The 55,409-nt window shown below is 68.1% G+C and carries 55 protein-coding genes; 13 read left to right on the top strand and 42 right to left on the bottom strand.

The features are described from left to right. Positions 1 to 130: 130 nt before the first annotated feature. On the top strand, positions 131 to 421 hold the full coding sequence (locus C3Y15_RS07090) for a YciI family protein (protein ID WP_011886093.1): 291 nt from the start codon (positions 131 to 133) through the stop codon (positions 419 to 421). A 161-nt stretch (positions 422 to 582) separates the two neighbouring features. Here C3Y15_RS07090 and C3Y15_RS07085 read toward each other — a convergent pair whose 3' ends face one another. The 5 genes from C3Y15_RS07085 to C3Y15_RS07065 are packed head-to-tail and all read right to left on the bottom strand — an operon-like array spanning position 583 to position 4,665. Then, complete coding sequence (locus C3Y15_RS07085) at positions 583 to 1,200, bottom strand: SCO family protein (protein WP_014723689.1); 618 nt, start codon at positions 1,198 to 1,200, stop codon at positions 583 to 585. 18 nt (positions 1,201 to 1,218) lie between these two features. After that, positions 1,219 to 2,121, bottom strand: a complete 903-nt coding sequence (gene cyoE, locus C3Y15_RS07080; RefSeq protein ID WP_011886095.1) for a heme o synthase — start codon at positions 2,119 to 2,121, stop codon at positions 1,219 to 1,221. 8 nt (positions 2,122 to 2,129) lie between these two features. Continuing rightward, complete coding sequence (locus C3Y15_RS07075) at positions 2,130 to 3,242, bottom strand: COX15/CtaA family protein (protein ID WP_014723690.1); 1,113 nt, start codon at positions 3,240 to 3,242, stop codon at positions 2,130 to 2,132. A gap of 25 nt (positions 3,243 to 3,267) precedes the next feature. After that, positions 3,268 to 3,894 (bottom strand): hypothetical protein, encoded by a 627-nt coding sequence (locus tag C3Y15_RS07070; protein ID WP_059668253.1) that lies wholly within the window; start codon positions 3,892 to 3,894, stop codon positions 3,268 to 3,270. Positions 3,895 to 3,954: 60 nt separating this feature from the next. After that, positions 3,955 to 4,665 carry an SURF1 family protein gene (locus C3Y15_RS07065; RefSeq protein ID WP_011886098.1) on the bottom strand — a complete coding sequence of 237 codons (711 nt, stop codon included), beginning with the start codon at positions 4,663 to 4,665 and terminating at the stop codon, positions 3,955 to 3,957. Between the two features lie 84 nt (positions 4,666 to 4,749). On the opposite strand from C3Y15_RS07065, the gene C3Y15_RS07060 reads away from it, so the two are divergent. Then, positions 4,750 to 4,959: a twin transmembrane helix small protein gene (locus C3Y15_RS07060; protein ID WP_011886099.1), complete on the top strand. Its 210-nt coding sequence runs from the start codon at positions 4,750 to 4,752 to the stop codon at positions 4,957 to 4,959. A gap of 238 nt (positions 4,960 to 5,197) precedes the next feature. Here the strand turns inward: C3Y15_RS07060 and C3Y15_RS07055 are convergent, their stop codons facing one another. From C3Y15_RS07055 to C3Y15_RS07025, 8 genes are all read right to left on the bottom strand, one after another. Further along, complete coding sequence (locus C3Y15_RS07055) at positions 5,198 to 6,055, bottom strand: cytochrome c oxidase subunit 3 (RefSeq protein ID WP_011886100.1); 858 nt, start codon at positions 6,053 to 6,055, stop codon at positions 5,198 to 5,200. Between the two features lie 139 nt (positions 6,056 to 6,194). Continuing rightward, positions 6,195 to 6,395, bottom strand: coding sequence for a DUF2970 domain-containing protein (locus tag C3Y15_RS07050; protein WP_011886101.1), 201 nt, complete (start codon positions 6,393 to 6,395; stop codon positions 6,195 to 6,197). A gap of 16 nt (positions 6,396 to 6,411) precedes the next feature. Continuing rightward, positions 6,412 to 7,020 (bottom strand): cytochrome c oxidase assembly protein, encoded by a 609-nt coding sequence (locus C3Y15_RS07045; protein ID WP_011886102.1) that lies wholly within the window; start codon positions 7,018 to 7,020, stop codon positions 6,412 to 6,414. Positions 7,021 to 7,055: 35 nt separating this feature from the next. Next, positions 7,056 to 7,196, bottom strand: a complete 141-nt coding sequence (locus tag C3Y15_RS31655; protein WP_006760728.1) for a cytochrome oxidase small assembly protein — start codon at positions 7,194 to 7,196, stop codon at positions 7,056 to 7,058. A 91-nt stretch (positions 7,197 to 7,287) separates the two neighbouring features. Continuing rightward, on the bottom strand, positions 7,288 to 8,895 hold the full coding sequence (gene ctaD, locus C3Y15_RS07040; RefSeq protein ID WP_011886103.1) for a cytochrome c oxidase subunit I: 1,608 nt from the start codon (positions 8,893 to 8,895) through the stop codon (positions 7,288 to 7,290). Positions 8,896 to 8,938: 43 nt separating this feature from the next. Continuing rightward, the gene (coxB, locus tag C3Y15_RS07035; protein ID WP_011886104.1) at positions 8,939 to 10,525 is read right to left on the bottom strand and encodes a cytochrome c oxidase subunit II; all 1,587 of its coding nucleotides are present in this window, start codon (positions 10,523 to 10,525) and stop codon (positions 8,939 to 8,941) included. A 53-nt stretch (positions 10,526 to 10,578) separates the two neighbouring features. Next, the gene (locus C3Y15_RS07030) at positions 10,579 to 11,103 is read right to left on the bottom strand and encodes a DUF2244 domain-containing protein (RefSeq protein WP_045578759.1); all 525 of its coding nucleotides are present in this window, start codon (positions 11,101 to 11,103) and stop codon (positions 10,579 to 10,581) included. 195 nt (positions 11,104 to 11,298) lie between these two features. Continuing rightward, positions 11,299 to 12,264: a methyltransferase domain-containing protein gene (locus C3Y15_RS07025; protein ID WP_041493895.1), complete on the bottom strand. Its 966-nt coding sequence runs from the start codon at positions 12,262 to 12,264 to the stop codon at positions 11,299 to 11,301. An 82-nt stretch (positions 12,265 to 12,346) separates the two neighbouring features. Between C3Y15_RS07025 and C3Y15_RS07020 the strand changes: the two genes are divergently transcribed. Further along, positions 12,347 to 13,159: a phosphoribosyltransferase family protein gene (locus C3Y15_RS07020; RefSeq protein ID WP_069246332.1), complete on the top strand. Its 813-nt coding sequence runs from the start codon at positions 12,347 to 12,349 to the stop codon at positions 13,157 to 13,159. A 117-nt stretch (positions 13,160 to 13,276) separates the two neighbouring features. Continuing rightward, positions 13,277 to 13,747 (top strand): tRNA (uridine(34)/cytosine(34)/5-carboxymethylaminomethyluridine(34)-2'-O)-methyltransferase TrmL, encoded by a 471-nt coding sequence (gene trmL / locus C3Y15_RS07015; protein WP_014723697.1) that lies wholly within the window; start codon positions 13,277 to 13,279, stop codon positions 13,745 to 13,747. On the opposite strand, the gene C3Y15_RS07010 is transcribed toward trmL, so the two are convergent. The 5 genes from C3Y15_RS07010 to C3Y15_RS06990 form a co-directional block, all read right to left on the bottom strand. Next, positions 13,720 to 14,280 carry an O-acetyl-ADP-ribose deacetylase gene (locus C3Y15_RS07010; RefSeq protein WP_124259938.1) on the bottom strand — a complete coding sequence of 187 codons (561 nt, stop codon included), beginning with the start codon at positions 14,278 to 14,280 and terminating at the stop codon, positions 13,720 to 13,722. The two genes, trmL and C3Y15_RS07010, sit on opposite strands and share 28 nt — an antisense overlap. A 121-nt stretch (positions 14,281 to 14,401) precedes the next feature. Next, positions 14,402 to 15,400, bottom strand: a complete 999-nt coding sequence (locus C3Y15_RS07005; RefSeq protein WP_034192543.1) for an NAD(P)H-dependent glycerol-3-phosphate dehydrogenase — start codon at positions 15,398 to 15,400, stop codon at positions 14,402 to 14,404. Between the two features lie 26 nt (positions 15,401 to 15,426). Next, entirely contained in the window at positions 15,427 to 15,906 is a 480-nt protein-coding gene (gene secB / locus C3Y15_RS07000) for a protein-export chaperone SecB (RefSeq protein ID WP_011658008.1), read from the bottom strand. 108 nt (positions 15,907 to 16,014) lie between these two features. Further along, a complete protein-coding gene (grxC, locus tag C3Y15_RS06995) occupies positions 16,015 to 16,275 on the bottom strand; it encodes a glutaredoxin 3 (protein ID WP_059475378.1) in 261 nt (86 codons plus the stop codon). Then, the gene (locus tag C3Y15_RS06990) at positions 16,272 to 16,694 is read right to left on the bottom strand and encodes a rhodanese-like domain-containing protein (RefSeq protein ID WP_011886112.1); all 423 of its coding nucleotides are present in this window, start codon (positions 16,692 to 16,694) and stop codon (positions 16,272 to 16,274) included. The genes grxC and C3Y15_RS06990 overlap by 4 nt, the downstream gene beginning before the upstream one ends. A gap of 145 nt (positions 16,695 to 16,839) precedes the next feature. Between C3Y15_RS06990 and gpmA the strand changes: the two genes are divergently transcribed. From gpmA to C3Y15_RS06975, 3 genes are all read left to right on the top strand, one after another. After that, positions 16,840 to 17,586 carry a 2,3-diphosphoglycerate-dependent phosphoglycerate mutase gene (gene gpmA, locus C3Y15_RS06985; RefSeq protein WP_011886113.1) on the top strand — a complete coding sequence of 249 codons (747 nt, stop codon included), beginning with the start codon at positions 16,840 to 16,842 and terminating at the stop codon, positions 17,584 to 17,586. 248 nt (positions 17,587 to 17,834) lie between these two features. Next, on the top strand, positions 17,835 to 19,376 hold the full coding sequence (locus tag C3Y15_RS06980; protein WP_011886114.1) for a S41 family peptidase: 1,542 nt from the start codon (positions 17,835 to 17,837) through the stop codon (positions 19,374 to 19,376). Positions 19,377 to 19,503: 127 nt separating this feature from the next. Beyond that, the gene (locus tag C3Y15_RS06975; RefSeq protein WP_011886115.1) at positions 19,504 to 20,256 is read left to right on the top strand and encodes a HesA/MoeB/ThiF family protein; all 753 of its coding nucleotides are present in this window, start codon (positions 19,504 to 19,506) and stop codon (positions 20,254 to 20,256) included. Positions 20,257 to 20,327: 71 nt separating this feature from the next. Here the strand turns inward: C3Y15_RS06975 and ptsP are convergent, their stop codons facing one another. The 7 genes from ptsP to C3Y15_RS06940 form a co-directional block, all read right to left on the bottom strand. Next, entirely contained in the window at positions 20,328 to 22,100 is a 1,773-nt protein-coding gene (gene ptsP / locus C3Y15_RS06970) for a phosphoenolpyruvate--protein phosphotransferase (RefSeq protein WP_014723702.1), read from the bottom strand. Between the two features lie 199 nt (positions 22,101 to 22,299). Beyond that, positions 22,300 to 22,569: an HPr family phosphocarrier protein gene (locus tag C3Y15_RS06965; protein WP_006477716.1), complete on the bottom strand. Its 270-nt coding sequence runs from the start codon at positions 22,567 to 22,569 to the stop codon at positions 22,300 to 22,302. A gap of 75 nt (positions 22,570 to 22,644) precedes the next feature. Further along, positions 22,645 to 23,115, bottom strand: a complete 471-nt coding sequence (locus C3Y15_RS06960) for a PTS fructose transporter subunit IIA (protein ID WP_011886117.1) — start codon at positions 23,113 to 23,115, stop codon at positions 22,645 to 22,647. A gap of 211 nt (positions 23,116 to 23,326) precedes the next feature. Further along, a complete protein-coding gene (gene gshB / locus C3Y15_RS06955; RefSeq protein ID WP_011886118.1) occupies positions 23,327 to 24,283 on the bottom strand; it encodes a glutathione synthase in 957 nt (318 codons plus the stop codon). Between the two features lie 25 nt (positions 24,284 to 24,308). Beyond that, on the bottom strand, positions 24,309 to 25,598 hold the full coding sequence (gshA, locus tag C3Y15_RS06950; protein WP_014723704.1) for a glutamate--cysteine ligase: 1,290 nt from the start codon (positions 25,596 to 25,598) through the stop codon (positions 24,309 to 24,311). A 243-nt stretch (positions 25,599 to 25,841) separates the two neighbouring features. Next, positions 25,842 to 27,356 carry an ammonium transporter gene (locus C3Y15_RS06945; RefSeq protein ID WP_014723706.1) on the bottom strand — a complete coding sequence of 505 codons (1,515 nt, stop codon included), beginning with the start codon at positions 27,354 to 27,356 and terminating at the stop codon, positions 25,842 to 25,844. A 33-nt stretch (positions 27,357 to 27,389) separates the two neighbouring features. Then, a complete protein-coding gene (locus C3Y15_RS06940) occupies positions 27,390 to 27,728 on the bottom strand; it encodes a P-II family nitrogen regulator (protein ID WP_006398175.1) in 339 nt (112 codons plus the stop codon). Between the two features lie 358 nt (positions 27,729 to 28,086). Between C3Y15_RS06940 and C3Y15_RS06935 the strand changes: the two genes are divergently transcribed. After that, a complete protein-coding gene (locus C3Y15_RS06935; protein ID WP_011886121.1) occupies positions 28,087 to 28,338 on the top strand; it encodes an accessory factor UbiK family protein in 252 nt (83 codons plus the stop codon). 334 nt (positions 28,339 to 28,672) lie between these two features. Beyond that, entirely contained in the window at positions 28,673 to 30,367 is a 1,695-nt protein-coding gene (locus tag C3Y15_RS06930) for a YifB family Mg chelatase-like AAA ATPase (RefSeq protein ID WP_124259939.1), read from the top strand. 322 nt (positions 30,368 to 30,689) lie between these two features. Here C3Y15_RS06930 and C3Y15_RS06920 read toward each other — a convergent pair whose 3' ends face one another. Then, entirely contained in the window at positions 30,690 to 31,262 is a 573-nt protein-coding gene (locus C3Y15_RS06920) for a hypothetical protein (protein ID WP_014723708.1), read from the bottom strand. Between the two features lie 162 nt (positions 31,263 to 31,424). Between C3Y15_RS06920 and C3Y15_RS06915 the strand changes: the two genes are divergently transcribed. Next, the gene (locus tag C3Y15_RS06915; protein WP_011886124.1) at positions 31,425 to 31,961 is read left to right on the top strand and encodes a TlpA disulfide reductase family protein; all 537 of its coding nucleotides are present in this window, start codon (positions 31,425 to 31,427) and stop codon (positions 31,959 to 31,961) included. A 103-nt stretch (positions 31,962 to 32,064) separates the two neighbouring features. Here C3Y15_RS06915 and C3Y15_RS06910 read toward each other — a convergent pair whose 3' ends face one another. The 6 genes from C3Y15_RS06910 to C3Y15_RS06885 form a co-directional block, all read right to left on the bottom strand. Then, a complete protein-coding gene (locus C3Y15_RS06910; RefSeq protein ID WP_011886125.1) occupies positions 32,065 to 33,420 on the bottom strand; it encodes a sigma-54 dependent transcriptional regulator in 1,356 nt (451 codons plus the stop codon). Between the two features lie 67 nt (positions 33,421 to 33,487). Next, the gene (locus C3Y15_RS06905; RefSeq protein ID WP_069246334.1) at positions 33,488 to 35,512 is read right to left on the bottom strand and encodes an ATP-binding protein; all 2,025 of its coding nucleotides are present in this window, start codon (positions 35,510 to 35,512) and stop codon (positions 33,488 to 33,490) included. A gap of 4 nt (positions 35,513 to 35,516) precedes the next feature. Beyond that, positions 35,517 to 36,806 carry a dicarboxylate/amino acid:cation symporter gene (locus C3Y15_RS06900; RefSeq protein ID WP_034192540.1) on the bottom strand — a complete coding sequence of 430 codons (1,290 nt, stop codon included), beginning with the start codon at positions 36,804 to 36,806 and terminating at the stop codon, positions 35,517 to 35,519. Positions 36,807 to 37,279: 473 nt separating this feature from the next. Then, entirely contained in the window at positions 37,280 to 38,440 is a 1,161-nt protein-coding gene (locus C3Y15_RS06895) for an acyl-CoA dehydrogenase family protein (protein ID WP_069246335.1), read from the bottom strand. Between the two features lie 14 nt (positions 38,441 to 38,454). Beyond that, the gene (locus C3Y15_RS06890; protein WP_046429468.1) at positions 38,455 to 39,651 is read right to left on the bottom strand and encodes an acyl-CoA dehydrogenase family protein; all 1,197 of its coding nucleotides are present in this window, start codon (positions 39,649 to 39,651) and stop codon (positions 38,455 to 38,457) included. A gap of 29 nt (positions 39,652 to 39,680) precedes the next feature. Then, the gene (locus C3Y15_RS06885; protein WP_069246336.1) at positions 39,681 to 41,816 is read right to left on the bottom strand and encodes a 3-hydroxyacyl-CoA dehydrogenase NAD-binding domain-containing protein; all 2,136 of its coding nucleotides are present in this window, start codon (positions 41,814 to 41,816) and stop codon (positions 39,681 to 39,683) included. A 260-nt stretch (positions 41,817 to 42,076) separates the two neighbouring features. On the opposite strand from C3Y15_RS06885, the gene C3Y15_RS06880 reads away from it, so the two are divergent. After that, a complete protein-coding gene (locus C3Y15_RS06880) occupies positions 42,077 to 43,039 on the top strand; it encodes a LysR family transcriptional regulator (protein WP_014723717.1) in 963 nt (320 codons plus the stop codon). 242 nt (positions 43,040 to 43,281) lie between these two features. Continuing rightward, positions 43,282 to 45,174, top strand: a complete 1,893-nt coding sequence (ggt, locus tag C3Y15_RS06875) for a gamma-glutamyltransferase (RefSeq protein ID WP_124259940.1) — start codon at positions 43,282 to 43,284, stop codon at positions 45,172 to 45,174. Between the two features lie 60 nt (positions 45,175 to 45,234). Here ggt and C3Y15_RS06870 read toward each other — a convergent pair whose 3' ends face one another. The 7 genes from C3Y15_RS06870 to C3Y15_RS06840 form a co-directional block, all read right to left on the bottom strand. After that, a complete protein-coding gene (locus C3Y15_RS06870; RefSeq protein WP_224056715.1) occupies positions 45,235 to 45,963 on the bottom strand; it encodes a UPF0149 family protein in 729 nt (242 codons plus the stop codon). Positions 45,964 to 46,059: 96 nt separating this feature from the next. Continuing rightward, positions 46,060 to 47,010 (bottom strand): ABC transporter permease subunit, encoded by a 951-nt coding sequence (locus C3Y15_RS06865; protein WP_124259942.1) that lies wholly within the window; start codon positions 47,008 to 47,010, stop codon positions 46,060 to 46,062. Further along, positions 47,010 to 47,807 carry an ABC transporter ATP-binding protein gene (locus tag C3Y15_RS06860; RefSeq protein ID WP_034192533.1) on the bottom strand — a complete coding sequence of 266 codons (798 nt, stop codon included), beginning with the start codon at positions 47,805 to 47,807 and terminating at the stop codon, positions 47,010 to 47,012. Before C3Y15_RS06860 ends, C3Y15_RS06865 begins: the two co-directional genes overlap by 1 nt. A gap of 39 nt (positions 47,808 to 47,846) precedes the next feature. Next, positions 47,847 to 48,863: a taurine ABC transporter substrate-binding protein gene (gene tauA, locus C3Y15_RS06855; RefSeq protein WP_069246339.1), complete on the bottom strand. Its 1,017-nt coding sequence runs from the start codon at positions 48,861 to 48,863 to the stop codon at positions 47,847 to 47,849. A 283-nt stretch (positions 48,864 to 49,146) separates the two neighbouring features. Next, positions 49,147 to 50,139 (bottom strand): lipoyl synthase, encoded by a 993-nt coding sequence (gene lipA / locus C3Y15_RS06850; protein ID WP_011886137.1) that lies wholly within the window; start codon positions 50,137 to 50,139, stop codon positions 49,147 to 49,149. Next, positions 50,132 to 50,887 (bottom strand): lipoyl(octanoyl) transferase LipB, encoded by a 756-nt coding sequence (lipB, locus tag C3Y15_RS06845; RefSeq protein ID WP_011886138.1) that lies wholly within the window; start codon positions 50,885 to 50,887, stop codon positions 50,132 to 50,134. The genes lipA and lipB overlap by 8 nt, the downstream gene beginning before the upstream one ends. An 83-nt stretch (positions 50,888 to 50,970) precedes the next feature. Next, complete coding sequence (locus C3Y15_RS06840; RefSeq protein WP_011886139.1) at positions 50,971 to 51,297, bottom strand: DUF2917 domain-containing protein; 327 nt, start codon at positions 51,295 to 51,297, stop codon at positions 50,971 to 50,973. Positions 51,298 to 51,399: 102 nt separating this feature from the next. Between C3Y15_RS06840 and C3Y15_RS06835 the strand changes: the two genes are divergently transcribed. Further along, positions 51,400 to 52,371 (top strand): transcriptional regulator GcvA, encoded by a 972-nt coding sequence (locus tag C3Y15_RS06835; RefSeq protein WP_011886140.1) that lies wholly within the window; start codon positions 51,400 to 51,402, stop codon positions 52,369 to 52,371. A gap of 31 nt (positions 52,372 to 52,402) precedes the next feature. On the opposite strand, the gene C3Y15_RS06830 is transcribed toward C3Y15_RS06835, so the two are convergent. Genes C3Y15_RS06830 through C3Y15_RS06820 form a run of 3 tightly spaced genes read right to left on the bottom strand, consistent with a single transcriptional unit; the run spans position 52,403 to position 54,999 of the window. Continuing rightward, positions 52,403 to 52,711: a YbeD family protein gene (locus C3Y15_RS06830; protein ID WP_011886141.1), complete on the bottom strand. Its 309-nt coding sequence runs from the start codon at positions 52,709 to 52,711 to the stop codon at positions 52,403 to 52,405. Beyond that, a complete protein-coding gene (locus C3Y15_RS06825; protein ID WP_059696657.1) occupies positions 52,711 to 53,637 on the bottom strand; it encodes a D-amino acid aminotransferase in 927 nt (308 codons plus the stop codon). The genes C3Y15_RS06830 and C3Y15_RS06825 overlap by 1 nt, the downstream gene beginning before the upstream one ends. Positions 53,638 to 53,685: 48 nt before the next feature. Then, positions 53,686 to 54,999 (bottom strand): D-alanyl-D-alanine carboxypeptidase family protein, encoded by a 1,314-nt coding sequence (locus tag C3Y15_RS06820; protein WP_011886143.1) that lies wholly within the window; start codon positions 54,997 to 54,999, stop codon positions 53,686 to 53,688. Between the last annotated feature and the right edge of the window lie 410 nt (positions 55,000 to 55,409).

Raw genomic sequence — 55,409 nt, 5'->3', positions numbered from 1 at the left:
CGTATTTACGGCAGCGACGCTTACGACTTGAATACAACCGGCCGGCGCACGGCACGACACCGGTGCGCGCCTGTGCTACAAAGACCGGCTGACCGGCGCGCAGCGCGCCGGCGCCATTCCGGGATCATCCATGTACGTCATCGACATCCAGTACCACGCGTCGCTCGAGCGCATCGACGATGCACTCGAACGCCATCGCGCGTATCTGCAGCCGCTGTTCGAGCGCGGCATCTTCATCGCGGCGGGGCCGAAGGTGCCGCGCGAAGGCGGCGTGATTCTCGCCGCGCGCATCGACCGCGACGAACTCGACGCGATTCTCGCCACCGATCCGTTCGTGACCGAAGGGCTCGCGACCTATCGCGTCACCGAATTCCGGATCACGCGCGCCGCGCAGGGTTTCAACGTGCCGGCGCTGCCGTGACCGACGCGGCGGCGCATGAACGCACGCGCGCACGACGTGCGCACGCGCATCGTGCATCGCAATCGGACAGGAAAGAGGGAAGCAGGCGTGACGGCGGCGCCGTCACGCGTCGCGCCGGGCAGCGGCCCGGGCGCCGAGGCGCCGAGGCGGCTTGGCGCCGCTCAGTCGACCAGCAGTTTCAGGTCGTGGACCCACGGGCCGGGGCCCTGGCCGTCGCGCACGAACAGGCGCAGCTTGCCGTCGCGATCGAACACGTAGCTCGCGGCGGTGTGATCCATCGTGTAGCTGCCGGGCGTCTTGCCGGGCACCTTCGCGTAGTACACGCGGAAGTCCTTCGTGACCTTCTTGAGCTGCGCTTCGTCGGCCGGCCGCAGCCCGATGAACGACGGATCGAACGCGGGCACGTACTGGCCGAGCAGCGCCGGCGTGTCGCGCTCCGGATCGACGGTGACGAACAGCACCTGCACCCGCTTCGCCGCATCGGGGCCCAGCTGCTTCAGCGCCTCGGACAGCTCGGCCATCGTGGTCGGGCACACGTCCGGACAGTGCGTATAGCCGAAGAACATCACGACCGCGCGGCCCTTGAAGTCGGCGAGCGTGCGCACCTTGCCGGCGGTGTCGGGCAGCGAGAAGTCGGTGCCGAACTGCGTATTGCCGGTGATGTCGAGATTCTGGAATTTCGGCGCGTTGTCGCAACCGGCGAGCAGCGTCGCGGCGGCGAACGCGCACGCGAGCAGCCAGCCTTGGCGCGCGCGGCGCCCGAACCGTGAATGGAGCATTGCGTTCAAACCGTGCAGTTACACGCCGAGCAACGGGCGCGCATAGTGATCGACGAGCAGCGCGGCGAACAGCAGCGACAGGTAGACGATCGAGTAGCGGAACGCCTTGCGGGCGAGCGCATCCGAATAGTCGCGGTAGATCTTCCACGCATACGCGAGGAACACCGCGCCGAGCAGCACCGCGCTCGTCAGGTAGACGGCGCCGCTCATGCCGGAAATGAACGGCATCAGCGTGACGGCGAACAGGATCACCGTGTACAGCAGGATGTGCAGCCGCGTGTATTGCTCGCCGTGCGTGACCGGCAGCATCGGCAGCCCCGCGTTTTCGTAATCCTTGCGGCGATAGAGCGCGAGCACCCAGAAATGCGGCGGCGTCCACACGAAGATGATCAGCACGAGAATCCACGCGTCGCCCGGCACCGCGCCGGTGACCGCGGCCCAGCCGAGCGCCGGCGGCATCGCGCCCGACGCGCCGCCGATCACGATGTTCTGCGGCGTCATCGGCTTGAGCAGCAGCGTGTAGATCACCGCGTAGCCGACGAACGTCGCGATCGTCAGCCACATCGTCAGCGGGTTCGTGAACGTGTAGAGCGTCCATGCGCCGATGCTGCCGAGCACGGCCGAGAACAGCAGGATCTGCGGCGTCGTGATCTCGCCGCGCGCGGACGGCCGCCACGCGGTACGGCGCATCATCGCGTCGATCTTCTGCTCGACCAGACAATTGATCGCGAACGCGGCGCCGGCCAGCAGCCAGATGCCGACCGTACCGCCGATCAGCACGCGCCACGGCACCATGCCCGGCGTCGCGAGGAACATGCCGATCACCGCGCAGAACACCGCGAGCTGCGTGACACGCGGCTTCGTCAGCGCCATGTACTGCGAAAACCGGCTACCGGGCGATTGGGAGAGGATGCTTTGCATGGGGGCGGTCACGCCGGGGCGGCGTCGCGCGCGGGCTGCACGACACGGCCGGGGCGGCTTGAAAGGATGCGAAAGTTTAACATGACGACGAGCAGCAGCAGGATCGCGGCGCCGCCGTTGTGCGCGACGGCGACCGGCAGCGGCCACTGCAGCACGATGTTGGTCAGGCCCGTCAGAAACTGCAGCAGCACGACCAGCAGCACGCCGTTCGCCGGCCGCCGCAGCGACTCGAAGCGGCGCATCTTCAGCGCGAACGCGACCAGATACGCGACGACGACGAACGCGAACGTGCGGTGCGTCCAGTGGATCGCGACCAGCGCGTCCTGCGTGATCGCGTCGCCGTCCTTCGTCATCCCGAGCGCGCGCCACAGATGGAAGCCCTGGCCGAAATTCATCGGCGGAATCCACTGGCCGTTGCAGGTCGGGAAGTCGGTGCACGCGAGCACCGCGTAGTTCGTGCTCACCCAGCCGCCGAGCGCGATCTGCACGACCAGCAACACCAGCGCGGCGAGTGCGGCGGCGCGGTAGCGGCCGGCCTCCGGATCATGCGCGGGCAGCGGCGTCTGCCGCGCCGCGAGCCAGCCGAGCGTGCCGAGCAGCGCGAGGCCGAGCAGCAGATGGGTCGTGACGATCACCGGCTGCAGCTTCATCGTGACGGTCCACGCGCCGAACGCGCCCTGCACGACGATCAGCAGCAGCAGGCTCGTCGGCCACCACGGCGACACCGACAGCGGGCGGCGGCGCAGCCGCGCCGACCACGCGATCACCACCTGCGCGATGATCAGCACGCCGATCGCCATCGCGAAATAGCGGTGGATCATCTCGATCCACGCCTTCGACATGCTGACGGGGCCGCTCGGCATCGCCTGGTGGGCGGCCGTGATCGCCGCGTGCGCGATGAACGGCGACGACGTGCCGTAGCAGCCCGGCCAGTCGGGGCAGCCGAGGCCCGAATCGGTGAGACGCGTGAAGCCGCCGAACATCACGAGGTCCAGCGTCATGAAGGTGGTGACCCACACCAGCTTGCGGAACTTGTCGTCGTCGGCCTTCACCCACACGTACGACAGCGGCAGCAGCGCGATGCACAGGCCGATCAGGCCGAGTTGCAGTAGATACGACATCGAATGTGTGCCTCGTTGTGTCGCCTTAACCGATGCTCGACCACTTCAGCAACTTCGTGACGTCCGTCTTGATCTTGCTGGGGTTCGGGTTCTTCGGGAAACGCATCATCAGGTTGCCGTTCGGATCGACCAGGTAGAGGTGATCGCTGTCCGTCGTGCCCGCGTCGGCCGGCAGCCATGCGGCGACCGCGTCCGGATCGGCGACCAGCCGCCGCGTGTCCGGGTAGGCCTCGAGCACCTTCGGCGGAATCGCGCCCGCATCGCTGCGCAGCCACACCATCGTCAGCCGGTGGCGCTCGCCCGCCTGCGTGACGCGGATCTGGCGCATGAAATAGAGCTTCTGCGCGCAGGCATCGTCGCATGCGCTGCGGTCGGTCATCACGAACAGCCACACGCCGCGCAGCGACGCCAGCGGCACCGTCCTGCCGGTTTCGTCGGTGACCTGCAGGTCGGCCGGGATCGGCCGCTGCGGCTCGATCAGCGTGCCGTAGTTGGTCGAGCCGCCCTTCGGCTTGATCACGTAATAGGTGAAGTACGACGCGATGATCGGCGCCGCGCACACGAGCCCGAGCAGCACGAGCATCCAGCGGCCGCGCTTGCGCGCCGCCGGCGAAACCGGCGTCGCGGCCGGACCCTGACGGGAAGATTGCATGGACAAATCAAACCTCTCGAAACGAACCCGCGGCGCCGTCGCCGCGTCCGGGCACCGCGCTCACGCGTCGGCCGACTTCTTCGCCGCCCGCCGCGCGGCGTACAGGCCGAAACCGAGCGCGGCTGCGGCGATGCCCCACCACTGAAACATGTAACCGTAATTGCGCTCGACGCCGGTCGTCGCGGCCGGCCAGTCGCGCACGAGCCGGTCGCCGTCGTCGCTCGTCTGCTGGATCACGAACGGCTGCAGCGGCAAGCCGGTTTCCTTCGCATACGCGGCCACGTCCAGGTTCTGGCGGATCTTCTGGTGCGCGGCCGAGCCGCCTTCGCCGAGCTCGAACGCACGCGACGCGTCGGCGCGCGCGATGCCTTCGATCTCGATGTCGCCCGCGGGCGTCGAAAACGGCTCGATCGCCGTGCGATCGGCGATGTTGCGCGGCAGCCAGCCGCGATTCACCAGCACGACGCCGCCGCCCGCGAGTTTAAACGGCATCACGACGTAAAAACCCGGCTGGTCGTTATACGGCCGATTGTCGAGGAACACCACCTGCTCGGGCATGAAGCGGCCTTTCGCCCGCACGCGGTGAAACTCGATCGACGCCAGCGCAACCGGCTGCGCGCCCAGGTCGACCGGCGCGGCGTGCTCGTAGCGCACGATGTCCGCCTGCAGCGCCTCCTTCTGATGCGCGCGGTCGCGCTGCCAGAAGCCGAGGCGGATCGCCGCGGCGACGACGGCGAGTATCAGCAGCGCGGGCAGCCAGCGGATCTTCATCGCGCCGCCCACCGGCCGCAGCCGCGAAAGCGAAGTGCGATAATTATCCGCTTCCTGTCGAATTGCCGTCGTCCGGTTCGTGTCATGCACATCCTCGTTCCCATCGCCTTCGTCCTGATCATCGCCAGCATGGGCTCGGCGCTCTACTTCATGATGCACGACCGAGGCCACACGAAACGCATGGCCTGGTCGCTCGCCACCCGCGTCGGGCTGTCGGTGTCGCTGTTCCTGTTCATCCTGTTCGCGAACTGGATGGGCTGGATCCATTCGACCGGCCTGCCCATCGGGCGTTGATGGATTCGGTGCGGCGGCCGATGCCGCGGCAGCCGACGCTGCGGCAGCCGGTGCTGCGTCTGCGGGCGCCACAGCAGCCGCTGTGACATATCGCCGCACACCGGCGCCGCCAAGCAAAAGCGCCGCCTGACTGAGTCGCGGCGGCGCCCGGTGGCGTCGGGCGCGCGGCAACCGTCAGCTGCCCGCACCCCGCCAATCTGAAACGGCCCGCGCATCGCTGCGCGGGCCGTCGTTCCATTTACAGCCAGTAGACGACGACGTACAGGCCGAGCCAGACGACGTCGACGAAGTGCCAGTACCACGCGGCGCCTTCGAATGCGAAATGGTGATCCGGCTTGAAGTGGCCGCGGATCATCCGCACCAGCACCACCGCGAGCATCGTGCCGCCGAGGAACACGTGGAAACCGTGGAAGCCCGTCAGCAGGAAGAACGTCGAGCCATAGACACCCGAATTCAGCGTGAGGTTCAGTTCGTTGTACGCGTGGTAGTACTCGAAGCCCTGCAGGAACAGGAAGCAGACACCGAACACGAGCGTCGCGGCGAGCCATGCGATCGCCTTCTTGCGGTGATCGTCGCGCAGCGCATGGTGCGAGATCGTCAGCGTGACGCCCGACGACAGCAGCAGCGCGGTGTTCAGCGTCGGGATCGGCCACGGCCCCATCGTCTTGAAGTGACCGGCGAGCGCGCCCGGCCCTTCGTTCGGCCACACGGCGGAGAAGTCCGGCCAAATCAGCTTGTAGTCGAGGCTGCCGAGCTGGTGCAGCGCGATTTCACGTGCGTAGAACAGCGCGCCGAAGAATGCGCCGAAGAACATCACTTCGGAGAAGATGAACCAGCTCATGCTCCAGCGGTACGACTTGTCGACGTTCTTGCCGTAATGACCGCCTTCCGACTCGGAAATCGCGTCACCGAACCAGTGATACAGCGTGAAGAGCAGCCACAGCAGCCCGAGCAGCGCCGTAAACGGCGCCCAGTCGTGACCGTTGAGCCACAGCGCCACCGACCCAAGCATGACCAGCAGGCCGACGGCCGCGCTGATCGGATGCTGCGACGGATGCGGCACGAAATAGTACGGGGTCTGGTTTTGACCGCTCATGCTTGATTCTCCACTTCAGTCCAATTTGTGTACCGGAAACCGCTCCGGTCTTATTTCTGGCGCGGCGCGACGGCCGCCACTCTTTCCCGTACGCGGCGCCCGGGGCGCCACGCACTGCATTCTTTCGTCGCCGCGGGCGTCAGCCCACGACCGCACGCACGATCAGGATCAGCACGCCGATGAACATGCCGGCCGCGATCAACGCGACGATCAGCACGTGCAACGGATTGAGCTGCGTCGCATCGGCTTCGAGATCGCGCCGCTTGCGCACCCCGAAGAACGACCACAACACCGCCCGTACCGCCTGGCCGAACGTCCCGCTCCGCTTGGTCTCCGTCATCGCCCCGTCTCCGTGGTCATGCGGCCGGTTTCGCCGCGCCCTGCTCCGCGCTCTTGCGCGGCGCCGGCGCCGGCGCGGCCGGCGTATTGAGCTCGAAGAACGTGTACGACAGCGTGATCGTCTTCACGTCCTTCGGCAGTTTCGGATCGATCACGAACACCACCGGCATCTTGCGCGACTCGTTCGCGGCCAGCGTCTGCTGCGTGAAGCAAAAACACTCGATCTTCTTGAAGAACTCCGTCGCCTGCTTCGGCGCGTAGCTCGGAATCGCCTGCGCCACCACCGACCGGGCCTGCCCGTTGGTCACGTCGTAGACGATCGTCGTCAGCTCGCCCGGATGCACGTCGAGGCTGTTGTGCTCCGGCTTGAAACCGAGCGGGCCGCGCGCATTCGCATCGAACTCCACCGACACCGTGCGGCCGTAGTCGACCTGCGAGCTCTTCGCTTCGCGCGCGCTGACATCGCGCTGCACCAGATTGTTGATGCCGGTGATCTGGCAAATCGCGCGATACATCGGAATCAGCGCGAAGCCGAAGCCGAACATCAGTGCGGCGACGACGAAGAGCTTCACCAGCATCGAACGATTGAACGCCCGATCGACGGCGCCTTCTTCCGGCTTCGACATACGACTACTTCCTCGCTACTGCGTCAGTTGCTGCATCAGTGAGTGGACAGCCACCACTGCTTGATCACGACACCCACAAAGAAAACGGCGGCGATGACGAGCAGGATGAGGCCGAGCCGCTTGTTGCCCGCGCGAATCTGCTCGGGCGTTCGTCTTTCTTGTGGATTCCGGTTCATCTGGAACTTCGCTGAAACTGCGCTGAAACTTCGGTCCGGCGCCCGCCGCGCCTGCCTGCACGGCAGGCAGCGGCGGAACGCACGGCGTAACTTATTCCACGTGCGGCGGTTGCTCGAACGTGTGGAACGGAGCCGGGCTCGGCACCGTCCATTCGAGGCCCGTCGCGCCGTCCCACGGCTTGTCCGACGCCTTTTCGAGGTCGCCGCCGCCACGGTAGGCCGGCAGCGCGACCGCGAACAGGAAGTACACCTGCGCGAGGCCGAAACCGAATGCACCGATCGTCGCGATCTGGTTGAAGTCGGTGAACTGCGCCGGGTAGTCCGCATAGCGACGCGGCATGCCCGCGAGGCCGACGAAGTGCATCGGGAAGAACGTCAGGTTGAAGAAGATCATCGACGACCAGAAGTGGATCTTGCCGCGCGTCTCGTTGTACATCCAGCCCGTCCACTTCGGCGACCAGTAGTACCAGCCCGCGAACAGCGCGAACAGGGAACCGGCCACCAGCACGTAGTGGAAGTGCGCGACCACGAAGTAAGTGCCGTGGTACTGGATGTCGAGCGGCGCCATCGCCAGCATCAGGCCCGTCAGGCCGCCGAACGTGAACACGAACAGGAAGCCGATCGCGAACATCATCGGCGTTTCGAACGTCATCGAGCCGCGCCACATCGTCGCGAGCCAGTTGAACACCTTCACGCCCGTCGGCACCGCGATCAGCATCGTCGCGTACATGAAGAACAGCTGACCGGTGACCGGCATGCCCGTGGCGAACATGTGGTGCGCCCAGACCATGAACGACAGGATCGCGATCGACGCGGTCGCGTACACCATCGAGCTGTAGCCGAACAGCGTCTTGCGCGCGAACGCCGGGATCACCTGCGACACGATCCCGAACGCCGGCAGAATCATGATGTACACCTCGGGGTGGCCGAAGAACCAGAAGATGTGCTGGTACATCACCGGGTCGCCGCCGCCTGCCGCGTTGAAGAACGACGTGCCGAAGTGGCGATCGAACAGCACCATCGTGATCGCGCCCGCGAGAACCGGCATCACGGCGATCAGCAGGTACGCGGTGATCAGCCAGGTCCATGCGAACATCGGCATCTTCATCAGCGTCATGCCCGGTGCGCGCATGTTCAGGATCGTCACGACGATGTTGATGCCGCCCATGATCGACGACGCGCCCATGATGTGGACCGCGAAGATCGCGAAGTCCATGCCCGGGCCCATCTGCGTCGACAGCGGTGCGTACAGCGTCCAGCCGGCGGCCGTCGCGCCGCCCGGCGCGAAGAACGAACCGACCAGCAGCACGGCCGCGACCGGCAGCAGCCAGAAGCTGAAGTTGTTCATCCGCGCGAACGCCATGTCGGATGCGCCGATCTGCAGCGGAATCATCCAGTTAGCGAAGCCGACGAACGCCGGCATGATCGCGCCGAACACCATGATCAGCCCGTGCATCGTCGTGAGTTCGTTGAAGAACTCCGGACGCATGATCTGCAGGCCCGGCTCGAACAGCTCGGCCCGGATCGCGAGCGCCATCACGCCGCCCGACAGGAACATGATGAACGAGAACAGCAGGTACAGCGTACCGATGTCCTTGTGGTTGGTGGCGAACAGCCAGCGGCGCCAGCCGTGCGGTGTTTCGTGCGCGTGGTCGTCGTGCGCGTGGCCCGCGGCTACGTCGTGCCCGATGCTAGACATGAGAATCTCCTAATGCGAATACGTCGACTAACTCAGCGACACGTCAAGCCGCCGGCCCGATCTCGACGCGCCGCGCTTCCTTCGCGTCGGCGCCGCCCGTGATCGTTTCCGGCTTCTTGAGAACAATGTGGTCTTCCGCCACGCCTGCAGCCTTCAGCGCATCGCGCACGGCTTGCGCGCGGCGCTTCGCGAGCTCCGCATTGGCGTCGGCCGAGCCCGACTTGTCGGTGAAGCCCGACAGCGCGAGCTTCGCGTCCGGATGCGCCTTCGCATAATCGGCCGCGGCGGCGATCGCCGCCTTCGCGTCGGCCGGCAGCACGCTCTTGCCCGTTTCGAAGTAGACCGTGGACACTGCCGCCGCTGCGGCCGGCTGCTCGGCCGCGCCCGACGCGGCTTGCGCCGGCGCCGATGCCGCGTCGGCCGGTGCGGCCGCGCCTGCTGCGTCTTCCGGCATCTTGCCGTTGCGTGCGTCGGCTACCTGCTTCGGTTGCAGCAGGTCGTTCTTGTGGTTGCCCCACGAATTGCGTTCGTAGGTGATGACCGATGCGATGTCGAGGTCCGACAGCGACGCCCACGACGGCATCGCGCCCTTGCCGTGCAGCACGCGCTCGACGTGGCCGGCGATCGGGCCGTTCACGATCGCGCTGCCGTCCATCGCGGGAAACGCGCCGAGGCCCTTGCCGTTCACCTGGTGGCAGGCCGCGCAGTTCGCCTTGTAGACTTCCTCGCCGTGCGCGACGAGTTCGGCCATCGTGTAGACCTTGTTCGGATCGACCGCTGCGTTCGCGAGCTTGCCCTTCTGCGCGCTGACCCACTTCGCGTAGTCTTCGTCCGACAGCACTTCGACGACGACCGGCATGAACGCGTGTTCCTTGCCGCACAGTTCGGTACAGAAGCCGCGGAACGTGCCGACCTTGTCGGCCTTGAACCACGTATCGCGCACGAAGCCGGGGATCGCATCCTGCTTCACGCCGAACGCGGGCACGTACCACGAGTGGACGACGTCGTTCGCGGTCGTGATGATCCGGATCTTCTTGTTGACCGGCACGACGAGCGGGTTGTCGACTTCCTGCAGATAGGTTTCGGTGATCGGCTTCTTGCCCATCACTTCGTCACGCGGCGTGCTGAGCGTCGACAGGAAGCTGATGCCCTCGCCCGGGCCCTTCACGTAGTCGTAGCCCCACTTCCACTGATAGCCGGTGACCTTGATGGTGAGATCGGCGTTGGTGGTGTCCTTCATCGCGACGACGGCCTTCGTGGCCGGCAGCGCCATCAGCACGACGATGATGAACGGCACGATCGTCCAGATGATTTCGACGGTCGTGCTTTCATGGAAATTGGCGGCCTTGTGGCCTTTGGATTTGCGGTGCGCGAAGATCGAATAGAACATCACGCCGAACACGCCGACGAAGATCACCGTACAGAGGATCAGCATCATCGTGTGGAGATCGTAGAGCTCCTCGGCGATCTTCGTGACCGGCGGCTGAAAGTTGATCTCGTTGACGCGGGGGCCGCCCGGGCTATCACCGACCGCCAGAGCAGCGCCGGCAAAGAGCAGACCGCTGCATGCCAGCACGCCCGTGAGGGCTCGCTTGATTGTTTTCATAGCATCCTTACCCAAAATTTCCATTCAAACCCTCCCCCGTCGCAAGCCTCCGGCCCTGGGCCGGTGCCTGCGCCTCGTCAGCCGCAGCGCCTGAGCGACACGCGCAGTTCGTCGGCGAACTGCGCACGCTTGTACTGCGCGAGATGCTGCCCGATTACGACGGTCTGCCCGCGCGATACCAGTCGAATCGGATCGCGTGGCGTCGCACCCGGCTCGACCCGCACCCAGCGCGGGTTGAATTCGATCTGCGTGAACCGCTCCGCATCCATCCGCTCGATCACGAGCCGGTGCGGAAACAGCCTGATACGCTCGTAATCGACTGCATGGCGCGCATAGATCGCGAACGCGACGCCTACCGCCAGCAATTCGATCCCGGTGAAGGGCATGACGAGCCACGCTCCCCGCCACATCAGCAATGCCGCGATCACCAGCGAGAAGCCCGCGAGCGACACGTAAAACAGCACGAACTGCCGCGGCGATACCGAACAGTTGCGTTTCATGAGCCAGTCTGCGATGACCGGTTCGCCGTTCGTCGACTCCGCCAAAACACTCGCTGCTTCCATCGCCGCCTCACGCGAATGGCATGCGATGCATGCCTGCATCGGACTCGTCGCACCGTATTGCGGGGACCCCGGGGCGACAAGCTGACGCATTATAGGCGCGTTCAATGGCATCCACAAGCAAGCGACTATCGGCCCGCGAGCCAAGCGCCACAAGCCTCCTGGCCGTTTTTCGGATCACTTCGACCGCGCTTCGCGCCGCTAATTTCTGACATAACAAAACCGCTCTTTACCGCTTCACCGATTCTTCGGACGCCCCTTGCCGATGTCCTCGATGCGCACGATCCCGTGTCCGTCGGCGGTCGTGCGCGGCACGGCTTTCCACGCGTGGCCGTAGATCACCTCGAACGTCAGCGCGATCGTGCCGTCCGCGCGGCGGCGCGCTTCCAGCGCCTCGCAGAGCGCCGCGCGAAAGCGCCGCGTCGCGCGCTGCGGCGCGACGCGCTCGAACGGATACGCGCCCCAGCGACGTACGTCGGCCAGCAGCGAATCGGGCGTCTTATATGTAACGGTGAGCACTTCCTGGTCCATCACGGGGATCTCGAAGCCGCTTTCGACGAGCATGTCGCCAAGGTCGTGCATGTCGACGAAATCGATCACGCGCGCGGCGGGCGGCGCGATGCCGAGCGCCGCTTCGGCGTCCGCGCAGGCCGCGCGCAGCTCGCGCAGCGTATCGGGGCCGAGCGTGCTGAACATCAGCAGGCCGTTGACGCGCAGCACGCGCTGCCATTCGGGGAACACGGTATCGGGACGCGAATGCCAGTGCAGCGCGAGATTCGACCAGATCAGGTCGAATGCGCCGGCCGCGAACGGCAGCACCGAGAAGTCGGCCTGTGCGACGCGCGCGCCGCGCTGGCCCAGCGCGCGGCCGAGCGAGGCGGGCAGCCAGCGGCGCCAGCTGGTCTGCTCGACTTCGCGCTGGCCCGCGCGCGCCAGCATCGCGCCCGACAGGTCGACGCCGAACACCGGCGCTTCGGGAAAGCGCGCGCGCAACGCCGGCAGGTCGTCGCCCGGGCCGCAGCCCGCATCGAGCACGGCCGCGGGGCTCACCTTGATGTATTCGAGCCGCTCGTTCATCCGCTGCGCGATCTCGCGCGGCAGGAACGCAACGGCGTCGAATGCGGCCGCGCGACGATCGAAGATTCGCCGCAAACGCCGGGCGTCATTGGCCGGACGGCCGGTTGGAGTCGAAGCTGGGGACATGTCGGGCACACTGGCGAAGAGCCCGAAGTATACTCGCTCGCCTCGCGGCCTTCAGCGAGCGGGCACCTGCGGAGTGTTGGCGATGGACGGCCGTTCGTCGGCGCGCGTCACGCGCGTCGTTTTGTCGCATGCTCGCATGCTGTTGACACACGTCATTGCAGCCGCGCTGCCGAATCGGTGTGCGCTGTGCGGCAATTTGTCACATAACGTCATTTGCGACGCATGCGATGCCGCGTACTGGAATGAAGCGCGGCTGCGTTGCGAGGTCTGTGCGCTACCGCTGGGCGTCGGTCGCGCAAGCACGCGCAGGCCGGGCAGCCGACACGGTGGCGCTGACGCGACGTCCGCCTACCGTTGCGACGGATGCCGCGCGACACCGCCGCCGTTCGACGCGACGCTCGCGCTCGCCGATTACCGCGCACCGCTCGACGGGCTCGCGCGCGGGCTGAAATTTCGCGCGCGCCTCGCGCTCGGTGCGGAATTCGCCGCGCGGCTCGCCTCGCGGATCGACGACACCGACACGTTGCGCCGCGCGAGCGGCTTCGACGTGATCGCGCCGGTGCCGCTCGCGCGCGGACGGCTGGTCGCGCGCGGCTACAACCAGGCGTGGGCGATCGCGCGACCGCTGGCGCGCCAGCTCGGTGTGCGCGCCGACGCGGCGCTGCTCGAACGCGTGACCGAAACCGCGCCGCAGTCGCGGCTCGACCGGCGCGCGCGGCGCGACAACGTGAGCGCGGCGTTCGCGGTGACGAGCGAGCTCGCCGGCCATCACGTTGCGCTGGTCGACGACGTGATGACGTCCGGCGCGACGCTCGCGGCCGCCGCGCATGCATTGAAGGCGGCGGGCGCCGTGCGCGTAACGAATCTGGTTGCGCTGCGCACCGCGAGGGATTAATTAGATGGACAGCAAAGAGGCCGGCCGCCCGGATGCGGCGCCGGCCGCCACGAACCGGCCGGCCGGGAACGAGCAGCAGCGTTGCTCCGCCCCGGCCGGCCCAGCCAGACCCAACCCATGTTCAACGTCGTTCTCGTCGCCCCCGAAATTCCGCCGAACACCGGCAACGTGATCCGCCTGTGCGCGAACACCGGCGCGCGCCTGCATCTGATCGAGCCGCTCGGCTTCCCGCTCGACGACGCGAAGATGCGCCGCGCGGGCCTCGACTATCACGAATACGCGGAAATGCGCGTGCACCGCGACTGGGATGCGTTCGTCGCGGCCGAGTCGCCCGATCCCGCGCGGATGTTCGCGTTCACGACCCGCGGCTCGGGGCGCTTCCACGACCACGCGTTCGTACCGGGCGACTGGTTCGTGTTCGGCTCCGAAACCCGCGGACTGCCGGCCGAGCTTCTCGAGCGCTTTCCGGGCGAGCAGCGCGTGCGCCTGCCGATGCGGCCCGGCAACCGCAGCCTGAACCTGTCGAATACGGTGGCCGTGGTCGTGTTCGAGGCTTGGCGTCAGGCCGGCTTCGAAGGCGGCGCCTGAACGGCGGCGCGCGGCCGCGCTAGATGCGCGCGATAGAGGTCGTAGATGTCCGGCGCAAAGCACGCGAACACCACACGTGCGAGGTTCGGCGCCTGCGGCAGCATGTCGATTACCGTGCCGACCGCGATGTCGACGGCGTGTTCAGCCGGATAGCGGTACACGCCGCAACTGATCGCCGGAAACGCGATCGACGTCGCGGCGACTTCTTCGGCGAGTTCGATGGCGCGCCGGTAGCACGACGCGAGCAGCTCGGGCTCGCCGCGCGCACCGCCGTACCAGACGGGGCCGACCGCATGAATCACGTAGCGCGCCGGCAGCCCGTGCCCGCGCGTGAGCTTCGCGTCGCCGGTCGCACAGCCGCCGAGCGTACGGCATTCGGCCAGCAGCCCGGGGCCGGCCGCGCGATGGATCGCGCCATCGACGCCGCCGCCGCCGAGCAACGAGCCGTTCGCGGCGTTGACGATCGCGTCGACGTCGAGCGTGGTGATGTCGACGAGTTGCGCGTCGAGCGCGGTGGAACCGATCTGCAGCATGACGCTCTCCCGAAAGCTATGGCGACGGTTCGAGCGTAATGCGCTTTCGCGCCGCGCGCGTTGCGCGAAGGCACGCGGGCGCGAGAACGGCGCGCTGCGCCCGCACCGACGCGTCAGCGCGTCATTCGGCGCGCGCGTCGCGGCGCAGCAGCCCGCTCACCGCATCGCGCGGTGCGACGCCGTCGAACAGCACGCCGCACACGGCCTCGGTGATCGGCATTTCGATCGCCTGCGCGTGCGCGAGTGCGAGCACCGCCTGCGCGCAGCGCACGCCTTCGGCCACGTGGCCGAGCGCGCCGAGGATGTCGGCCAGCGAGCGGCCGGACGCCAGTTGCAGCCCGACCGTGCGATTGCGCGACAGGTCGCCCGTCGCGGTGAGGATCAGGTCGCCGAGGCCCGTGAGGCCCGTGAAAGTTTCCGCCCGGCCGCCGAGCGCCACGCCGAGGCGCGACATTTCGGCGAGGCCGCGCGTGATCAGCGCGGCGCGCGCATTGAGCCCGAGCCCGAGGCCGTCGGCGATGCCGGTGGCGATCGCCAGCACGTTCTTCACCGCGCCGCCGACCTCGACGCCGACCACGTCGTCGCCCGTATAGATCCGCATCGCGCCGTGATGGAACGCCGCAAGCGTGCGCTCGCGGCACGCGGCCGACGCGCTGGCGACCGTCAACGCGACCGGCAGCCCGAGCCCGACCTCGCGGGCGAAGCTCGGCCCCGACAGCACGCCGTTGCTGCGCTGCTCGGGCAGCTCGGCCGCGATCACCTGGTGCGGCAGCAGATGCGTGTCGGCCTCGAAGCCCTTGCACACCCACACCACGTGCGCCGGTACGCAGCGCGCGTCGCGCATTGCGCGCAACAGCGTGCGCAGCCCGGCCACCGGCGCGCCGATCACGCACAACGCGTCGTCAGCGGCGCCGTGCGCGAGCGCGGCGTCGAGATCGGCGTCGTAGCGCAGCGCATCGGGCAGCGCGATGCCTTCCAGATAGCGGGAATTTTCGTGCCGGGCCTGTAGCCCGGCGATCAGCGCGGCGTCGCGCGCCCAGAGAAGCGTATCGTGCCGCGCGGCCAGATGGCCCGCGAGCGCGGTGCCCCAAGCACCGGCGCCGAGAACGGCTACTTTCATACCCAGCACCGGTCCGGAGTGAAACGTCAGTTCAGCGTCGTGCCGTTCGGCGCGCCGGCCGCACCGGCCTGCTGCTGAAGCTGCGCGAGACGCTGCTCGTACAGCGCCTGGAAGTTGATTTCCGCGAGGTGAATCGGCGGGAAGCCCGCACGCGTGATCGCGTCGGCGATGTTCGAACGCAGGTACGGGAACAGGATCGTCGGGCAAGCGATGCCGACGAGCGGATCGAGCTGTTCGTCCGGAATGTTGCGGATGTCGAAAATACCGGCTTGCTTCGCTTCGATCAGGAACGCGACCTTGTCCTTGACCTTCGCGGTGACGGTGCCCGACACGACGACTTCGAACACGCTTTCCGCGAGGCGCTCCGCCTTGACGTCGACTTCGACTTCAACCGACGGCATGTCCTGCTCGAGGAAGATCGCCGGCGAATTCGGCTGCTCGAGCGACATATCCTTCAGGTAGACGCGCTGGATGTTGAAGAACGGTTGGTTTTCGACGTCGGACATGGTGTTTCCCTAAAAGTGGTGACGAGGCGGCCCGGCTCGATGCCGGCCGCCGCGGTTGGATCCTGCGCGCCAAGAGCCGCGGCGCGGCCGGCGGCCATTCTGCCCTAATCAGGCCGCTTGCAGAAGCGGCAACAGGCCGCCTTCGCGATCGAGCTTCGACAGATCGTCGTAACCGCCGACGTGGGTGTCGCCGATGTAGATCTGCGGCACCGTGCGGCGGCCCGTGCGCGTCATCATCTCCTCGCGGCGGGCCGAATCGCGGTCGATCAGCACCTTTTCGATCTGCTCGACGCCGCGCAGCTTCAGCAGACGCTCGGCCTGCATGCAATACGGACACACCTGCGTGCTGTACATCAGAACCTTGTTCACTTCGCCACTCCTTGTTTGACGACCGGCATCCCGGCCTGCTGCCACGCGGCGACGCCGCCTTCGAGCACGTGCACCTCGGCATAACCTGCCGCCTCGACCTCGCGCGCCGCCTTCTGCGACTGCTGGCCGTTCTGGCAGACGAGCAGCACCGGGGTGCTCTTGTTCTTGGCGATCTGCGCAATTTTCGCGCCGAGCTCGCCCGCGGCGATCTGGCGCGCCGACGGCAGATGGCCGGCGGCGAATTCGGGCGCGGCGCGCAGGTCGATCACGACCGCGTTGCGGCGGTTGATGAGCTGCGTGGCTTCCGCAGCCGACAGGCCGCCGCGGCCGCGACGCAGCACGGGCCACGCGAGCAGGCCGCCGGAAACCAGCAGGATCGCGATGAGGGCCAAGTTCGTGTATTGAGTAAAGAACGTCACTGAATGCCGCCGGAAAGAGAAGAAAGAGAGAAATCGGGAAAGGACAATCCCGCCATTATAAAATAACCGTCTTGCGCGATGGCGGACCCCGATCGGGAGCCGCGCGACGCGCCCCGCTTCCCTATCACTACCGACCGCAAGATCCATGTACAAACTCGTTCTCATCCGCCACGGCGAATCGACGTGGAACAAGGAAAACCGCTTCACCGGCTGGGTCGACGTCGACCTGACCGAACAGGGCCGCAACGAAGCCTACCAGGCCGGCGCATTGCTCAAGGAGGCCGGCTACACGTTCGACATCGCGTACACGTCGGTGCTCAAGCGCGCGATCCGCACGCTGTGGCACGTGCAGGACAAGATGGACCTGATGTATCTGCCGGTCGTTCACTCGTGGCGCCTGAACGAGCGCCACTACGGCGCACTGTCGGGGCTGAACAAGGCCGAAACGGCCGCGAAGTTCGGCGACGACCAGGTCCTCGTCTGGCGCCGCAGCTACGACACGCCGCCGCCCGCGCTCGAGCCGACCGACGAACGCGCGCCGTTCAGCGATCCGCGCTACGCGAAGGTGCCGCGCGAGCAGCTGCCGCTCACCGAATGCCTGAAGGACACGGTCGCGCGCGTGCTGCCGCTGTGGAACGAGTCGATCGCGCCGGCCGTGCGCGCCGGCAAGCAGGTGCTGATCGCCGCGCACGGCAACTCGCTACGCGCGCTGATCAAGTACCTCGACGGCATCTCGGACAGCGACATCGTCGGCCTGAACATCCCGAACGGCGTGCCGCTCGTCTATGAACTCGACGAGAACCTCAAGCCGATCCAGCATTACTACCTGGGCGACCAGGACGCGATCGCGAAGGCGCAGGCCGCCGTCGCGAAGCAAGGCAAGGCGGGCTGACGCCCGTCGCGCCGGGCGGCCCGCGCTGCGCGCGGCCTGCCCGGCGGGCGACGCGAACCTTTGCCGCCCCGGCGCTGTCGAAGCGGCTTTCGAACACCGCCGCGCGTGCGGCGGTGCGGCGCCGGAGCCGCTTGGCACCGGTTTTGCACCGGTTTCGCACCGTTGCACTGAGTAATCGGACGAACAGTTATACTTGTCCGCTACATCCCCGCTACCGCCACGCGCTTCCCGACCGCACCAGACTCTCTATGCGAATGAAATTGAAGAACATCGGCCTGATTGCCGCGGGCCTCGCCACGGGCGTATTCGCCACGCTGCAGATTTCGGCGTCGGCCGAGCAGACGGCCACGGCGCCGCTTCCCCTCGACCAACTCCGTCTGTTCGCGGAAGTGTTCGGCCAGATCAAGCGCGAGTACGTCGAGCCGGTCGACGACAAGAAGCTGCTGACGGCGGCGATCAAGGGCATGGTGTCGAGCCTCGATCCGCACTCGTCGTTCCTCGACAAGACCGACTACGACGAACTGCAGGAGCAGACCAAGGGCCGCTTCGCCGGCCTCGGCATCGAGATCTCGCAGGAAGACGGCCTCGTCAAGGTGATCTCGCCGATCGAGGACACGCCCGCGTTCCGCGCCGGCATCCGTCCGGGCGACCTGATCACCCGCATCAACGACAAGCCGGTGCGCGGCATGACGCTCGACAAGGCCGTCAAGCAGATGCGCGGCGAGCCGGGCACCAAGGTCACGCTGACGATCTTCCGCAAGAGCGACGACCGCACGTTCCCGGTCACGGTCACGCGCGCGATCATCAAGGTCCAGAGCGTCAAGATGAAGATGCTCGACCCGGGCTACGCCTACATCCGGATCACGAGCTTCCAGGAACGCACGACGCCCGACCTCGCCGCGAAGCTGCAGGACATCGCGCGTCAGCAGCCGAACCTGAAGGGCCTGATTCTCGATCTGCGCAACAACGGCGGCGGCCTGCTGCAGAGCGCGGTCGGCGTCGCCGGCGCGTTCCTGCCGCCGGATTCCGTCGTCGTGTCGACCAACGGCCAGATCCCGGATTCGAAGCAGGTCTACCGCGACACCTACGACAACTACCGTCTGCCCTCGTTCGACGGCGATCCGCTGAAGAATCTGCCGCCGATCTTCAAGACCGTGCCGATGGTCGTGCTGACCAACGCGTATTCGGCGTCCGCGTCGGAAATCGTCGCCGGCGCGCTGCAGGATTCGAAGCGCGCGCAGATCATGGGCAAGACGACGTTCGGCAAGGGCTCGGTGCAGACGGTGCGCCCGATGACGGCCGACACGGCGCTGCGCCTGACGACTGCCTACTACTACACGCCGAGCGGCCGCTCGATCCAGAACAAGGGCATCACGCCCGACGTGCCGGTCGATCAGTACGCGGACGGCGATCCGGACGACGTGCTCGTGACGCGCGAGGTCGACTACACGAACCACCTCGCGAACACGCAGGATCCGAACGAGAAGAAGGAACAGGAAGAGCGCGAGCAGCGCCGGATGGATCAGCTGCGCCTGCTCGAAGAGCAGAACGACAAGAAGACGCCGGAGCAACGCCAGAAGGATCGCGATCGCAAGCCGATCGAGTTCGGCAGCGCCGACGACTTCATGATGCAGCAGGCATTGAACAAGCTCGAAGGCAAGCCGGTGCAGGAATCGAAGTCGCTGCTCGCCGAAAGCACGACCAAGAGCCCGGCCGGCAAGGCCGCGTCCGCCGCGAAGGCGTCGGGCGCAAAGGCAGCCGCACCGAAGCCGGCGTCCGCGCCGCAGTAAGCCTCGGCCGGCATCCGACGGGCCATCGCGGGAAGACCGCGATGGCCCGTTTTTCATGTGCGCCTAGAATACGCAGACAGACGCCAAGGCAAGCGCGCCGCCGCCGGCATGCGGCGCCCGACACTCCATGAACGACGATCAACTCCTTCGCTATTCCCGCCACATCCTCGTCGACGAAATCGGCATCGACGCGCAGCAGCGCTTTCTCGACGCGCATGCGCTCATCGTCGGCGCGGGCGGCCTGGGCTCGCCGGCCGCGATGTATCTCGCGGCGTCCGGCGTCGGCACGATCACGCTGGCCGATGCCGACACCGTCGATCTCACTAACCTGCAGCGGCAGATCCTGCACGCGACGGCGTCGGTCGGCCGCAGCAAGGTCGAGTCGGGCCGCGACGCGCTCGCGCAGCTGAACCCGGAAGTGACGGTGCATGCGGCCGCGCTGCGCGCCGACGATGCATGGCTCGACGAACATGTGCCGCGTGCGAGCGTCGTGCTCGACTGCACCGACAATTTCGCGACGCGCCATGCGATCAACCGCGCGTGCGTCGCGCACGGCGTGCCGCTCGTGTCGGGCGCCGCGTTGCGCTTCGACGGCCAGATCAGCACGTTCGACTTCCGCGACGCGGCCGCGCCGTGCTATGCGTGCGTGTTTCCGGAAGACCAGCCGTTCGAGGAAGTCGCGTGCGCGACGATGGGCGTGTTCGCGCCGACGGTCGGGATCATCGGCGCGATGCAGGCCGCCGAGGCGCTGCGCGTGATCGGCGCGTTCGGCACGACGCTCAACGGCCGGCTGATGATGCTCGATTCGCTGCGGATGGAATGGACCACGATGAAGATCGCGCGGCAGGCCGACTGTCCGGTATGCGGCGGCCGGCACTGATTGCGTCATGCATGCGCCCGCGGGCGCCTGCATGACGTCGCGCCGCCATTGCAGGCGTGGCGACCTGCGGCCTAAGCCGCCGCGTCCGCGCGCGGCTCGGCGACCGCCAGGCGCTGGAGCGCCGCCTGCACTTCCTCCGGCTCGAACGCGGCCAGCACGTCGGCCGTCGGCTTCTCGAGCGCCTTCAGATGCGCCCGCAGGATCTCCTGCTTGACCACCAGCAACTGGCTGGGGTGCATCGAGAATTCCGTGAGCCCCATGCCGAGCAACAGACGCGTCAGCGCCGGATCGCCGGCCATTTCCCCGCATACCGACACCGCCACGCCCGCGCGCTTCGCCTCGCGCAGCGTATAAGCGATCAGATGCAGCACCGCCGGATGGAGCGGGTCGTACAGGTGCGCGACCGCGTTGTCCGCGCGATCGATCGCGAGCGTGTACTGGATCAGGTCGTTCGTGCCGATCGACAGGAAGTCGAAGCGCTTCAGGAACAGCGGCAGCGCGATCGCCGCGGCCGGAATCTCGATCATCGCGCCGACGCGCACGTTCGGATCGTACGCGAGCCCCGCATCGTCGAGCTGGCGCTTCGCCTCGCGGATCAGGTCGAGCGTCTGGTCGATTTCCTGCGCGTGGGCCAGCATCGGGATCAGGATCTTCACCTGCCCGAACGCGGACGCGCGCAGGATCGCGCGCAGTTGCGTGAGGAACATCTGCGGTTCGGACAGGCTCCAGCGGATCGCGCGCAGCCCGAGCGCCGGGTTCGGCGCCGTCTCGTAGCCTTCGTCGAGCGCCTCGAGCGGCTTGTCCGCGCCGACGTCGATCGTGCGGATCGTCACCGGCATGCCCTTCATCCATTCGACGGCGCGCTTGTACGCGGCGAACTGCTCCTCCTCCTCCGGCATCTGCTTCTGATGCATGAACAGGAACTCGGAGCGGAACAGGCCGACGCCAACGGCGCCTGCCTCGACGGCCGCCTTCGCGTCGTCGGGCAGCTCGATGTTCGCGTACAGGTCGATCTTGGTGCCGCACAGCGTTTGCGTCGGCGAGAACTTCAGCCGCTGCAGCTTGCGCTGCTCGAGCAGTTTCTCCGATTGCCGGTACGAATATTCCTCGAGGACGATCGGCGCCGGATCGACGATGACGATCCCCTGGTCGCCGTCCACGATGATCAGGTCGTCCTGACGGATCAGCGCGCTCGCATGCTGGACGCCGACCGCGGCCGGAATGCCGAGGCTGCGCGCGACGATCGCCGTGTGCGACGTGCGGCCGCCGAGATCGGTGACGAAGGCCTGGAACGACTGCGACTTGAACTGCATCATGTCGGCCGGCGCGATGTCGTGCGCGACCACGATCATCTCGTTCTGGCCTTGCGCGGCGGCACGGTCGAGCGCCTGCGACGCCGACGGCGCGCCGGCCAGCGCCTTCAGCACCCGCTCGACGACCTGCTCGATGTCGGCCTTGCGCTCGCGCAGGTATTCGTCCTCGATGTCGTCGAAGTGACGCGTGAGCAGCTCGAGCTGCTCGGTCAGCGCCCATTCGACGTTGTAGCGTCGCGTGCGGACCAGGTCGATGGTCTCCTGCACGAGCATCGCATCGCTGAGGATCATCGCGTGGACGTCGATGAATGCGCCGACTTCGGTCGGCGTGTCGTCGGTCAGGTCGGCACGCAGCGCCTCGAGCTCGCGATGCACACCCTCGCGCGCCGCGCGAAAACGCTCGACCTCGGCATCGATCTGGCTCGTGTCGATCAGGTAATGGGCGACGTCGAGCGCCGCCGGCGCGATCAGATACGCTCGCCCGATCGCGATACCACGTGAGACGGGAATGCCATGCAGCGTGAAGGACACGCGCACCTCCTCTGTACATGAAAAGCCGCGGCACACTGCTGCGATGCGCTTATGACCCCGGTCAGCGATTATAAATTCCGCGCCTGCCCGCTGGCTGCGAGCAGTGCAGCATTGCACCTTCCGCATCAATGCCGCGCGCGAAAAAAATGCCGCGGGAAACGCGGCATTCTGCTCGGAAACGGCAACGATCCCGCGACGCTCACTGACCCTCGCCGAACTTGTCGGCGATCAGCTTCAGCAGCGCGTCCATCGCTTCGCGCTCGTCCGGACCTTCGGTCTCGATCGTGACCGTGCTGCCGATGCCGGCCGCCAGCATCATCACACCCATGATGCTCTTCGCATTGATCTTGCGCCCATTGCGCGTCATCCAGACTTCCGACTGGAAGTTGCCGGCCAGTTGCGTGAGCTTGGCCGATGCGCGCGCATGCAGCCCCAATTTGTTGACGATGGTGGTTTCTTGTTGAAGCATGATTCTCGGTCGGGTCGGTCGAGGCCGCCGGCGACGTGCCGTCGGCGGGTCAGTCTAAAACGTGAATACGGGGCGTCAGTGCGATTCCGTGCGCGGCTGCGGCTCGGGCGGAATCGGCGCGCACTGCCCGCAGCCGGCTTCTGACGGCGGCGGCGGCGTGCCGGCCGCCACTTCGTGGACGCCCTTCGCGCCGCCGGACAGCGCCTTGTCGACGAGCTTGTCGAGCGGCACGGAACGGTAGCAGACGGCGCGCACGAGCATCGGCAGATTCACGCCGGCCAGCACGCGCACGTTCTCGAGCTTCGCGAGCTGCCCGGCGATGTTCGCGGGCGTCGCGCCGTACATGTCGGTGAGCACGACGACGCCGTTTTCTTCCCGCAGCCGTGCGAGCTCGGCATGCGCGAACGCCATCACCTGGGCGGGGTCGCTGTCGGCGAGTACGTCGATGCAGCCGATGCGTGCGGGCACGCCGCCGTAGATATGGGCGATGCAGTCGCGCAACGCGGTGGCGAGCGGCGCATGCGCGATGATCAGGATCCCGGCCATGTCAGACTGCCTCCGCCCCGTGGCGGGGCAACGAGCATAGCGAGTGGGGAAAACGTGTCATGTTCAGCCTTGCAACGGTTTCGGCCCGACCGCCGGGCCGTCGGCGCGCTGGTCGCGGCACCGGGCAGGCGGGCATTGTAGCAGGCCGGTCGAACCGCTCCGGCAGCGGTGGACCTGCGCGGCCGCCGCCGGGATTGCGCGCGAAAGCGGGCTACGCGGCCGCCCGCTCCAGCGCGTCGATGAACATCGCGGCGACGTCGAAGCCGGTCTGCTCCATGATCTCGCGAAAGCACGTCGGGCTCGTCACGTTCACCTCGGTCAGCCAGTCGCCGATCGCGTCGAGCCCGACCAGCAGCAGCCCGCGCGCGGCGAGCACCGGGCCGAGCGTCTCGGCGATCTCGCGATCGCGCGGCGTCAGCGGCTGCGCGACGCCGAGCCCGCCGGCCGCGAGATTGCCGCGCACCTCGCTGCCCTGCGGAATCCGCGCGAGCGAATACGGCACCGGCTCGCCCGCGATCAACAGGATGCGCTTGTCGCCGGCCTTGATCTCCGGAATGAACTTCTGAATCATCAGCGAGCGCGTGCCGTCATGGCCGAGCATCTCGATGATCGCGCCGAGGTTCATCCCGTCGGCCTTCACGCGGAACACGCCCATTCCGCCCATGCCGTCGAGCGGCTTCACGATCACGTCGCCGTGTTCGGCATGAAACGCACGCAGACGCGCCGCGTCGCGCGTGACGAGGGTCGGCGCGACGAATTGCGGAAACTCGCCGATCGCGAGCTTCTCCGAATGATCGCGGATCGACTGCGGCTTGTTGAACACGTGCGCGCCCGCCCGTTCGGCGAGCTCGAGCATCCAGGTGGCCGTCACGTACTCCATGTCGAACGGTGGATCCTTGCGCATCAGCACCGCGCCGAACGACGTCAGCTGGCGCGACTCGTGCGCGGCCGCCTCGTACCACGGATGGCGATGCAGGTCGGCCGTGTCGCCGACGATCGTCACGCGCTGCACGTCGGCCTCGACGCCCGAGCCCGTCCACGCGAGCTGGTGCGGCTGACACGTGTAGATCGCATGCCCGCGGCGCGCGGCCTCCGCCATCATCGCGTAGGTCGAGTCCTTGTAGATCTTGAAGCGATCGAGCGGGTCGGCGATAAAGAGAATGTCCATGCGGGTCCTGTACGTAGCGAAGCCGTTACACCTGGATGGCTTCGGGATCGGTCTTTTCGAGTTCGATCGACGCTGCGATCAGCGCCAGCCGTGCAACGACGCCGTACATGTAGAAGCGGTTCGGCGGCGCGGCGCCCGGCTTCGCGCCGGCATCCGGCAGCGCGGTGTGCTCGAAGCCGAGCGGCACGTAATGCATGCCCGGCGCGTTCAGGTTCTGGTCGCGCTCGCGGCCGCCGTGGGTGCGGTAGAAGCCGCCGACCACATAGCGGTCGATCATGTACACGACCGGCTCGGCGACTTCGTCGCCGACGCGCTCGAACGTATAGACGCCTTCCTGCACGATCACGTCGCGCACCGCGAGGCCGGCCTTCGACTCGGCCATCTGCGCGCGCTCGGCCTTCGACATGCGGCCGATCTCGGCCGCGTCGTGCACCGTCATCACGCCGCGCCCGGCGGTACCCGCATCGGCCTTCACGACGACGTACGGCTTTTCGCTGATCCCGTATTCGCGGTACTTGCGCGCGATCTTCTTCAGCACGCTGTCGATCGCGTCGGCGAGCGCCTGCTCGCCTTCATGCGCCTGCCAATCGACGCCTTCGACGTGCGCGAAGTACGGGTTCACCATCCACGGATCGACGCCGACCATCTTCGCGAACTTCTTCGCGACGTCGTCGTAGCACGAGAAGTGCGTCGACTTGCGGCGCACGGCCCAGCCGGCGTGCAGCGGCGGCAGCAGATACTGCTCGTGCAGGTTCTCCAGCACGGACGGAATCCCGGCCGACAGGTCGTTGTTCAACAGGATCGAGCACGGATCGAAATTCTTCAGGCCGAGGCGGCGCTGCGAGCGCTCGAGCGGCTCGAGCACGATCTTCTGGCCGTCGGCCAGCGTGATCGGCGTCATGTCGGTGATGCTCGGATCGAGCGAGCCGAAGCGCACGTTCAGGCCGGCCTGACGCATGATCGTCGCGAGCCGCGCGACGTTCTCGAGGTAGAACGCGTTGCGGGTCGGCAACTCGGGGATCACGAGCAGATTCTTGGCGTCCGGGCAGATCTTCTCGATCGCGGCCATCGCGGCCTGGACGGCGAGCGGCAGCACTTCGGACGGCAGGTTGTTGAATGCGCCGGGGAACAGGTTCGCGTCGACGGGCGCCAGCTTGAAGCCGGCGTTGCGCAGGTCCACCGAACAATAGAACGGCGGCGTGTGTTCCTGCCATTCGAGCCTGAACCAGCGTTCGATTGCAGGCGTCGCGTCGAGGATCTTCTGCTCGAGCTCGAGCAGCGGACCATTCAACGCAGTAACCAGGTGGGGAACCATGAATCACTCGCGAGCGGGAGAATGAAGATTGTAGAGCAATTGCCTTGCCCATTTGGGGATTGTTCCCGGCTTCACAAGGATTTGGAGGGGAGATTTCGGCTATTGACCCGATAGTCTGCAGGGTTATGCGCTACGGCAGCGCACGACAGGAGAAAAAAAGCCCGCCGGGTGGGCGGGCTGAAGTCGCTGCGCTCATTCGGGGCGGGCGCCGCATGCGTGGCGGCCCGCCGTGATTCGTACGACTTACTCGACGTGTTCGCCGTGCAGGATCACGTCCAGACCTTCGCGCTCTTCCTCTTCGGTCACGCGCAGGCCGATCGTCATGTCGATCAGCTTCAGCAGCACGAAGCTCAGCACGCCGCTGTAGACCAGCGTGATCAGCACGCCCTTCGCCTGCAGCAGCAGGCTGCCGTCCGCGCCGCCGATGTCCTTGACCGCGAACACGCCGGTCAGCAGTGCGCCGAGGATCCCGCCCACGCCGTGTACGCCGAATGCGTCGAGCGAATCGTCGTAGCCGAGCTTCGACTTGAGCCACGTGGCCGACCAGAAGCACACGACGCCGGCCGCGATGCCGATCACCAGTGCGCCCGTCACGCCGACGAAGCCGGCTGCCGGCGTGATCGCCACCAGACCCGCGACCGCGCCCGACACGATGCCGAGCACCGACGGCTTGCCCTTCGCGACCCACTCCGCGAACATCCAGCCGAGCGCCGCACATGCCGTCGCGACTTGCGTCGTCAGCATCGCGAAGCCGGCACGGCCGTCAGCCGCGACCGCCGAACCCGCGTTGAAACCGAACCAGCCGACCCACAGCATCGAGCCGCCGATCATCGTCAGCACCAGGTTGTGCGGCGCCATCGATTCGCGGCCGTAGCCGACGCGCTTGCCGAGCACCAGGCACGAGATCAGGCCTGCGATACCGGCGTTGATGTGCACCACCGTGCCGCCCGCGAAGTCGAGCACGCCGTCTGCCGACAGCCAGCCGGTCGGCTCCCACACCATGTGCGCGATCGGCACATAGACGATCAGCGACCAGAGCGCCATGAACACCAGCATCGCGGAGAACTTCATCCGGTCGGCGAACGCGCCGCAGATCAGCGCCGGCGTGATGATCGCGAACGTCATCTGATAGACGAAGTAGACCGACTCGGGGATCGTCGTGGCAAGATGGCTGACGGTCAGCGTGGTCGCCTTGTCGCCCTTGATGTAGTTCATCCCGTGCAGGAACACGCGCGACAGGCCGCCGATGAAGCCGTTGCCCGGCGTGAACGCGAGGCTGTAGCCCACCACCGTCCACAGCACCGTGATCAGCGCGGTGATCGCGAAGCTCTGCATCACGGTCGCGAGCACGTTCTTCTTGCGGACCATGCCCGCGTAGAACAGCGCGAGGCCGGGGATCGTCATGAACAGCACGAGCGCGGAGGAGGTGAGCATCCACGCGGTGTCGCCGGCGCTGATCTTCGACGAATCGACGGAGAACGGTGCGGTCGGCGCTGCCGGGGCGGCGGGCGCGGACGCGGCGGCGGCAGCCGATGCGTCGGCAGCGCCCGAAGCGGGTGCGGTGGCGGCGGCGGGCGCCGAGGCGTCCGTGGCGGCCGGAGCAGAAGCGGCCGGCGCGGCGGCGGCCGACGCGTCGGAAGCCGTGGCGGCAGGCGCGGACGCAGCGGCGGCGGAGGCCGCATCGTCAGCAAGCGCGGGGCCGACGCCGGCCGCGATCAGCGAGCCTGCCATCAGCAGGGACATCAGAAGTTTGCGCATCTCGGGTTTCCTCTTGTCGCTTGTCTTTGTCTGTTACAGCGCGTCAGCGCCTGTCTCCCCGGTCCGGATCCGGATCACCTGCTCGATCGGCGTGACGAAGATCTTCCCGTCGCCGATCTTGCCGGTGCGTGCGGCCCGCTCGATCGCCTCGACGGCCTGGTCGACCAGATCGTCGGACACCGCGGCCTCGATCTTCATCTTCGGCAGGAAATCGACGACGTACTCCGCGCCGCGGTACAGCTCGGTGTGCCCCTTCTGGCGCCCGAACCCTTTCACCTCCGTCACCGTGATGCCGGAGACGCCAAGCGCGGAGAGCGCCTCGCGCGTCTCATCGAGCTTGAACGGCTTGATGATTGCGGTAATGAGTTTCATGAAAGTCCTCTCGCTGGGTTGTCCCGTCGAATTGGTTTGGAATGTTGTAACGGTTCTCTCCTCAGCAACTCGCATGCCATGTTTGCGTGAGCGCCGGTTCGAACGGCTCCGGAGCGGGGTCGCACCAGCCGTTGAAAGGTCCGCGAGCCCGGCCGAATGGCCAACGTGGCGCGGTTTGCTGGCGCACCGAAAGGATCGTTGCTAGAGTGCACGCACGTCCCGGTTTCCCGGGCCATTCACCCATGCGGGCGCCATGCCCGGAATTCGCGCCGCCGGCGCACCATTTCCGGTCATGCGTGCATCATGGGCACGTACGCAACTGAAGATGCACACTTTTTGTGCAACGAAGGGGAATCACATGAAACAACCCAGCGATGTTTTCAACGACCTGCAGTCGCGCGTCGGCGACCTGCTGAAAAACTCGCCGGCCAAGGATGTCGAGCGCAACGTGAAGGCGATGCTGACGCAAGGCTTCTCGAAGCTCGATCTCGTCACGCGCGAGGAATTCGACACCCAGGCGCAGGTGCTCGCCCGCACCCGCGTGCGTCTCGAGGAGCTCGAGAAGCGCGTCGCAGAACTCGAGTCGAGGCTCGCGGCGTCGCAGGACTGACGCGCCGCACCGGCTGACCGGCCGGGCGCGGGCCGCTTCGCGTGGCGCTCGCCCGCGCCGGTAGCACCGGCGAGCGGTCCGGGGAGGTTTGCACTGCCTGCTGTTCGCTGTCCTATGCTGTTCGTCGGGTTCTGCTGGCCTTAGATCTTCGCTGTTCGTCGCTCTTCGCCGTCCTTCGTTCTTCGCTGTCCCTCGCTCTTCGCCGTCCTTCGTTCTTCGCAGTTCATCGTTTTTTTCCGCGCCACGCCGGCACGCGCGCCCTGACTCTCCGATTTCCGAAGGCAGGCGGCCTCGCACGCCCGTAGCCGTCCGATTCATACACAGGAGCCTCGCCATGTCGCTCGCCGTGGTGCGCAGTCGCGCGCCGGCGGCCGGCCGCGCGCCGGACGTCACCGTCGAAGTCCATCTTGCCAACGGGTTGCCGTCGTTCTCGATCGTCGGCCTGCCCGACGTCGAAGTCCGCGAAAGCCGCGAGCGCGTGCGCGCCGCGCTGCAGAACTGCGGATTCGACTTCCCGGTCAGGCGCATCACCGTCAATCTCGCACCGGCCGACCTGCCGAAAGAATCCGGCCGCTTCGACCTGCCCATCGCGCTCGGCATTCTCGCGGCCAACGGCCAAATCCCGGTCGACGCGCTGGCTGGCCGCGAATTCGCCGGTGAGCTGTCGCTGACGGGCGCGCTGCGGCCGATGCGCGGCGCGTTCGCGATGGCCTGCGGCACGGCGCGCGACGGACGCGCCGACGCAACCCGCGATGGTTTCGGCTCTGGCTCTGGCTCTGGCTCTGGCTCTGGCTCTGGCTCTGGCTCTGGCTCTGGCTCCGGCTCCGGTGCCGGCTTCGGCACAGGCGCCTGCTCAGGCTCCGACTCAAACTCCGCCGCCAATACCGCACCCGAACCCCACGCGCGAGCGCCGGAGCTCTACCTACCGTTCGACAGCGCCGCCGAGGCTGCGCTCGTACCGGGCGTCATCGTGTACGGCGCCCCCGACCTGCCCACGCTCTGCGCGCACCTCTCCGGTGCGCCCGACGCGCGACTCGTGCCGGTCGCGGCGCCGTGCGTCGACGGCTTGCCGGCACCGGCCGCGCCTGATCTCGCCGACGTCGTCGGCCAGCGGGGCGCACGACGCGCGCTCGAAGTGGCCGCCGCGGGCGGCCACCACATGCTGATGATCGGTCCGCCCGGCGCCGGCAAGTCGATGCTGGCAGCGCGGCTGCCCGGCCTGCTGCCCCCACTGACCGACGACGAGGCGCTGACCTCCGCCGCGCTGCTGTCGGCGAGCCGCCTCGGCTTCTCGCCCGCGCACTGGCGGCGGCGGCCGTTCCGCTCGCCGCACCACTCGTCGAGCGCCGCCGCGCTGGTCGGCGGCCGCAACCCGCCGCAACCGGGCGAGATCACGCTGGCCCATCTGGGCGTGCTGTTTCTCGACGAGCTGCCCGAATTCGACCGGCACGTGCTCGAAATGCTGCGCGAGCCGCTCGAAGGCGGCCGCATCACGATCTCGCGCGCCGCGCAGCAAGCCGATTTTCCCGCCGCCTGTCAGCTGATCGCCGCGATGAACCCCTGCCCGTGCGGCTGGCACGGCGATCCTTCCGGACGCTGCCGCTGCGCACCGGACGTCGCGACGCGCTATCTGCGCAAGCTGTCCGGGCCGCTGCTCGATCGCATCGACATCCAGATCGACGTGCCCGCGCTGTCGGTGGCCGAACTCGCGGCGCGCGCGTCGGCGCCCGGCGAGCCGAGCGCCGTGGTCGCCGAGCGCGTCGCGCGGGCGCGCGCCGTGCAACTGGCGCGGCAGGGCAAGACGAACCACATGCTGAGCGGCCGCGAGACCGACGACCTGTGCCGCCCGACCGACGACGGCGAGCGGCTGTTGCGCGAGGCCGGCGAGCGCTTCGGCTGGTCGGCGCGCGCGTATTTCCGCGTGCTGAAGGTCGCCCGCACGATCGCCGATCTGGCCGGCGATCCGTCCCCGACGGCCGCGCAGATCGCCGAGGCGATCCGCTACCGGCGCGCGCTCACCGCGCTGTGAGCGCGGCCCGATCACAAAATTGCGCTGTCAAGACTTGACTTATGCACAATTTCGCGAATCCAGCCGGGCCACGGGCAGCGCCGGCAACCGTGTCATCACTCGTCGCTATCTCTTTGTTTCCATTGAATTTTACGAAACGGCGCGGCGAAGCCCAAATGCGCGTGAAGGCCGCCCGGTGCGGCTTCGCGGGCAATCCGGTCAACTTTTCAACAAAGTTATCCACATGCGCTGTGGATAGCCGGAAAATCCCCGCAAAATCCGGCGATTAGCGGCGAAAGCTGCGAACGAACTTTCAATCGCGGCGGGTGTCCGCGCGTCGGCTTCAGTCGAGTTTGAACGAGCCGAAAAATTGATCGAGCTGTTCCTGCGCGAGCGGGCCGTCCATGATCACGACCGCCTGGTATGCGTGGCGGCCGCGCGCGGCGAGCCGCGCGACGATCGTCCGGCGCGCGTGGTCGCCGCCGCTCGCCGCGCCGGCGATGCGCAACTCGAGCCCGTCCACCGCGCCGCCCGCCGCGAGCGGCACGCGCACGGCGGCCGTGGCCGGCGTGCCGTCGAGGTTGCGCGACAGCCCGGCGCGCAGGAATTCGAGCGCCGCACGGCGGGTCTCTTCACGCTCGTCCGGCAGCGTCAGCGTGCCGACCGCGAACACCGCGCCGGCCACATGCGCAGCCTGCATCCGCATGGGCATCGTCGCGCCGCCCACCGCCACCGGCTGGTTTTCGACGGTCGGCTTCGCCGGCAGGTCGATCGTATAACCCGCGTCGTTGTGCAGCGTGCGCCAGTCATACGACGGCGAGCACGCGGCCAGCACGACGCTCACGCATGCAAGCGCCGCGCAGTGTCGCAGCGGGCGAAAAAAGGGGCTCGACGAATCGGCGGCGTGCTTCGGCATGGCAGTGATGGGGACAGGCGAAACGCGTATTATCCGCCGAAGCCGGCGGCCGACACGCGTAGCGGCGGCCGGTGCGCCAGCCGCATTCGCGCTAGAATGATCGCCGAATTTCGCCGTCCTTCGCATCGATCCGCATCATCGACCGACTCCGAGAGCACCCAGATGAACACCACGCCTTCCGCCCAACGCCGCACCGGCCGCGCCCGCTATATCGCCGCGGCCGTCGTCGTCGCGGCCATCGCCGTTGCCGGCTTCTTCGCGTTCAACGGCAAGTCCACCGTGCCGGACGCCACCTTCACGCTGCTGTCGGGCCAAAAGGTGTCGACCGGCGGCGACCTGAAGGGCAAGGTCTACCTCGTCAATTTCTGGGCGACGAGCTGCGCCACCTGCATGCAGGAAATGCCGCAGATGGTCGATACCTATAACCGTTTCAAGGGCCAGGGGCTCGAATTCGTCGCGGTCGCGATGAACTACGACCCGCCGATGTACGTCGCGAACTATGCACAGACGCGCCAGCTGCCGTTCAAGGTCGCGCTGGACGACGGCAGCGTCGCCAAGCAGTTCGGCAACGTGCAGCTGACGCCGACGACCTTCGTCGTCGACAAGGACGGCAAGATCCTGAAGCGCTACGTCGGCGCGCCGCAATTCGCGGAGCTCGACGCACTGCTCAAGAAGGCGCTCGACGGCAACGCGGCCTGAGCGCCGCCCCACCCGAACCGAACGACCGCGCCGCCCACGGCGCGCAGCTCGCCAGAGCGGACCGCCCGACCGGCCAGCCCGGTTCCGCGGTCCGCTTTCATTTTCAGCGGTCGGTGTCGCCCTTCGCCGACAGCCCGTAGCGCTTCATCTTCTCGTACAGCGTCGCCTTGCCGACATGCAGCCGGTCGGCCGTCGCCGCGACCGCCCCGCCCGTCTGGTTCAGCGCCTGCGCGATCACCGCGCGCTCGAACTGCTCGACGCGCTCCTTCAGCGTCTGGTCGTGCTCCGCGTCGTCGTCGCTCGCGCCCGATTGCTCGGGCATGTCGGCGACGCCGAGCACGAAGCGGTCGGCCGCGTTGCGCAGCTCGCGCACGTTGCCGGGCCAGTCGCGCTGCATCAGGCTCGCGCGCTGGCGGTCGGTCAGCACGGGCGCCGGCCGCCCGTAGCGCACGGCCGCGTCGAGCATGAAGTGCTCGAACAGCGGCACGATGTCCTCGCGGCGCTCGGCGAGCGGCGGCAGCGCGATCGTCACGACGTTGAGCCGGTACAGCAGGTCGCGCCGGAACGTGCCGGCCGCGACGAGTTCGCTCATGTCGCCCTTCGCGGCCGCGACGACGCGGCAGTTCACGCGGATCGGCTGGTTCGAGCCGAGCCGCTCGAGCACGCCGTCCTGCAGCACGCGCAGCAGCTTCACCTGCAGCGCGAGCGGCATGCTCTCGATCTCGTCGAGAAACAGCGTGCCGCCGGACGCGTATTCGAGCTTGCCGACGCGGCGCTTCGCGGCGCCGGTGAACGCCCCCGACTCGTAGCCGAACATCTCCGACTCGAACATCGGCTCGGGCAGCGCGCCGCAGTTCACCGCGATGAACGGCTTGTCGCGGCGCGGCGACAGCTCGTGCAGGCTGCGCGCGATCAGCTCCTTGCCGGCGCCCGTGTCGCCGTTGATCAGCACCGACGCATCGGTCGGCGCGACGTTCGCGATCAGCTTGCGCACCTGTTCGATCGCCGGGCTGCGGCCGATGATGCGCGGCGCGACGATGTTCTGGCCGGCCAGCTCGCGCCGCAGCGCATGGTTCTCGAGCACCAGCTCGCGCCGCTCGAGCGCGCGCCGCACCGTCTCGATCAGCCGCTCGGCCGCGAAGGGCTTTTCGATGAAATCGTAGGCGCCGTCGCGCATCGCCTGCACGGCCATCGAGATGTCGCCGTGGCCGGTGACGAGGATCACCGGCACGTCCGGGACGCGCTCGCGGCACTGCGCGAGCAGGTCGAGCCCGCTCGCGCCGGGCAGCCGGATATCGCTGACGATCACGCCGGCGTTCTCCGCGACGAGCGCCTTGTCGGCCGCCTCGGCCGACTCGAACCCGGCGACGTCGAACCCGGCGAGCTGCAGGCTCTGCACGCTCGCCCGGCGCACGAGCGCATCGTCTTCGATATAGATCACTTGCAGCCGGTTGGCCATCTTGGTCACTCGCTCCTGACACGCCGCGCGACCCGTGCGCGGCTCTCGTTGATGCCGGTGGTGCGGCCTAGCGCGAGCCGATCGGCTCGGACGCCGCGTCCGGATGATGCGTGCGCGCGCGCCGCAGCGTCAAGACGAACAGCGCGCCGCCGTCCGGCGCGTTGCGCGCGGTCAGCGCGCCGCCCGCGTCGCTCGCGATCGACGACGAGATCGCGAGGCCGAGCCCGAGCCCGCGCCCCATCTCCTTGGTCGTGAAGAACGGTTCGAACAGGCGCGGCAGCAGGTCCGGCGCAATGCCGGGGCCGTTGTCGCGCACCTCGATCGACAGCGTCGCGGCCGACACGACGATCGTCACGTCGATCGCCGGCGCGACAACGACCGCCGCCGCAGCGGCCCCGCCGACCGCGTCGAGCGCGTTGCCGAGCAGATTGATCAGCACCTGTTCGAGGCGCAGATCCTCGCAGCGCGCGACCAGCTCCGGATAGTCGCCCGCGAGATCGAGCGGCGCGTCCTGCGCCGGCGCCACGGTCGCATCGCGCAGCGTCAGCGTGAGCGCGACGCCGCGCATCCGTTCGCCGAGCAGCGCGAGCACGCTGCGCAGCGCGCGCACGACGAGCGCCCGCTCGTTGCGCGGCTTCGCGCGGCCGACGAACAGCTTCAGCTGGTTGGTGATCTTGCCCATCCGCTCGGTCAGCGCGGCGATCGCCTCGAGGTTCTCGCGCGCGGCGCCCTGCTCGCCGCGGTCGAGCAGCACGCGCGTGTTGTCCGAGAAGCTGCGCAGCGCCGCGAGCGGCTGGTTCAGTTCATGGGTGATGCCGGCCGCCATCTGGCCGAGCGCGGCCAGCTTGCTCGCCTGGATCAGCTCGTCGTGCGCGGCGCGCAACTCCTGCTCCGCGCGAATCCGGTCGCCGACTTCCTTCTGCAGTTGCGCGTTGGCCTGCGACAGATCGGCCGTGCGCTCCTCGACGCGCCGGTTCAGCTCCGCATACGCCTGCTGCAGCAGCGCGCGGCCGCGGATCATCTCGCGCACACGGGCGCGACGCATGCGCCAGTAGAACGCCAGCAGCGCGATCGACACGAAGCCGAAGCCGGTGACGATCGTTGCATTGCGGGCGTCGGCGTCGACGGGGGCGAGCGGCGCGAGCGTGACGAGCAGCCAGTCGGGCTCACCGATCCGGCGCTTGCTCGCGAGAAAGCGCGGCGCGCGCCGGCCGGCGCCCACGCGAACGATCTCCGCGTCGGCGCCCAGCACTTGCTCGACGCGCAGCGGCAGCGGCGTGACGGGCTGCTGCGCGTACTGGCGCGTCTCGTAGATCGACGCGGCGACCGGCTCGGTCAACGGATGCAGCGTGTGATATTTCCACGCGGGCACGGACGACAGGAACACGACGCCGTGATCGTCGGCGACGACCAGCGGCTCGGAGGCGTCGGCGCCCTGGAACCATTCGAGGTTGAGCTTCACGACGACGACGCCGGCGATCCTGCCGTCGCGCCACACCGGTTGCGAGATGTAGTAGCCGGGATCGCGCGAAATCGTGCCGATGCCGAAGAAGCGGCCGACCCGGCCGTTCATCGCGTCGATGAAATACGGCCGGAAGCGATATTCGATGCCGACGAAGCTGTCGGGCGCGCGCCAGTTGCTGGCTGCGACGCACAGGCCGTCCGCGCCGACCACGTAGGTGACGGTCGCGTGCGCGTGTTCGTTGAGATCTTCGAGATAGCGGTTGGCGCGCGCGGTGAGGTCGGCGCGCTGCGGCTCGGCCAGCAGGTCCTGCACGTACGGATGGCTGCCGAGTAGATAAGGCAGCGACTCGTAGCGATCGAGCGTGCTCTTCAGCGCGCTGGTCGTGCGGTTGACCCGCACCGCGGCGTTGCGCTGCAGCTCGGCGACGCCGCGCTGCCACGTGATGCTCCACGTCAGCGCGCAAGCCGCCGCGAGTGCGGCGGCGAGCACGACGAGGATGTACAGGCGGCGCTTCACGGACGAGACTTCCTGGCGATGCGGATCGCCTATTGTGTCATAGGCGTCCCGCCCGCCGCCCGCACCGCCGCGCGGCGCGCCGCCCGCGGGCGGCACCGCCTGCTCGCTCACGCCGTCAGACGCCGGCCGTCTCGGTCGGCGTGACGTCGCGGTTGCCCTTCAGCGCATCGCGCAGCTTGTTGCGGTCGAGCTCCTTCTCCCACGCGGACACGACGACCGTCGCGACACCGTTGCCGACGATGTTGGTCAGCGCACGGCATTCGCTCATGAAGCGGTCAATGCCGAGGATCAGCACCATGCCCGACAGCGGGATGGTCGGCACGACGGCGAGCGTCGCGGCGAGCGTGATGAAGCCCGCGCCGGTAACGCCGCTCGCGCCCTTCGACGTCAGCATCGCGACCGCCAGCAGCGTGAGCTGCTGCATCCACGTGAGTTCGATGTTGGTGGCCTGCGCGATGAACAGCACGGCCATCGTCATGTAGATGTTGGTGCCGTCGAGGTTGAACGAATAGCCGGTCGGCACGACCAGGCCGACGACCGAACGCGAGCAGCCGGCCTTCTCGAGCTTTTCCATCAGCTGCGGCAGCGCGGCTTCCGACGAGCTGGTGCCGAGCACGATCAGCAGTTCCTCCTTGATGTACGACACGAAGCGGACGATCGAGAAGCCCGTGAAGCGCGCGATCGTGCCGAGCACGACCAGCACGAAGACGATCGACGTCAGGTAGAACGTGCCGATCAGCTTGAGCAGCGGCACCAGCGAGCCGACGCCGTACTTGCCGATCGTGAACGCCATCGCGCCGAACGCGCCGATCGGCGCCAGCTTCGTGACGATGTGCACAATGCCGAACAGCACGCGCGTGAGCCCGTCGATGAAGTCGGTGACGACCTTGCCGCGCTCGCCGAGGTGCGCGAGCACGCTGCCGAACAGCAGCGCGATCAGCAGGATCTGCAGGATTTCGCCCTGCGCGAACGCGTCGACCATCGTGTTCGGGATGATGTGCATCAGGAAGTCGACCGTCGACTGGCCGTGCGCCTTCGCCGCGTATGACGCGACGGCCTTGCCGTCGAGCGTCGCCGGGTCGATGTTGAAGCCGACGCCCGGACGCAGCAGGTGCGTGGCCGCGAGGCCCAGCAGCAGCGCGAAGGTCGACACGATTTCGAAGTACAGAAGCGCCTTGCCGCCGACGCGGCCCACCTTCTTCATGTCCTCCATGCCGGCGATGCCGGTGACGACCGTACAGAAGATGATCGGGCCGATCACCATCTTGATCAGCTTGATGAAGCCGTCGCCGAGCGGTTTCATGTCGGTGGCGAGCGCCGGATAGAAGTGGCCGAGGATCACGCCGACGATGATGGCGAAGATCACCTGCACATAAAGCACTTTGTAGAAGGGTTTCTTCTTCACGATGGTTCCTGCTGGTGTAGATGAGCCGGTGGAAACGGCGTCACGCGCGCAGGCGAATGTCTCAGGGGATAAGGCCATTCGCCCGCGCGGCTGCCGTGCCGCAACAAGCGATGCCTCAGAACATCCGAAGGGGGTGGAAGGCAGTGGTCATCGATTGTCTCCTTGATGTAATAGTCGGGCCGGTGGACGGCCGTGCATTCCATATCGCAAGGTCGATGCCAGCCTTCCGCAAGCCGTCAAGCCATTGTTTTTATTGCATTTCTCATAATACGGAAGGCAAGGAAATCCGGCATTCCGGATTTCCGGAAAACATCCGTCCGGCGATCCGGACGGATTCCGGTTTCGTCGGACGATTCAGTGCCGGGCGGCGAGGCCCGCGAGCACGGGCGGGAAATCGAACACCTTCACGCCCGCGAGCGGCAGCGCGCGCGCTTCGTCTGGCTGCCCGTCGTCTCGATCCACGCGCCGTGCCGTCATCGTTTCGACAGCGCGATGTAGCGCGCCAGATGATGGTCCTCGTCGCCGAGCTGGTGATCGATCATCACCAGCCGCTTCGCGTAATGCGACAGCGGCAGCTCCCACGTCATCCCGATCCCGCCGTGCAGCTGGATGCTCTCCTCCGCGACCAGCGTGCCGATCCGGCCGATGCTGTACTTGGCCGCCGCGAGCGCGCGTTCGCGCACCGTGCGCGGCGCGTCGAGCTGCGCGGCCGCGTTGATCACCGCCGAGCGCGCCTGCTCGACTTCGAGCAGCAGGTCGGCCATCCGGTGCTGCAGCGCCTGGAAGCTGCCGATCGGCATCCCGAACTGCCGGCGCGTGCGCAGATAGTCGAGCGTCGCCTCCTTCGCGACGTCCATCGCGCCGAGCGCCTCGGCCGACAGCGCGAGCAGCCCGTAGCCGAGCACGCGTTCGAGCAGCGCGGCGCCCTGCCCGTCGTCGCCGGCGGCCGCGTCGTGCGTGTCGACCAGCGCCGCCTCGCCGGGCAGCGCGACGCGTTCGAAGCGCACCTCGGCCGCGCGGCCGCCGTCGATCTTCCGGTAGTCGCGCCACGACACGCCAGGCGCATCGGCCGGCACGACGAACAGGCCGATGCCGTGCTCGTCGTCGTCGCGGCCGGCCGTGCGCGCGCTGACGACGAAGAACGACGCCTGCGCGGCCTGGTCGACGACGCCCTTCGCACCGGTCAGCACCCAGCCGTCGCCGCTGCGCTCGGCGCGCGTGCGCACGGTCGTCAGTTCGTAGTGCGAGCCCGGTTCGTCGTGCGCGAACGCGGCGCACGCGCAGCCGTCGATCAACTGCGCGAGCCGTTCGCGCTGCGCGCCGCCGTCACCGCCGCCCAGCAGCAGCGCGCGGCCCGCGAGCAGCGCGCCGAGGAACGGCTCGACGACGAGCCCGCGGCCGAGGCATTCGAACACCACCGCGATATCGAAACCCGCGCCGCCGAAGCCGCCGTCCGCCTCCGGAAACAGCGCGCCGACCGCGCCCAGTTCGGCGAAGCGCCGCCACATCGCGCGGTCGCACCCTTGCGGCGACTGCGCGATGCGGTCGCGCACCGGGAACGCATACTGTTCGGCGATGAAGCGGTTCAACGTGTCCGCCAGCATCCGCCGGTCTTCCGTGTGCTGAAAATCCATCGTCGCGTTCCTCGTTACAGCCCGAGCATCATCTTCGCGATGATGTTCTTCTGGATCTCGTTCGAGCCGCCGAAGATCGACAGCTTGCGATTGTTGAAGTACTGCTGCGCGGCGCTCGCCGCTTCGTCGGGACCGACGGCCGCGCCGTCGTGCTCGGCGTCGAGCGCCTCCTCGACGAACGGCTGCGCGTACGGCCCCATCGCGCGGCGCATCAGCGCGGTGATCTCCTGGCGGATCTGCGTGCCGCGGATCTTCAGCATCGAGCTTTCCGCGCCCGGCACGCCGCCGCCCGCGACCGCCGCGAGCACGCGCAGGTTGGTCGTGCGCATGTTCTCGAGCTCGATCTCGACGCGCGCGACGCGCGCCGCGAAGAGCGGATCGTCGGCGAGCGGCCGGCCATTCTTCGTCAGCTTCGCGGCGACGCTGCGCAGCCGCTCGAGCGCGGCCGTCGAGAAGCCGACGCCGGCGATGTTGGTGCGTTCGTAGGTGAGCAGGTATTTCGCGTAGGTCCAGCCGCGGTTCTCCTCACCGACGCGGTTTTCCACGGGCACGCGCACGTCGGTGAAGAACACCTCGTTCACCTCGTGCTCGCCGTCGAGCGTGATGATCGGACGCACGTCGACGCCCGGCGCGTTCATGTCGATCAGCAGGAAGCTGATGCCTTCCTGCTTGCGCACGTCAGTCGCGGTGCGCACGAGGCAGAAGATCATGTTCGCGTAGTGGCCGAGCGTGGTCCAGGTCTTCTGGCCGTTCACGACGTAGTGCGCGCCGTCGCGCACCGCGCTCGTCTTCACCGACGCGAGGTCGGAACCGGCGCCCGGCTCCGAGTAGCCCTGGCACCACCAGTCGGTGCCGTCGAGAATGCGCGGCAGCCAGTGGCGCTTCTGCGCCTCGCTGCCGTACTTGATGAGCACCGGGCCGAGCATGTTCACGCCGAACGGCACGATGCGCGGCGCGCCGGCGAGCGCGCATTCGTTGTCGAACAGGAACTTCTGCGCGACGCTCCAGCCGGGGCCGCCGTATTCGCGCGGCCAGTGGCTCGCCAGCCAGCCGCGTGCGTTCAGTATCGCGTGCCATTCGCGCATGTCGTCGCGTGTCAGGTGCAGGCCGCCCTTCACCTTGCGCGCGAGGCGCGCCGGCAGCTCGGCTTGCAGGAAGCGCTGCACGTCCGTGCGGAAGGCTTCCTCTTCGGGCGTGAAATTGAGGTCCATGTTCGGTCCGTGGCAGATGCGGTGGGCGTTCAGTCGATGCGGTTCAGGCTCGCGAAATCCGCGCCGCGCTCGACCAGCTCGACGAGCAGCGGCGACGGCCTCCAGAACAGCGGATCCTCGTTCGCGAACGCGCGGATGTCGGCGAGCACGTTCGCGAGGCCAACCGTGTCCGCGTAGTGCATCGGGCCGCCGCGATGGCGCGGAAAGCCGTAGCCGTACAGGAACACCGCATCGACGTCGAGCGGGCGCAGCGCGATCCGCTCGTGCACGACGTTCGCGCCTTCGTTGATCATCGCGGCGAGGTAGCGGCGCAGGATCTCGTCGTCGCTGAAGCTGCGCGGCACGATGCCCTTCTTCGCGCGCTCGGCGGCGACGATCGCGTCGACCTCCGGGTCCGGCGTGCCGACGCGTGCGCCGTCGGGATACAGGTAATAGCCACGGCCGCTCTTCTGGCCGAACCAGCCGCGCTCGCACAGCCGGTCGGAGATCTCCACGTAGCGCGCGCGCGGATCGCGCGTCGCCGCGCGGCGCTTGCGCGTGGCCCAGCCGATGTCGCCGCCCGCGAGATCGACGACCTGGAACGGCCCCATCGGGAAGCCGAAATCGCGCACCGCGCGATCGATCTGGTACGGCGACGCGCCGTCCTCCATCAGGTAGTCGGCCGCGGTGCGGTAGACGGCGAGGATCCGGTTGCCGATGAAGCCGTCGCACACGCCGGCGCGCACCGGCGTCTTCTTCAGTTGCTTCGCCAGCGCGAACGCGGTCGCGACCACCTCCGCGCTGACGCGCTTCGGCACGACGATCTCGAGCAGCTTCATCACGTTGGCCGGCGAGAAGAAATGCAGGCCGATCACGTCGGCCGGCCGGTCGATGCCGGCGGCGAGCGCGTCGATGTCGAGATACGACGTGTTGGTCGCGAGCACCGCGCCGGGCTTGCACACGCGCGCAAGCTCGGCGAACACCGCCTGCTTCACGGCCATGTCCTCGAACACGGCCTCGATCACGACGTCGGCCTGCGCGAGCGCGTCGTAACGCGTGCTGCCGTCGAAGCGCGCGACGCGCGCCGCGCGTGCGTCCGGCGTCATGCGGCCCTTCGCGACGAGCGCGTCGTACACCTTTTCGACGTGCGCGCGCCCGCGTGCGAGCGACGCGTCGTCGCGTTCGATCATCGTCACCGGCAGGCCCGCGTCGAGCGCCGCGACCGCGATCCCGGCGCCCATCGTGCCGCCGCCGACCACGCCGACCCGCTCGACGGCACGCGCGCTCGCGCGGCGCGCCTCGGGCGCCTTCGCGGCCTCGCGTTCCGCGAAGAACGCATGCACGAGGCCCGCGCGCTGCGGGCTGTCGAGGCATTGCAGGAACAGGCTGCGCTCGAGCTTCATTCCCGCGTCGAACGACAGCGTGAGCGCGGCCTCGACCGCGTCGACGATCTTCGCCGGCGAGAACAGCCCGCGGGACTTCTTCGGCAGCTCGGCGCGCGCCGCAGCGAGCGCCGCCTGCGCGGCCGTGCGCTCGGCGAGCCCCTGCGCATCGCGCGTGCGCCGCACGGGCGCGCCGAGCGACACGAGCTCCTGCGCATACGCGAGACCTTCGGCGAGCGTGTCGTCGCTGCGCGCGACGCGATCGACGAGGCCGAGCGCGCGCGCTTCTTCCGCGCTTGCGTGGCGCCCGGTCAGCATCAGGTCGAGCGCGGCCTTCGCGCCGATCAGGCGCGGCGTGCGCTGCGTGCCGCCCGCGCCGGGCAGCAGGCCGAGCGTGACTTCGGGCAGCCCGAGCTTCGCGCCGGGCAATGCGAGCCGGTAATGCGCGGCGAGCGCGACCTCGAGGCCGCCGCCGAGCGTCGCGCCGTGCAGCGCGACCACCACCGGCTTCGCGCTCGACTCGATCCGCTCGCACACGTCGGGCAGCGACGGCGGCACGGGCGGCTTGCCGAATTCGCGGATGTCGGCGCCCGCGATGAAGTTGCGGCCGGCGCCGACGATCAGCACCGCGCGGACTGCGTGATCGGCCTGCGCGGCGTCGAGCGCATCGGCCAGGCCGCGCCGCACGTCGGCGGACAGCGCGTTGACGGGCGGATGGTCGATCGTGACGACGAGCAGCGCGTCGCGGCGCTCGTGCGTGACGCTCCCGGCGCGGGCCGGTGCGGGGGAAGCGGTTGAATTCATCGTGTCTCGGGTTCGGTGCGCGCGGTGTGCCGGAACGTTTCCCCGGGCCGGACGGCGGCGCAGGTTCGCGCGACGGGCATCGCGTGCATGCCGTTCATGCCGCGCAGCGCAAGCGATCCGCTGCGACGGCCGGGCATCACTGGATTCTCGATTGATCGAGATTCATTGACAATTCCCGCATGCCTTTACAAGCTGTCAAGTCCGACTTGACATTGAATGCGTTCGAACCGTCGCACGGGACGGACCGGGAGACCTCGCGGATGGACCTGAATGCGCTGACGCTGCTCGTCGAGATCCTCGATGCGGGCAATCTGAGCAAGGCCGCGCAGCGGCTCAAGATGAGCCGCGCGAACGTCAGCTACCGGCTGAACCAGCTCGAACGCTCGATCGGCCAGCAGCTCGTGCGCCGCACGACGCGCCGCATCGAGCCGACCGAGATCGGCTTGAAGCTGTACGAGCACGGCCGGCGCATCCGCAACGAGTTGCTGGCCGCGCAGGAATCGGTGACGACGCTCGGCCAGGACCTGCAGGGCCGCGTGCGGCTGTCGGTGCCGAGCGGCTATGGGCAGATGGTGATGTCCGACTGGCTGCTCGCGTTCAAGCGGCTGCATCCCGGCATCGTGCTGGACGTGGTGTTCGAGAATCGCGTCGAGGATCTGATGCGCGACGAAGTCGACATCGCGATCCGCGTGATGTCCGAGCCGCCGCAGAACCTCGTCGCGCGCGACATGGGCGCCGTGCGCTACGTCGCCTGCGCATCGCCCGCGTTCGCCGCTGCGCACGGGATGCCGGCGAGCCTCGACGCGCTGAGCGCCGCGCCGGTCGTCACCGCGACGGTGCTCGGGCGGCAACTGCGGATCGCCGCGTATCTCGGCGACGAGCGCCACGAGGTGCTGCTCGAACCCACGCTGATCTCCGAGAACTTCCTGTTCCTGCGCCAGGCGATCCTCGCGGGGATCGGCGTCGGCATCGTGCCCGACTACGTGGTGCAGGACGACCTGCGGCGCGGCGCGGTGGTCACGTCGCTCGACGCGTACCGCTTGAGCATCTTCGGCACGCACATGTACATGCTGTACATGCCGAACCGCCACCACACGCGCGCGACCGCGACCTTCATAGAGTTCATCCTCGAACAGGCCGGCAAGGCCGGCCGGCGCGGGCCCGGCGCGATTCGTCAGGGTTTCCTGTCTGATGACAAGCGGCCGGGCGCGCGGCGAAAATAGCGCGCCGTTCGGTGTGGGATGGGCGCGCGCGTGTCGGATGTCGCATGCGCTTGGCATGCTGGATGCGTTTCGCGTGTGTGCTGTGTGCGCCGTGCGGCGCATTGCAGCGCGCGTGCCGTGTGCCGTGTGCCGTGTGCCGTGTGCCGTGTGCCGTGTGCCGTGCGCCGTGCGCCGTGCGCCGTGCCCCGCGTGCATGCCCCCACACCCACACGTCCTTCGAATTCAACGTTGCCGAGGGTTCAATGTCCGACCCGATTCGTCCGCCTTCGCGTCCCCGGACGCCCGTTGCCGCGCTCGCGGGCCTCGCCTTCGTCGCGCTGGTCGCGTTCAGCGCCGGCTGCACGTCGCCGTCCGCATCGTCGGGCGCGGTCGTCCCGGTCGCCGCGGCGTCGGGCGGCGCGGTGCCGCTGCCGGGCGTCCAGGCACCCGAGCCGTCGTCCGGCTGGACCGACAAGCCGGGCTGGACCGCGCAGCACTTCATGATCGCGGCCGCGAACCCGCTCGCGGCGCAAGCCGGCTACGAGATGCTGAAGGCCGGCGGCACCGCGATCGACGCGGCGATCGCGACGCAGATGGTGCTCGGGCTCGTCGAGCCGCAGTCGTCCGAGCTCGGCGGCGGCGCGTTCATGCTGTACTTCGACGGCAACGCGACGCAGGCGTACGACGGCCGCGAGACCGCGCCGGCCGCCGCGACCGAGCGGCTGTTCTACGGCCCGACGGGCCAGCCGCTGAGCTTCTACGACGGTGTCGTCGGCGGGCGCTCGGTCGGCACGCCGGGCGTGCTGCGGATGCTCGACGCCGCGCACCGCGCGCACGGCAAGCTGCCGTGGCGGCGGCTGTTCCAGCCCGCGATCCGGCTCGCGGAGCGCGGCTTCACGATCAGCCCGCGCCTCGCGATGCTGATCGCGAATGACAAGTACCTGATGAACGACCCGGTCGCACGCGCGTACTTCTACAACCCGGACGGCACGCCGAAGGCGGCCGGCACCGTGCTGAAGAACCCGGCGCTCGCGGCCGTGCTGCGCCAGATCGCCGAGCGCGGCGCGAACGCGTTCTACACCGGGCCGATCGCGCGCGACATCGTCGCGAAGGTGCGCCGGCATCCGACCAACCCCGGCCTGCTGACGCTGCAGGATCTCGCGCGCTACAAGGCGAAGGTGCGTGCGCCGCTGTGTACCGACTACCGGCGCTCGGTGGTGTGCGGGATGCCGCCACCGTCGTCGGGCGGCCTCGCGATCGCGCAGATGCTGGGCATCCTGGAAGCAATGCCCGACTGGCAGCAGATCGGCGCGCAGAAGCCGGTGCGCAACGACGTCGGCTACGAGCCGACGCCGTTCGCCGCGCATCTGTTCAGTGAAGCCGGACGCCTCGCGTACGCGGATCGCGCGCGCTACGTCGCCGATCCCGATTTCGCGCCGCTGCCGGGCGGCAGCTGGGCGAGCCTCACCGACAAGGCGTATCTCGCGCAGCGCGCGCGGCTGGTCGGCGAGACCAGCATGGGCGTCGCGCAGCCCGGCACGCCGCAGGGCGCGACGCTCGCGCTCGCCGACGATCGAAGCGCCGAACTGCCGTCCACGTCCGACATCGCGATCATCGACCGCTACGGCCACGCGCTGTCGATGACGACCAGCGTCGAAGATGCGTTCGGTTCGCGGCTGATGGTGCGCGGCTTCATGCTGAACAACCAGCTGACCGACTTCTCGTTCGTGCCGAGCGAGCACGGGCGCCCGGTCGCGAACCGCGTGCAGCCGGGCAAGCGGCCGCGCTCGGCGATGTCGCCGGAGCTCGTGTTCGACCGGAAGACCAGGCAGGTGACGATGATCGTCGGTTCGGCGGGCGGCCCCGCGATCATCAATCACGTCGCGAAGACGCTGATCGGCGTGATGGACTGGGGGATGACGATGCAGCAGGCGATCGCGCTGCCGAACTTCGGGTCGATGAACGGGCCGACGCAGCTGGAGCGCGGCCGCGTGTCGGAGGCGCTCGTCGACGGGCTGAAAGGGCGCGGCCACGACGTGCGCGTCGTCGAGATGAACTCGGGGCTGCAGGGCATCCAGCGGCTGAACGTGCAGGGGCAGACGGTGTGGTTCGGCGGCGCCGACCCACGGCGCGAAGGCGTCGCGCTGGGGGAATGACGGCTGACGCCGGTCAGCGCCTGCCGTCGGCTGCGTGGATGCGTGAAGTAAGGCGCGCCCTCAGTGCAGCGTGGTGGCCGCGCCGCAGCATTTCTTGAACTTCTTGCCGCTGCCGCACGGACAGGGATCGTTGCGCCCGATTTTCGGTTCCGAACGCTGCGCTGTCGCGGCAACGCGCCGCTCCTGCACGGCGCGGCGATACGGCAACCAGTAACGATAGATGTCGGCGACGGCTGCGGGAATCCGGTCGGCCAGGGTTTCCCGCCCGGACGGATCGAGCATCAGCTGCGCGTCGTCGGGCGCAACTTCGTCGGCGGCCGCTTCGTCCCCGCCGAGCAGGCGAAGCGGCCGCATCCATGCCTGGCCTTGCGGATCGTCGAAGAGCGGCTGCCAGTATTCCTGGGACAGAGCGATCGCCTGCATGAAGCCGAATGCCCAGGCCTCGGCATCGCGATATTCACGCGCGTCGTCGGCATAGACGACCGTGTCGAACACCGGCCGAAACGCGTCGGGATTGCGCTCCAGGCTGCCGATAATGCCGTTGTAATGTCGCATCAGCAGACCCAGCACGCGCTGCGCCTGCTCCATCGTCTCGAAATTCGGTGCGTCGTCGTCCGTCGGCCCCCATATGCCGCCCAGCCATTGGCTCGGCAGCAGCGTGACAGGCCCGGCCGCGATCGCGGTCAAGTAGCCGTCGAGCCCGGCGAGCGTCAGCGTTTCTTCCGACGCGACATCGGAGATCAGGAATGTGCCGAGTTCGTCGAGTTCGGCTGGCGTGAGGGATTTCATCATGTCGGCATCGTATGACAGCAGGCGGCGGCGGGCAACCCGCCCCGCCCGCTCATCATGCTCGCGAAGGCGGCTCCGGCACGGCCGTGCGACGCCTCACCCGCGCCCCTTCCACGGCACCGCACGCCGCTCCACCCACCGCATCGCGAGATCGAACAGCCACGCGATCGCGCCGATGATCAGGATGCCCATCACGACGATATCGGTGCGCAGAAAGCTCGACGCATTGAGCACCATCTGCCCGAGCCCGGCCGTCGCGGCGACCATCTCGGCGGCGACGAGTGTCGTCCAGCCGAAGCCGATCGCGATCCGCAGCCCGGTGAGGATCTCCGGCAGCGCGGCGGGCAGCACGACGTGGCGCACGATCTGCGCAAAGTTGCCGCCGAGCGAATACGCGGCGTTGATCTGCTCGACCGTCGCGGCGCGCACGCCCGCACGGGCGGCCATCGCGATCGGCGCGAAGCAGGCGAGGAAGATCACGACGAGCTTCGCCGTCTCGTCGATGCCGAACCAGATCACGACGAGCGGCAGATAAGCCAGCGGCGGCAGCGGCCGGTAGAACTCCAGCAGCGGATCGAGCACACCGCGCGCGATCCGGCTCACGCCCATCAGGATGCCGGCCGGCACGCCGATCGCCGTCGCGAACGCGAACGCGCCGAACACGCGCGCGGCGCTCCACATCAGATGCTCGGACAACGGCAGCCCGCCCTGGATGCGGCCGTGCGCCGCGTCGACGAACGCGCGCCACACCGCCTCCGGCGCCGGCAGGAACAGCGGCGGCAGCCATTGCCGATGCGTCGCGATCCACCACAGTGCGGCCAGCGCAGCGAGCGTCGCAGCGCTCAGCGCCGACGTGTTGCCTTGCCCCGGCAGCCGGTAGCGATGCGACGCGCGCACGCGCCGCTGCGGCGCCGGCCGGTTCCCGTCGAAGTCGGCGGCCGCTCGATCGGCCGCCCACGAATCCTGCATACTCATGTCGTCCTGCCTGTCCAAAGTGGCGATGCGCACGCGCCCGGCTGACGCGCCGTGCCGCGCGAGCTCCTGCATCACGCGGCCGGCGCGACGGCGTCGTCGCGGTGCAGATACGCGATCAGCCGCTCGCGCCATGCGATGAATTCCTGCGACGACTTCACCGCGCGCGCATCGCGCGACGCGACGTAACGTCGCGCGAACGGCAGCTCGAAGGTCTGCGCGATGCGGCCGGGGCCGGGCGTCATCACGACCAGGCGCGTCGCGAGGAACAGCGCCTCCTCGACGTCGTGCGTGATGAAGAACACCGTCTTGCCGGTGCGCGCCCACACGTCGAGCACGAGCGCCTGCATCGTGCCGCGCGTCATCGCGTCGAGCGCGCCCATCGGCTCGTCCATCAGCAGCACGCGCGGCTCGCTCGCGAGCGCCCGCGCGATGCCGACGCGCTGCTGCATGCCGCCCGACAGCTCGTAGACGCGCGCATGCGCATGGCGCTCGAGGCCGACGAGCGCGAGCATCTCGCGCGAGCGCGCTTCGCGCTCGGCCTTCGGCATGCGCGCGAAGCGCAGCCCGAGCGCGACGTTCCCGAGCACGTCGAGCCACGGCAGCAGCGCATATTTCTGGAACACGACGCCACGATCGGCGCCGGGGCCGGTGACCGGCACGCCGTCGACGCGCACCTCGCCCGTCGTCGGCGCGACGAAACCGGCCATGCAGTTCAGCAGCGTCGTCTTTCCGCATCCGGACGCGCCGAGCGCGACGACGAATTCACCGCTGTCGATCTGCAGGTCGACGCGCGCAAGCGCGTGCGTGGTCGGCCGACCGCGTTCGCCCGGATAGGCGACCGACAGTTGCCGAACTTCCAGCGTGCTCATGATCGAAGCCTCCGCGAGGGTGCGCCGGCGCGGCGGCGCTCAGCGCGCCGCCTTCTGCACGAACTGCGGATCGACGCCGACCGAATAATCGGCCAGCACCGTCTGGATCGTGCCCTGCGTCTTGAGGAATGCGGCGGTGGCCGCGAGCGACTTCGCGGCGCCCGACTGCGCGCCGCCGCCGAGCCACGTCGGCGACGCCTGCTCGGCAGGCGTCGGGAACGCGTACAGCGCGAGGCTGGCCGGCACGTCCTGCGCGTTCGCGCCGGACACCTTCGCGACCGCCGCGACCTGCGGCGAGCCGACCTTCCACGCGGCCGCATGGGCGCGGTAATCGGCATCGGCTGCGGCGAGCACCTTCACGAAACGCGCGACGAACTCGGGGTTCTCGCGCGCGAACTTGCGGCTCACGACGAAGCCGTCGAAGGTCGCCTTGCCGCTTTGCTTCGCGACCTGGCCCGAGGTCGTCAGCACGGTGCCCGACTGCTTGACCTTCGCGAGCACCGGATCCCAGATGTAGGTCGCGTCGATGTCGCCGCGCGCCCACGCGGCCGCGACTTCCGGCGGACGCAGGTTGACGATCTTCACGTCGTTCGGGTTCACGCCGGCGGCCTGCAGCGCGACCAGCGTATGAAAGTGCGACGTCGACACGAACGGCACGCCGATCTTCCTGCCCTTCAGCGCGGCGATGCTGGTCACGCCGGAGCCGTTGCGCGCGACCAGCGCCTCGGCGTCGTTGATGTTGTCGAGCACCCAGAACAACGAAATGTCGAGCCCTTGCGACAGACCGGCCGCAATCGGGCTCGAGCCGGCCTCGCCGAGCTGCACCGAGCCCGACGCAAGCGCGCGGATCACGTCGGCGCCGCTGTCGAGCTTGCGGAACGCGACCTTGTAGCCGGTCGCCTTCTCGACTTCACCGCTCGCCTGCGCGTAGCGCCACGGCACGACCATGTCCTGGTACGCGATCACGACTTCGCGCGATTCGGCGTGCGCCGCGCCGAGCGCGGCAAAGGCGGTCAGCGCGACGACGGCGCGGCGGATGAAGCTGAAACGGGACATGCGGCTCTCCTTCGAATACGGGCATTGCTGCGGGAGAGCCGACTTTACGAGCTTTGCGCGCGGCGGGAGCGAACTTATCCTGCGAAGCTATCGACGGCGTTTCAGCTTTGCTTTGCACGTTCGATTGGATCGCGCATCCGCACGGGCGACGATCGGCGTGCGCGGACAGCCGGTGCCTGTAACGCACCCCAAAACGAACAAGCCCGCATCGCTGCGGGCTTGGTTTGACTGCATGACGGGCGGCGCACACCTGCGGCGCCCGCATGATGCGAAGACGCGACGCTCAGACCACGCCGGCCCCATGCGCCTGCAGATCGGCGTGATAGCTCGAGCGCACCATCGCGCCGACGGCCGCGTGCGTGAAGCCCATCTTGTACGCTTCTTCCTCGTACATCTTGAAGGTATCCGGATGCACGTATGCACGCACCGGCAGATGGTGCTCCGACGGCTGCAGATACTGGCCGATCGTCAGCATGTCGACGTCGTGCGCGCGCAGGTCGCGCATCACCTGCAGGATTTCCTCTTCGGTCTCGCCGAGGCCGACCATCAGGCCCGACTTGGTCGCGACGTCCGGATGCAGCGCCTTGAAGTCCTTCAGCAGCTTCAGCGAATGCGCGTAGTCCGAACCCGGGCGCGCTTCCTTGTACAGGCGCGGCACCGTTTCGAGGTTGTGGTTCATCACGTCGGGCGGTGCGGCGTTCAGGATCGAGATCGCGCGATCGAGACGGCCGCGGAAGTCCGGCGTCAGGATCTCGATGCGCGTGTCCGGCGACTGCGCACGCGTTTCGCGGATGCACTCGACGAAGTGGGCGGCGCCGCCGTCGCGCAGGTCGTCGCGGTCGACGCTCGTGATCACCACGTACTTGAGCTTGAGCGCGGCGATCGTGCGGGCGAGGTTCTTCGGTTCATCCGCGTCGAGCGGATCGGGACGGCCGTGGCCGACGTCGCAGAACGGGCAGCGGCGCGTGCACTTGTCGCCCATGATCATGAACGTCGCGGTGCCCTTGCCGAAGCATTCGCCGATGTTCGGGCAGCTCGCTTCCTCGCACACGGTATGCAGGTTGTGCTCGCGCAGGATCGTCTTGATCTCGTTGAAGCGCGAGCTGCCGGTGGCCGCCTTCACGCGGATCCACTCGGGCTTCTTCAGCTTCTCGATCGGAATGACCTTGATCGGGATGCGCGCCGTCTTCGCCTGCGCCTTCTGCTTGGCGGTGGGATCGTAGGCAGGGGTCGCGGCCGGATCGGCCGGGGCGGGGGAAGCGGTAACGTCAGTCATTCGAATGTTCCAGTGCGTGCGGCTTGTCGGCGGCCGCGGATGCGCCGTCGAGGTTGGCGATCAGGCGCCCGACCAGCGTGCGGGCGACGTCGTTCCAGTCGGCGGCAACCTCGAGGCTCGCCATGTCGACGGTTTCCAGTCCGGCATAGCCGCACGGGTTGATCGCGAGAAACGGGCGCAGATCCATCTTCACGTTCAGGCTCAGCCCGTGGTAGCTGCAGCCGTTGCGGATCTTCAGGCCGAGGGCCGCGATCTTCGCGCCCCCGTGCACGCCGGATGCCACGTAGATGCCGGGCGCGCCCGCCTTGCGGACCGAAGCGAGATTATACGCCGCGAGGGTTTCGATCACGGCCTCTTCGATCCGCGTCACCAGCGTGCGGACCATCAGCTTGCGCCGGCGCAAGTCGAGCAGCAGGTAGGCGACGATCTGGCCGGGGCCGTGATAGGTGATTTGCCCGCCGCGGTCGACCTTCACGAGCGGCACGCCGCTGTCGGCCACCAGCAGATGGGCCGGGTCGCCGGCCTGGCCGAGCGTGTAGACGGGCGGATGCTCGACGATCCAGATCTCGTCGGGGGTCTCGGCGGTGCGTGCATCGGTGAACGCGCGCATCGCGTCGAAGCTGGTCTGGTATGCCTCGGTGCCGCGCCAGCGCACGGTGAGCGGCGCGTCGTGCTGAGCCGGCGAGCCGGCGGGCGATGCGGAAACAGCGACGGGCGTGGACACGATGGCAACCGGCGAGACGGACATGGACGGTAGTTTACCGAAAACCCACCGGTCCCGCCGGCAGCGGAAGGGGACGGATCGCACGCATCCGTCCGACGAAAGCCGCGTCAGACGGTGCGCCAGCCGTCGTGGAGCAACGCGCTCACGCGCTCGCGCAGCCGCGCGAGCGCACCGCGCGCGACCTCGGCCGCCGGGCGCGACACCGAGAACGCGACGTACGCGCCCTGCGCGCTTTCCGCGCTCAGCCACAGGCGCTCGCCGCGGCGCAGCCGCAGCGTCTCGCCGTCCACCAGGAAGTAGTCTTCGACGTCGTTGCTGCGCGTCGCCCACAACGGCCCGCGCTGCACCGTCAGGCGCGTGCTGCGTTGCACCTTCATCGGCACGGTTTCGCCCGCGGGGATTTCGAACGTGATGCTTGAGGAAATTTCTTGCATGATCGTCTCCGCCAATAAATGCTTCGATGGCTACAATCGTAGTCATCCAGGGGCGCCCGACCAAACGACCAATTTTCACGTCGATGTGAGGAAAATTAGCAAATGGACCTCCGCCAGCTGCCCGCGCTGAACGCGATCCGCGCGTTCGAAGCCGCCGCCCGTCACGAGAATTTCTCCCGCGCCGCCGACGAGCTGTACGTCACGCACGGCGCGGTCAGCCACCAGGTGCGCGCGCTCGAGGACGAGCTCGGCGTGCAGCTGTTCACGCGCAACGGCAAGCGGCTGTGCCTGACCGACGCCGGGATGCGCTATGCGCAGCAGGTGCGCGCCGCGCTGATGGTGATCGCCGACGCGACCCGCGACGTGCGCGCGAGCGACCGCGGACGGCGGCTGGTGGTGTCGATGCTGTCGTCGTTCGCCGCGCGCTTCATCACGCCGCGCATCGGCACGTTCATCGAGCGGCATCCGGAAATCGACGTCGAGCTGCAGTCGACCAACTCGCTGACCGATTTCGCGCGCGACGACGTCGATCTCGCGATCCGCTTCGGCTCCGGCAACTATCCGGGGTTGCATGTCGAGCCGCTGTTCGAAGAGGTGTTTTTTCCCGCATGCTCGCCGACGCTGAACGGCGGCAAGCTGCCGCAGACGCCCGCCGATCTCGCGCACTACCGGCTGCTGCGCTCGGACGACGAGCTGTGGCGGCCGTGGTTCAACGCGGCCGGGCTCGATACGCTGACCGAGCCGAAGCGGGGAATTCTGTATCAGGATTCGTCGAACCTGCTGCTGGCCGCGATCGAGGGCCAGGGCATCGCGCTGGTGCGCCGTTCGCTCGCGGTGGACGATCTGCTCGCCGGGCGGCTGGTGCGGCTGTTCGACATCGCCGGGCCGAGCCCGTGGCACTACTTTTTCGTGTGTCCGCCGCCGCTGATCGCCACGCCGCGCGTGCAGGCGTTCAGGGCGTGGCTGCTGCAGGAAGTCGCCGAATACCGGCGGCGCTGCGACGAACTGGACGCGCGGCACGCGGCGAGTGCGCTCCCCGCCGCGCGCGCGCAGGAAAGGACGGGCAGCGCTTAGGGCGCGCGAACGAGAACGCGCACGCGCATCGTCACAGCACGACCTTGACCATCGGATGGCCGGTCAGCGCACGGTAGATGTCGTCGAGCTGCGCCTGGCTCGTGGCGCGCACGGTGATCGTCAGGCCCGTGTAGTTGCCGCCGCTCGATGCGCGCTCCTCGATCTTCTCGACGTCGATCTCGTTGTCATGCACGGACACGACCTTGAAGATCGTGTCCTTGAACTCCGGGTGCGCCTTGCCCATGATCTTGATCGGGAAATCGCACGGAAACTCCAGCAGCGACTCCTTCCGCGCATCGATCGCGCCGGTTACCTCGATGGTTTTGGTCGGTTCGCTCATCACTTTCTCCGGGTTAGGTCAAACTGTTCAAACTCGCGCGCCTTCGCGCGCTGGTACGCGTCGTACAACGCCGCGAATACCGGCCCAGGCGTGCCGCCGTGGACCGGCAGGTCGTCGAGCGACGTGACGGGCAGGATTTCCTTCGTGGCCGACGTGAGCATGATCTCGTCCGCCGCGCGCAGCTCGACCTCGCTGATCTCGCGCGCGACGAACCGCACCTCGCATTCGTCGGCCAACTGCTCGAGCAGCGCGTAGCGGATGCCTTCGAGAATCCTGTTGCTGCGCGGCGGCGCCAACAGCTCGCCGTTCTTCACGATCCAGACGTTCGACGACGATCCTTCGGTCACGTTGCCGTCGCGCAGCTGAATCGTCTCGAACGCGTCGCGCTCCGCCGCATGCTGCGCCATCAGCACGTTGCCGAGCAGCGAGATCGACTTGATGTCGCAATGCAGCCAGCGGCGATCCTCGGCCGTCACGCAGCGCACGCCGCGCGCGCGCTCGTCCGCCGACGGCAGGCGCAGCGGGCTCGTCATCGCGAACACGGTGGGCACCGCGTGCGCCGGGAACGCATGGCCGCGCTTCGCGACGCCGCGCGTGACCTGCAGGTAGACGAGCGCATGGCCGTCGCCGAGGCCGGGCGCGTTCGCCTCGACCACGCGCTCGATCAGCGCGCGCCAGCCGGGCGCGTCGTGCGGATCGTCGATGCCGATCTTCTTCAGGCTGCGCGCGAGCCGCTCCAGATGCTGATCGATCCGGAACGGCACGTGCGCGCCGTCGTGCGCGTAGACGGGCACGACTTCATACACGCCGTCGCCGAAGATGAACCCGCGGTCGAGCACCGGCACGCGCGCTTGCGACAGCGGCACCAGCTCCTCCTGCGACGACACGCTGAGGTACACGATCGGTTCGAATTCGGCTTGGCTCATGGCGATATCAGATGGGGATGAAGTCGTGGAAACAAAGGCCCGTCGCGCTTACTTCTTCTTGCTGAACATCAGCAGGATCGAGTCCCAGATGCGGCCGAAGATGCCGGCTTCCGGCACCGCCTGCAGCGCGACGACCGGGAATTCCGACAGCGCCTTGCCGTCGGCGACGATCTTCACCGTGCCGACCTGCTGGCCTTCGGCGAGCGGCGCGATCAGCGGCGCGTTGACGTCGACTTCCGTCTTCACCTTGTCGCCGAAGCCGCGCGGCACCGTCACCCACTGGTCGCCCTTCACGCCGACCTGCACGGTGTTGGCCTTGCCCTTGTAGATGCGCGGCGTCGACATCGCCTGGCCGCCCTTGAACAGACGCACCGAGTCGAACGCGCTATAGCCGTAGTTCAGCATCTTCATGCTGTCGGCGGTGCGGTCGCCCTCCTTCGGCTCGCCCATCATCACCGACACGAGGCGGCGCTGGCCGTCGACGCCCGGAATCGCGCGCTTGGCCGACGCGATCAGGCAGTAGCCGGCCGCTTGCGTATGGCCGGTCTTCAGGCCGTCGACGGTCGGGTCGAGCCACAGCAGGCGGTTGCGGTTGCCCTGGCGGATGTTGTTGTACTTGAATTCCTTCTCCGAGAAGATCCCGTAGTACTGCGGAAAATCGCGGATCAGGTGCGCGGACAGCTTCGCGAGGTCGCCGGCCGTCGTGTAGTGGTTCGGGTCGGGCATGCCGTTCACGTCGGCGAAGTGCGTGCCCTTCATGCCGAGGCGCTGCGCCTCGTCGTTCATCAGCGTGACGAACTGCCCTTCGCTGCCGCCGACCAGTTCGGCCAGCGCGATCGCCGCGTCGTTGCCCGACTGGATGATCATCCCGTAGACGAGGTCGTGCACCGACACCGGCTTGTTCGCCTCGATGAACATGCGCGACTCGTCGCGGCCGACGCGGCGTACCGCCTCGCTCGGCGTGACGATCTGCTCCATCGAGATCTTCTTCTTGTCGAGCGCTTCGAACACGAGGTAGGCCGTCATCAGCTTGGTGAGCGATGCGGGCTCGACGCGTTCGTCGGCGTTGCCGGATGCCAGCACCGTGTTGCTGGTCGCATCGACGAGCACCCACGAGCGCGCGTTCACGCCCGGCGGCGGCACCGCGCCCGGCATGAAGGTCGCGGGCGCGCCGGTGGACTGCTCGGCGGCGGCCGGCGCGGCATGCGCGGCACGGGCCTTGGCGGCCGGCTTCGCCTCGGCGACGACGATCGTCGACGCGAGCGCGACGGGCAGCATCACGCCCAGCGCGACGTTGCGCGCGGCGGTGCCGAAGGCGATGGAAGAAGCGAGAGACTTGAGGCCTTGGGAAGACAGACGCATGATCGATTCAGGCTGATGGCAGAAAGTGCGGCGCGAAATGCGCACGGTTGAACGGCAAGGCGGCGGGCGTTCCGGGCATGCGCCCGACTGCGTCGGACGGCGCGAAACGCGGCGGTTGGACTCGTGCGGACGCGTTCGGTTCGCGGCCGCGCGCGAGCGGGCGCAGCGGCGGAGAAACGAGCGCCGCATGGGCCAGCCGGGCCGCCGGCGACGCGAAATGCGGCCATTATACGTGGCCGCGAACGGCGTTTTCGCGAACCGGGCGTCGAGTCGGGCGGCAAGTCGGCGCACATCGGCTCGCGCAGGATAGCGCGGCTGCGTAGCGGGCAAGCGTCGTCGAAGCCGCGCGAAAGGCGCGTGCAGGCGGCGTGCAAGTTGCGCGGCCGTTCGGATTTCGAAGCGTGGCGGCG

It is taken from the genome of Burkholderia sp. B10 (assembly GCF_004368385.1).
GTDB lineage: Bacteria > Pseudomonadota > Gammaproteobacteria > Burkholderiales > Burkholderiaceae > Burkholderia > Burkholderia vietnamiensis.
Note: the sequence above shows the minus strand (reverse complement) of the source record. Positions and strands in the feature narration are given on the sequence as shown.

Bases quoted from the DNA above. Each gene is read 5' to 3' on its own strand.
- C3Y15_RS07090 (WP_011886093.1), top strand. From the start codon at position 131: ATGTACGTCATCGACATCCAGTACCACGCGTCGCTCGAGCGCATCGAC.
- C3Y15_RS07085 (WP_014723689.1), bottom strand. From the start codon at position 1,200: ATGCTCCATTCACGGTTCGGGCGCCGCGCGCGCCAAGGCTGGCTGCTC.
- cyoE (WP_011886095.1), bottom strand. From the start codon at position 2,121: ATGCAAAGCATCCTCTCCCAATCGCCCGGTAGCCGGTTTTCGCAGTAC.
- C3Y15_RS07075 (WP_014723690.1), bottom strand. From the start codon at position 3,242: ATGTCGTATCTACTGCAACTCGGCCTGATCGGCCTGTGCATCGCGCTG.
- C3Y15_RS07070 (WP_059668253.1), bottom strand. From the start codon at position 3,894: ATGCAATCTTCCCGTCAGGGTCCGGCCGCGACGCCGGTTTCGCCGGCG.
- C3Y15_RS07065 (WP_011886098.1), bottom strand. From the start codon at position 4,665: ATGAAGATCCGCTGGCTGCCCGCGCTGCTGATACTCGCCGTCGTCGCC.
- C3Y15_RS07060 (WP_011886099.1), top strand. From the start codon at position 4,750: ATGCACATCCTCGTTCCCATCGCCTTCGTCCTGATCATCGCCAGCATG.
- C3Y15_RS07055 (WP_011886100.1), bottom strand. From the start codon at position 6,055: ATGAGCGGTCAAAACCAGACCCCGTACTATTTCGTGCCGCATCCGTCG.
- C3Y15_RS07050 (WP_011886101.1), bottom strand. From the start codon at position 6,395: ATGACGGAGACCAAGCGGAGCGGGACGTTCGGCCAGGCGGTACGGGCG.
- C3Y15_RS07045 (WP_011886102.1), bottom strand. From the start codon at position 7,020: ATGTCGAAGCCGGAAGAAGGCGCCGTCGATCGGGCGTTCAATCGTTCG.
- C3Y15_RS31655 (WP_006760728.1), bottom strand. From the start codon at position 7,196: ATGAACCGGAATCCACAAGAAAGACGAACGCCCGAGCAGATTCGCGCG.
- ctaD (WP_011886103.1), bottom strand. From the start codon at position 8,895: ATGTCTAGCATCGGGCACGACGTAGCCGCGGGCCACGCGCACGACGAC.
- coxB (WP_011886104.1), bottom strand. From the start codon at position 10,525: ATGGAAATTTTGGGTAAGGATGCTATGAAAACAATCAAGCGAGCCCTC.
- C3Y15_RS07030 (WP_045578759.1), bottom strand. From the start codon at position 11,103: ATGCAGGCATGCATCGCATGCCATTCGCGTGAGGCGGCGATGGAAGCA.
- C3Y15_RS07025 (WP_041493895.1), bottom strand. From the start codon at position 12,264: ATGTCCCCAGCTTCGACTCCAACCGGCCGTCCGGCCAATGACGCCCGG.
- C3Y15_RS07020 (WP_069246332.1), top strand. From the start codon at position 12,347: ATGGACGGCCGTTCGTCGGCGCGCGTCACGCGCGTCGTTTTGTCGCAT.
- trmL (WP_014723697.1), top strand. From the start codon at position 13,277: ATGTTCAACGTCGTTCTCGTCGCCCCCGAAATTCCGCCGAACACCGGC.
- C3Y15_RS07010 (WP_124259938.1), bottom strand. From the start codon at position 14,280: ATGCTGCAGATCGGTTCCACCGCGCTCGACGCGCAACTCGTCGACATC.
- C3Y15_RS07005 (WP_034192543.1), bottom strand. From the start codon at position 15,400: ATGAAAGTAGCCGTTCTCGGCGCCGGTGCTTGGGGCACCGCGCTCGCG.
- secB (WP_011658008.1), bottom strand. From the start codon at position 15,906: ATGTCCGACGTCGAAAACCAACCGTTCTTCAACATCCAGCGCGTCTAC.
- gpmA (WP_011886113.1), top strand. From the start codon at position 16,840: ATGTACAAACTCGTTCTCATCCGCCACGGCGAATCGACGTGGAACAAG.
- C3Y15_RS06980 (WP_011886114.1), top strand. From the start codon at position 17,835: ATGCGAATGAAATTGAAGAACATCGGCCTGATTGCCGCGGGCCTCGCC.
- C3Y15_RS06975 (WP_011886115.1), top strand. From the start codon at position 19,504: ATGAACGACGATCAACTCCTTCGCTATTCCCGCCACATCCTCGTCGAC.
- C3Y15_RS06965 (WP_006477716.1), bottom strand. From the start codon at position 22,569: ATGCTTCAACAAGAAACCACCATCGTCAACAAATTGGGGCTGCATGCG.
- C3Y15_RS06960 (WP_011886117.1), bottom strand. From the start codon at position 23,115: ATGGCCGGGATCCTGATCATCGCGCATGCGCCGCTCGCCACCGCGTTG.
- gshB (WP_011886118.1), bottom strand. From the start codon at position 24,283: ATGGACATTCTCTTTATCGCCGACCCGCTCGATCGCTTCAAGATCTAC.
- gshA (WP_014723704.1), bottom strand. From the start codon at position 25,598: ATGGTTCCCCACCTGGTTACTGCGTTGAATGGTCCGCTGCTCGAGCTC.
- C3Y15_RS06945 (WP_014723706.1), bottom strand. From the start codon at position 27,356: ATGCGCAAACTTCTGATGTCCCTGCTGATGGCAGGCTCGCTGATCGCG.
- C3Y15_RS06940 (WP_006398175.1), bottom strand. From the start codon at position 27,728: ATGAAACTCATTACCGCAATCATCAAGCCGTTCAAGCTCGATGAGACG.
- C3Y15_RS06935 (WP_011886121.1), top strand. From the start codon at position 28,087: ATGAAACAACCCAGCGATGTTTTCAACGACCTGCAGTCGCGCGTCGGC.
- C3Y15_RS06930 (WP_124259939.1), top strand. From the start codon at position 28,673: ATGTCGCTCGCCGTGGTGCGCAGTCGCGCGCCGGCGGCCGGCCGCGCG.
- C3Y15_RS06920 (WP_014723708.1), bottom strand. From the start codon at position 31,262: ATGCCGAAGCACGCCGCCGATTCGTCGAGCCCCTTTTTTCGCCCGCTG.
- C3Y15_RS06915 (WP_011886124.1), top strand. From the start codon at position 31,425: ATGAACACCACGCCTTCCGCCCAACGCCGCACCGGCCGCGCCCGCTAT.
- C3Y15_RS06910 (WP_011886125.1), bottom strand. From the start codon at position 33,420: ATGGCCAACCGGCTGCAAGTGATCTATATCGAAGACGATGCGCTCGTG.
- C3Y15_RS06895 (WP_069246335.1), bottom strand. From the start codon at position 38,440: ATGGATTTTCAGCACACGGAAGACCGGCGGATGCTGGCGGACACGTTG.
- C3Y15_RS06890 (WP_046429468.1), bottom strand. From the start codon at position 39,651: ATGGACCTCAATTTCACGCCCGAAGAGGAAGCCTTCCGCACGGACGTG.
- C3Y15_RS06885 (WP_069246336.1), bottom strand. From the start codon at position 41,816: ATGAATTCAACCGCTTCCCCCGCACCGGCCCGCGCCGGGAGCGTCACG.
- C3Y15_RS06880 (WP_014723717.1), top strand. From the start codon at position 42,077: ATGGACCTGAATGCGCTGACGCTGCTCGTCGAGATCCTCGATGCGGGC.
- ggt (WP_124259940.1), top strand. From the start codon at position 43,282: ATGTCCGACCCGATTCGTCCGCCTTCGCGTCCCCGGACGCCCGTTGCC.
- C3Y15_RS06870 (WP_224056715.1), bottom strand. From the start codon at position 45,963: ATGAAATCCCTCACGCCAGCCGAACTCGACGAACTCGGCACATTCCTG.
- C3Y15_RS06865 (WP_124259942.1), bottom strand. From the start codon at position 47,010: ATGCAGGAGCTCGCGCGGCACGGCGCGTCAGCCGGGCGCGTGCGCATC.
- C3Y15_RS06860 (WP_034192533.1), bottom strand. From the start codon at position 47,807: ATGAGCACGCTGGAAGTTCGGCAACTGTCGGTCGCCTATCCGGGCGAA.
- tauA (WP_069246339.1), bottom strand. From the start codon at position 48,863: ATGTCCCGTTTCAGCTTCATCCGCCGCGCCGTCGTCGCGCTGACCGCC.
- lipA (WP_011886137.1), bottom strand. From the start codon at position 50,139: ATGACTGACGTTACCGCTTCCCCCGCCCCGGCCGATCCGGCCGCGACC.
- lipB (WP_011886138.1), bottom strand. From the start codon at position 50,887: ATGTCCGTCTCGCCGGTTGCCATCGTGTCCACGCCCGTCGCTGTTTCC.
- C3Y15_RS06840 (WP_011886139.1), bottom strand. From the start codon at position 51,297: ATGCAAGAAATTTCCTCAAGCATCACGTTCGAAATCCCCGCGGGCGAA.
- C3Y15_RS06835 (WP_011886140.1), top strand. From the start codon at position 51,400: ATGGACCTCCGCCAGCTGCCCGCGCTGAACGCGATCCGCGCGTTCGAA.
- C3Y15_RS06830 (WP_011886141.1), bottom strand. From the start codon at position 52,711: ATGAGCGAACCGACCAAAACCATCGAGGTAACCGGCGCGATCGATGCG.
- C3Y15_RS06825 (WP_059696657.1), bottom strand. From the start codon at position 53,637: ATGAGCCAAGCCGAATTCGAACCGATCGTGTACCTCAGCGTGTCGTCG.
- C3Y15_RS06820 (WP_011886143.1), bottom strand. From the start codon at position 54,999: ATGCGTCTGTCTTCCCAAGGCCTCAAGTCTCTCGCTTCTTCCATCGCC.